The following is a 57671-nucleotide window of genomic DNA, read 5'->3' as shown; positions in this document are numbered from 1 at the left end:
CTGGCCGCCGTGCAGATGGGGCTGATCTATGTGAACCCCGAGGGCGTGAACGGCCATCCCGATCCGTTGAAGACCGCCGCGCAGGTGCGCGAGACCTTCGCCCGGATGGCGATGAATGACGAGGAAACCGTCGCGCTGACCGCAGGCGGGCACACGGTGGGCAAGACCCACGGCAATGGCAATGCGCAGGCGCTCGGCCCGGAACCGGAGGCGGCGGGGGTCGAGGGGCAGGGCCTTGGCTGGGCCAATCCGAACCAGCAGGGCAAGGCCAGCCGGGCGGTGACCTCGGGTCTCGAAGGGGCCTGGACCACGCATCCGACCGTGTTCGACATGGGCTTTTTCGAGATGCTGTTCGGCCATGAGTGGGAATTGCGCCGCTCGCCCGCCGGGGCGCAGCAATGGGAGCCGGTCCATATCCGCGAGGAGGACAGGCCCGCCGATGCCTCGGACCCGGCGATCCGGCGCAATCCGATGATGACCGATGCCGACATGGCGATGAAGATGGACCCGGCCTATAACGCGATCTGCCAGCGGTTCATGGCCGATCCCGCCTATTTCCGCGACACCTTCGCGCGGGCCTGGTTCAAGCTGACCCATCGCGACATGGGGCCGAAGGCGCGCTACATCGGCCCGGACGTGCCGGCGGAAGATCTGATCTGGCAGGATCCGGTGCCTGCCGGGCGGACCGATTACGACGTGGCGGCGGTGAAGGCGCGGATCGCGGCCTCGGGCCTGTCGACCTCGGATCTGGTCACCACGGCCTGGGACAGCGCGCGGACCTATCGCGGATCCGACATGCGGGGCGGCGCGAACGGCGCGCGGATCCGGCTGGCACCGCAGAAGGACTGGGAGGGCAACGAGCCCGGACGTCTGGCGCGCGTGCTGTCCGTGCTGGAGCCGATCGCCGCACAGGCCGGGGCGAGCCTGGCCGATGTGATCGTGCTGGGCGGCAATCTGGGCGTGGAACGGGCGGCGCGGGCGGCGGGCTTTCCGGTCGAGGTGCCCTTTGCGCCGGGCCGTGGCGATGCGAGCGACGCGCAGACCGATGCCGAGTCCTTCGCGCCGCTGGAGCCCGTCCATGACGGCTATCGTAACTGGCTGAAGAAGGATTACGCCGTTTCGCCCGAGGAACTGATGCTGGACCGGACCCAGTTGATGGGGCTGACCGCGCCGGAAATGGTCGTGCTGGTCGGCGGGATGCGGGTGATCGGCACCAATCACGGCGGCACGAAACACGGCGTCCTGACCGACCGGGAGGGCGCGCTGACGACCGATTTCTTCGTCAACCTGACCGATATGGGCAATAGCTGGTCTCCGGCGGGCCGCCATTACGAAATCCGCGACCGCAGGACCGGGGCGGTGAAATGGACGGCGACACGGCTCGACCTGATCTTCGGGTCGAACGCCATCCTGCGCGCCTATGCCGAGGTCTATGCTCAGGACGACAATGCCGCGAAATTCGTCAAGGATTTCGTGGGGGTCTGGACCAAGGTGATGAACGCGGACCGTTTCGATCTGGCGTGATGGGCCGGGGGTGGGCTGCGTCGCCTGCGGGGCGGCCCACCCGTTGAAGATCAGTAAAATCGAACCCCCGGGTTGCTCCGCGCGCGCGGCACCCCTGGACGGCCCTGTCTTTTGGACAGCCGCCGCGAACGGCAGGGAACAGCGGGCCGGTGTCCGTCCGCAACTCTGGTGCAGCGGTCTCCCCGCGCGAGCGTCTTCGGCGGCTGGATCACCGGGCGCAAACGATTTCAGGCGCGATGTCCCTGCGCGCGAGGGCGTCGAGTTCCTCTGCAAATATGCACACATCGCTTAAAAAGCGATGTGTGCCTGCGCGAAGGCGTCGAAGATTTGGTCCCGTTTAGCGCCCGCATTCCCGCGCGCGAGGGCGTCGGTCGCCGAACAGGTGCGGGTGACGCCGAAGGGGCCCCGCATTCCCGCGCGCGAAGGCGTCGGATTCCTGCCCGCCGCAATCCGTTCGGCCGGAAAATATCACCGCGCGCGTTAGGGCCGGTGCTTTGCTGATATGCCGTTCGTGGTCAGTGGGAGGGGGCAGCAGGTGTCGTGTGGCCGTGCATTGGCGCAGGGTCGTGGCGAATGCCGGACACGGAAAAGGCGCGCGGGAGGGTCCGCGCGCCTTTGTTCTGTTCCGGCCGAAGGGATTACTGGTTCGGCGTGATGACGAATTCCACCCGACGGTTCTGCGCACGGCCTTCGGGGGTGAGGTTCGAGGCGATCGGCTGATCCTCGCCCCGGCCGACGGTGACGAGCCGGCTGTAGGGGACGCCCGAGGCGATCAGGACTTGCCCCACCGCATCGGCGCGCTGCCGCGACAGGCGCTGGTTGTAGGCGGCGGAGCCGGTGTTGTCGGTATGCCCGACCACCTGAACCGTGGTGTTCGGATAGCGATTTCAGGCTCCCGGCCAGCGTTTGCAGATCGCGTTGCAGGTCGGCCCGCACGACTGCGCTGTCCGTCGCGAAAAGGACGTCCTGCGGCATGGTGACGGTCAGGTGGTTGCCGTTGTTCACGACAGAGACGCCGTTCGACGTCAGGTCGCGGCGCAATTCCTGTGCCTGACGGTCCAGTTGGTTGCCGATCGCGCCGCCGACGAGACCGCCGACGATCGCGCCCGCCGCGGCCTTGGTGAGCTTTTCGTCGCCCTTGCGCGTCGCGCCGAAAACGCCGCCGATCAGGGCGCCGGTCATCGCGCCGGTGTTGCGGTTCGCGTTGGGGCCGTTGTCGGCGTTGTAATTGCCATAGGGGTCGGTGCAGGCCGAAAGGCCGATCAGGGCCGTTACCGCCACCAGAAGGGAAATGTTCTTTTTCATGACCAAGCACTCTCGTCAGGAACCCGCCCCTGCGGGTATTCTGGGATCCTTGTTACCGAATTCGCGTGCGTTGCGCCATGGCGTATGGGTGACCGGCAATTCTCCGCCCATCACTTGTCGGCGAGGCATGTGGCGGCGCGCCCTGCGCGCGTCCCGTGGTGTGGTCCGGCCTGGCCGCGCGGTTGCGGCGGAAGGTCTCGATCTCCCAATCGTCCATCCAGCGCCGGGCGGGCATGGTGTGGCCCGACGCCAGCCGGGGCAACAGCGCCTCGCGCAGGTGCTCGGGCATCAGCGCGGAATAGGTCTCGTTCGCCTCGACGGAGGACACCCACATCCCGTCGGCGATGATCGCTTCGGGCAGGTCCAGCAGCAGGGTGTGGAGCGTCACCGGTGCCTCGGCCCGCGGCAGCGTCGGGCCGAGCTGGTCGAGGCGGGCAAACATCTCCTGCTCGGCGAACCACATGCGCAGATCGTCCCCCGCGAGCAGGACGCCCGTTCCGGCGGAAAGCACGGTGTCGCAGGACGGCATGTCGGCGCCGAAGGTTCCCGTGGCGATCCGCATCGGCCGGTCGCTTTCGGCACCGGGATGCGGCGCGTGGTGACCGGCCCAGAGCAGCGGCTGAAACCCATGGTCGCGGGTCTGGATCCTGTCGCCCGGCCGCAGCCGCTCGACCGGGACGGGGCCGTCTTCGGTATTGATCAGGGTGCCGGGGCCGAAGGCGGGCAGGTTCGCCAGTTCCCCCGCCGTTGCCGCGCGCGCGGTCGGGTGCAGGTCCGGATAGGTGCGTTGGGGGTCCAGCGCCTCCGACGCGAGATAAAGGCGGGGCACCCCGTCGATCTCGATCCGGTCGAGGCGGATCACCGTGCCCTCCGGCCCTTCGAGCAGCAGGGGTACATCGCCGGTTTGCAGCCCGCGCGCCACCAGCCCCCCCTTTGCGTCGCGCACCTCGGCCTCCTGCCCATCCGGTACCAGATGCCAGGCCATCGTTGCCTTGAATGCAGGGTCGAGCCGCCAGAACCCGCCGTCGCGGTCGTGGTGCAGGGAGGAGACCGGGTAGCCGATAGGGGGCATCTGTAAATCCTGTTTCAGCGCGAGGGCAGTGCCGATCATTCGGCCCCGACCCTTAAATGCCGGTTAAACCCGCCTGGAAATCTTTGGAAAACAGGCCGCGCCCCATTGCCCGCCGCCGCGCAGGGCGGCATAGCTGTGGCATGGCTGTCCAGTTCGACTATGCGCAGATGCAGGAATGTTTTCGCCGGTTTCAGGCGGCGGAGCCCCATCCGAAGGGGGAGCTGGAGCATACCAATGCCTTCACCCTGCTGGTCGCGGTCGCCCTGTCGGCGCAGGCGACGGATGCGGGCGTGAACAAGGCGACCCGCGCGCTCTGGCCCATTGCCGACACGCCGGAAAAGATGCTGGCCCTGGGCGAGGAGGGGCTGACGGAATATGTCAAGACCATCGGCCTGTTCCGGCAGAAGGCGAAGAATGTCATCAAGCTCAGCCGGATTCTGGTCGAACGTTATGGTGGGGTGGTGCCGTCGTCGCGCGCCGCGCTGATGGGGCTGCCGGGGGTGGGGCGGAAGACGGCGAATGTCGTGCTCAACATCTGGTTCCACTATCCGGCGCAGGCGGTCGATACCCATATCTTCCGCGTCGGCAACCGCACCGGAATCGCCATCGGCCGCGATGTCGATGCGGTCGAGCGCGCGATCGAGGACAACGTTCCCGTCGAATATCAGGACCACGCCCATCACTGGCTGATCCTGCACGGCCGCTACATCTGCATGGCGCGCAAGCCCCGCTGCGCCGATTGCCTGATCCATGACCTCTGCCAATACGAGGAGAAGACCGCATGAAGACCTATCAGGTTGTCGGCATCGGCAATGCCATCGTCGATGTGATCGCCCAGTGCGACGACAGTTTCCTCGATCACATGGGGATCGAGAAGGGGATCATGCAGCTGATCGAGCGCGAACGCGCCGAAACGCTTTATGCCGCGATGGGGGAACGGACGCAGGCGCCGGGCGGATCGGTGGGCAATACGATCGCGGGGCTGGGCAATCTCGGGTTGCGGGCGGCCTTCATCGGGCGGGTGCGCGACGATGCGCTTGGCCGGTTCTACGAGGCGGCGCTGCATGGCGAGGGCACGGATTTCCCGAATCCGCCGGTGAAGGGCGACCTGCCCACCTCGCGCTCGATGATCTTCGTGACGCCGGATGGCGAGCGGTCGATGAACACCTATCTGGGGATTTCCGCCGAGGTCTCGACCGGGGATGTGCCGCTTGAGGTGGTCGAGAACTGCTGGATCCTGTTTCTCGAAGGCTATCTGTTCGACAAGGATTATGGCAAGGCCGCCTTCCTCAAGGCGACGCAGGGCTGTCACCGGGGCGGCGGGCGCGCGGGTATCGCGCTCAGCGATCCGTTCTGCGTCGACCGCCACCGCGACAGCTTCCGCCGGCTGGTGAAGGACGAAATGGACTATGTGATCGGCAACCGGCACGAATGGGAATCGCTCTATCAGACCGATCTGGACAGCGCGCTGAAACAGGCGGCGTCGGAATGCGGGCTGGTGGTCTGCACCCGGTCGGGGGAGAGCGTGATCGTGCTGCGCGGCGAGGAGCGGGTCGAGGTTCCGGTCAACCGCACCGTGCCGGTGGATGCGACCGGGGCGGGGGATCAGTTCGCGGCGGGGTTCCTCTATGGCTATGCCACCGGGCAGGATCTGGAGACCGCAGGCCGGATGGGCTGCATCGCCGCGGCCGAGGTCATCAGCCATTTCGGCGCCCGGCCCGAAAGCGACATCAAGGCCCTGTTCCGCGCGCAGGGGCTGATCTGAGCGACAGGGGCATCAGCCCGGCGCGGGGCCGGTGTCCGGGGGGGATCGAGGCGGTTCGTTGCAAAGGGGGTTGCTCAGCGCATCCCCCGGGAGCCATCACCGCTCACCGCTCACCGCTCACCGCTCACCGCTCACCGCTCACCGCTCACCGCTCACCGCTCACCGCTCACCGCTCACCGCTCACCGCTCACCGCTCACCGCTCACCGCTCACCGCTCACCGCTCACCGCTCACCGCTCACCGCTCACCGCTCACCGCTCACCGCTCGGGGCCCAGCCTGGCGTGAACCTCGTCGAGGTCTACTTCTCCCTTCGGCATCTTGTTGTCCGGATCGTCGAAATCATAGCGGAACAGCTGGAAATCCTTCTTGTAGATCTCCCACACCAGATGGCGCGACAGGTCGTCGAAATAGGCGCTGACGGGATGGGCGCGCTTCGGCCCGTGGCCTTCGGATTCGTTGAAGCGCGGGATGGTGGCCAGATCCACCTTCGCCGGCGTCTCGACATGGTTCAGCACGTCCTGCATCCCCTCGTTGAACGCTTCGGCGAAGAAGATCCGGTCGTAGCGGCCGCCGTTCACGATGAAGGTCGAGATATGGCCCGACATCGCGGACCAGTGGATATCCGGATCCATCGGCTTGCGGAAGCGGATGGTGTCGCGCGCGAACAGCAGGAAGCGGCGGAACGAGCGGATCTGGTCGAAGTCGAACCCGTTTTCGGGCGAGCCCACGTCGATGCCGTAGCGTTTGGCCAGTTGCGGCACCAGATTGCCCCGGTAGCGTTTGCCGTTGCGCTGGATCCCCGCGATCTTGTCGAAGAACGAGGACAGGATCCGCGCATAGGGGTTGCGCACGCAGGTGAAGGCATAGCTGCGATGCGCCTGCACATTGGCCTCGATCAGCGGCTGGCTGTGTTCCTGCGCCCATTTGTGCAGGCCCTGCGCGGCGTCGTGGATGTCGCCGTCGAAGAACCGGCCATGGTCCGAGTAGAACATGATCTGGCCGATCGTCGAACAGGCGCATTTCGGCACGACGCGATAGACCATGCTCTCGCTCTCGGTCATCCAGGTGCCGGGAAACCCCATTTTCTCGCCTCCGCGCGGTTTTCGCTGTTATGGGCAAAGTGCCCCTGTCTTTTCAATGGCTTTTGACGGTATCAGTGCAATTGAGGAAACAATCCCGTGTCGAGAATGGCCAAGGTCGCTTTTATCCTGTTGACCCACAAGGACCCGGAAGCGGTCATCCGGCAGGCCGAACGGCTGAGTTCCGCGGGGGATTTCGTCTCGGTCCATTTCGACGGGCGGGCTCCGGCGGGGGATTTCGCGCGGATTCGGCGCGGACTGGCAGCGAATCCCCGCGTTGCCTTTGCGCGGCGGCGGGTGTCCTGCGGCTGGGGTGAATGGAGTCTGGTCGAGGCCACGCTGGAGGCGCTGCGCGCGGCGATCGACGCCTTTCCTCAGGCGACGCATTTCTACCTGCTGTCGGGCGACTGCATGCCGGTGAAATCCGCCGAATATGTGCATGGCTTTCTGGACGCGGCGGATGTGGACCATATCGAGAGCCTGGATTTCTATTCCTCGGGCTGGATCCGCACCGGCCTCGTCGAGGAGCGCCTGCACTACCGGCATGTCTTCAACGAGCGGCGGCACAAATGGCTGTTCGAGGCCAGCCTCGGCCTGCAACGCCGGCTGGGGCTGAGCCGCCGCCCGCCCGAGGATGTGCAGATGATGATCGGCTCGCAATGGTGGTGCCTGCGGCGTGCCACCGTCGCGCGGCTGCTGGCGTTCTGCACTGAGCGGCCGGATGTGCTGCGGTTCTTCCGTACGACATGGATCCCGGACGAGACGTTTTTCCAGACGCTGGTGCGGCATCTGGTGCCCGATGAGGAAATCCGGACCCGGCCGCTGACCTTTTTGCTGTTCACCGATTACGGCATGCCGGTGGTGTTCTGCAACGATCACCTGGATCTTCTGGTGGCGCAGGATCACCTGTTCGCGCGCAAGATCAGCGCCGATGCCGCGGTGCTGCGGGCGCGGCTCTGGGCGCTGTGGACGCAGGCCGAGGCGGGGTTCCGGGTGTCGGACGGCGGCGGGGCGCTGTTCCGCTTCGTGACCAGCCGCGGGCGGCTCGGGCATCGGTTCGCGCCGCGGTTCTGGGAGACGGAGGCCAGCCTGGGCCGGGACCGGGTGCTGATGATTCTGGTGTGCAAGAAATGGCATGTGGCGAAGCGGCTCGCCCGGCGGATCTCGGCCCGGGCGCAGGTGCCCGCGGTGGGCTATCTGTTCAGCGAAGAGGGCGGGATGCCCGATCTGGGCGGGATCGAACGGACGCTGGAAAAGCGCAACCGCCACCGCAAGGCGCTGCTGCGGATGCTGTTCGATTATTTTCGCTCGGACCGGCTGGTGATCTGTGTCGATCCCGCCGGGTTCGATCTCTTGCGCGATTTCACCTCCGACAAGGCCGAGACCCGGATTCTGGAGATCCGCTGCGATTTCTCGGACGGTTATCTGGCGGGGCATGCGCAGCGGGTCGGCCTTGTCGGGCGCGACACGCCGCGCGAGATTCTGGAGCGGATCCTGCCGACGCTGCGGGCCGATCTGCGTTATGAAAGCGACCGGATGTCGGATGCCGGGTTCGCCCGGTTCGAGCGGATCCACGAAGGGGCGGGGGCGGCCGAGGCGGCGCAGGTTCTGGCGCGGTTCCTGGATGTGCCGCCCGAGGTTGCACTTGCCCTCGCCTCGGGGGATGATCTGTTTGCTGATTGAGGAGGACTTCGTGGCCTATACCTATGACCCGACGAATATCTTTGCCCGCATCCTGCGCGGCGAGATTCCGAACAACACCGTTCTGGAAACCGAGCATACGCTCGCCTTCCACGACATTGCGCCGAAGGCGCCCGTGCATGTGCTGGTGATTCCCAAGGGGCCCTATGTGACCTACGATCATTTCTGCGCCGAGGCGTCGGATGCGGAGATCGTGGATTTCGCCCGCACTTGCGCGAAGGTCTGCGCGATGCTGGGGCTTGAGGCGGCGGATGGCGGCAAGGGTTCCCGCGCGATCACCAACGCGGGCGAGCATGGCGTGCAGGAAGTGCCGCATTTCCACCTGCATATCCTGGGCGGACGGGTGATCGGGCGGATGGTCGAGGGGGCTTGAGGCGGGGGCGGAATTCGGTGCAATATCGGCCAAAGCCATTCACGGAGTTTCCGATGACCGCCACCGCCACGGGGCCGAAGCCGCCCGAAGAGCAAGTCGTGACCAGTTGGAAAGTCGCCTGCGACGGCGGCGAGGGTGCCTTGGGGCATCCCCGGGTGTGGTTGTCGATCCCGCATGACACCGGTTGGGTCGAATGCCCCTATTGCGACAAGAAATATATCATCGACCGCGACCACGCGCATTCTGATCACTGAGGCGCTGGTTCCGGGCTGAGGAGGGCGGTTCCATCCGGGGCCGCCTTTTGCCATGCCGGGGGTGGGGCCTCGGCGGAGGGGGCAGAGCCCCCTGCCTTCTCGGCCCCGCCGGCTGCGCCGGCCGCCCCAGCGGAGGGCGGGTTTCGGGTTTCGGCGCGGGGCGGGCTGTGGCACAACGGGGGCCAACACGGAGGGTTCCCCATGGCATTCGGCAAAGGCTGCCACCTGCATCTGATCGACGGCTCGGCGTTCATCTTCCGTGCCTATCACGCGCTGCCGCCGCTGACGCGGAAGTCGGACGGGCTGCCGGTCGGGGCGGTTGCAGGGTTCTGCAACATGGTCTTCCGCTACATCGAGGATGCGAAGAACGGCGATGCGCCGACCCATGCGGCGGTGATCTTCGACTATTCGTCGAAGACCTTCCGCTCCGAGATCTATCCCGACTACAAGGCGAACCGACCGCCGCCGCCCGAGGATCTGCGCCCGCAGTTCCCGCTGACGCGGGAGGCGACGCGGGCCTTCAATATCGCCTGCAAGGAGATCGAGGGCTATGAGGCTGACGACATCATCGCCACGCTGGCGCGGCAGGCGCGCGAGGCCGGCGGGCGGGTGACGATCATTTCCTCCGACAAGGATCTGATGCAGCTGGTCGGCGGCGGGGTGGAGATGCTCGACGCGATGAAGAACCTGCGGATCGGGCCGGATGAGGTCGCGGCGAAATTCGGCGTTCCCCCCGGGCAGGTGGTCGACGTGCAGGCGCTGGCGGGGGATAGTGTCGACAACGTGCCCGGCGCGCCCGGGATCGGCATCAAGACGGCGGCGCAACTGATCCAGGAGTATGGCGATGTCGAGACCCTGCTCGCCCGCGCCGCGGAGATCAAGCAGCCGAAGCGGCGCGAGACGCTGATCAGTTTCGCCGATCAGATCCGGATCTCGAAACGGCTGGTGACGCTGGATGCGGAAACGCCGCTCGACTTCACGCTGGACGATCTGGAGGTGAAGGATCCGGTCCCGCAGGATCTGCTGGACTTCCTGCACCGGATGGAATTCCGCACCCTGACCAAACGCGTCGCCGAGAAATTCGGCCTGGAGCAGCCCTCGACGCCCGCGGCCGACGCAGTCGGCGGGGCCGAGAAGGCAGGGGGCTCTGCCCCCTCCGCCGAGGCCCCCCCTCTGCCCTATGGCCCCTACATCTGCATCCGCGATGCCGAAACGCTCGCGCAATGGATGGCGGAAGCCCGCGCGACCGGCTGGCTCGCCGTCGATACCGAAACCACCTCGCTCGACGAAATGCAGGCCGAACTGGTCGGCATCTCGCTGTGCAGCGCGGCGGGGAAGGCGGCCTATGTCCCGGTCGGCCATGTCACCGGCGGCGATGACCTGTTCGGCACGGTGGCGCGGGCCGAGGGGCAGATGGAGCTTGGCGTCGCGCTCGCCCTGCTGAAACCGGTTCTGGAGGACGACTCCGTCCTGAAGATCGGCCAGAACATGAAATACGACTGGAAGATTTTCGCCCACCACGGCATCCGGATCCATCCGATCGACGACACCATGCTGATGAGCTATGCGATGTTCTCGGGCCTGCACGGCCATGGCATGGATGCGCTCTCAGCCGAATATCTCGGGCACCAGCCGGTCCCGATCAAGGAGTTGATCGGCTCGGGCAAGGCGCAGATCACCTTCGACCGCACCGATATCGACAAGGCCACCGCCTATTCCGGCGAGGATGCCGATATCACCTTCCGCCTGTGGGAGGCCTTCAAGCCGCGCCTGCACCGCGAACGGGTGACGACCGTCTATGAGACGCTGGAACGCCCGCTGGTGCCGGTGCTGGCGGAGATGGAGATGGCGGGGGTGAAGGTCGATACCGCGGTTCTCGCGCGGATGTCGAATGTCTTTGCGCAACGGATGGCGGCGCTGGAGGACGAGATCCAGCAGATCGCCGGGCAGCCCTTCAACGTCGGCTCTCCGAAGCAGCTGGGGGATCTGCTGTTCGACGTGCTGGGCGTGCCCGGCGGCGAACGCGGCAAGAACGGCGCCTATGGCACCGGGGCGGATGTGCTCGAAGATGTCACGACGCTGGAGGACAGCCACCCGCAGGCCGCGCGGCTGGCGGCGAAGGTGCTCGACTGGCGGCAGTTGGCGAAGCTGAAATCGACCTATACCGACGCGCTCCAGACCCATGTGAACCCGGACACGGGGCGGGTGCATACCTCTTATTCCATCGCCGGGGCGAATACCGGGCGGCTGGCCTCGACCGATCCGAACCTGCAAAACATCCCGGTGCGCTCGGACGAGGGACGCCGGATCCGGGAGGCGTTCGTGGCGCCCGAGGGGCGGCGGATGGTGTCGCTCGACTACAGCCAGATCGAGTTGCGGATTCTGGCGCATGTGGCCGATATCCCGGCGCTGAAGGAGGCGTTCCACAAGGGGCTGGACATCCATGCGATGACGGCTTCTGAGATGTTCAACGTGCCGATCGAGGGCATGGATCCGATGATCCGGCGGCAGGCGAAGGCGATCAACTTCGGGGTGATCTACGGGATTTCCGCCTTCGGTCTTGCGCGCAACCTGCGGATCCCGCGCGCCGAGGCGCAGGCCTTCATCGACCGCTATTTCGAGCGCTTCCCGGGCATCCGGCGCTATATGGACGAGACGATCGGCTTTGCGAAGGAGAACGGCTTCGTGCGCACCTTGTTCGGGCGCAAGATCCATACGCCGGAGATCAACGACAAGGGGCCGCGGGCGGGCTTTGCGAAGCGCGCGGCGATCAATGCGCCGATTCAGGGCGCGGCGGCAGATATTATCCGGCGGGCGATGATCCGGATGCCGGAGGCGATCGCGGGGCTGGATGCGAGGATGCTGCTACAGGTCCATGACGAGTTGATCTTCGAGGTGGCCGAGGCGGATGTGCCGCGGCTGACCGAGGTCGCGCGGGCGGTGATGCAGGGCGCGGCGGAGCCGGTGGTGAAGCTTCTCGGTGCCGCTGGTGGTGGATGCGGGCACCGGGACGAGCTGGGCCGAGGCGCATTGAGGGGGCGGTCGGCTGGGGTGTTTCCCGGACCCGTCGGGGCCTGCCGGACGGAGGGAGGGCCTCGGCGGAGGGGGCAAGCCCCCTGCCTTCTCGGCCCTGCCGGCTGCGCCGGCGGCGCGCGATGGTCGGGGCGTGCCCTTTGCTGAGGGGGGAGGCGGCCTAACCGGGTAGCGTGACCACGATTGCGCCGCGATCCGTCGCGACGACCGTATGTTCATACTGAACCACCGGGGCGCGCGGCGTGCTGTAGAGCGTCCAGCCATCATCGCCCTCCGTAGCCCAGATGCCGCCCGTGGACAGGAACGGCTCGACCGTCAGCACCAGGCCCTTGTCGATGCGGCGCTTGTCATGACGGGTGGGCCAGGTCGCGATTTCCTCTGGATATTCGTGCAGCGACCGGCCGACGCCATGGCTCGCGAGGTTGCGGATCAGCGTATAGCCGCGTTGCGCGGCAAAGCGACCGATCGCGTTTCCGATGCCCGCGAGAGGTTTGCCCGCGCCGACCTGTGCGATGCCCACCTGCATGGCGCGCCTGCCATCGCGGCACAGCCGATCCAGCGAGGCACGCACGGGCGGCATCCGATAGGTCGCGCCCGTATCCGCGAAATACCCGTTCCGCGACGCGGAGACGTCGATATTGACCAGATCGCCCGCCGCGATCACCCGATCACCGGGAATGCCATGCGCGATTTCTTCGTTCACGCTGATGCAGGTCGTGCCGGGGAAATCATAGCTGGACTGCGGCGCGGAGACTGCCCCTTCCCGTTCGAGAAGTTCGCGGCCGATCTCATCGAGTTCACCGGTCGTCATGCCCGGTTCCATCGCCCTGGCCATGGTCTGCATCGTATTGGCGACGATCCGGCCAATGGCCTTCATCTCGTCGAGTTCGTCCTGATGGGTGATCGTCATCTGTCGGCCTCATCGGTTCTGCACAGGCGTGGGGCTATCTGGGCACGGTCGGCAGCTTTGCCCGTAAAGCTGCCATGCCACCATTCCCGCCAGGCTTGTGCGACCCAGGGGGTGGGTTTGGTGTAATGGCGCAGGTAGCGCCAGAGCGAGCCTTCCTTGGCCGGGCGGTTCGGGATGTTGCGCAGGTGATCGGCGAGGGTGAAGCCCTCGCGCCCGGCCCAGCCGCCCTTGATCGCTACTTCGGGGTAGACGCCGCCCGGGAAGATCACCACGCGGGTGTCGCGCGGCAGGCGCGGCGCCACGAGCCAGTTGATCGGGAAGGTCGGCAGGCATTGGTAGCGGAAATGCTGCACCCAGCGGCGGGGGAACAGGTCGATCCCGCCCGGCGCGTTGCGGGTGACGAAGCGTTGTTCCCAGACATATTCCTCGGCGATCTTCAGCGGATCGGCGACGAAGATCTGCTGCATCGGCGCCAGTTTCCCCACCGGGAAGCGGAAGCACGACGTCTGGCCGATCCGCTCGAACGGTTTCGCGGGGTTGCGCGACAGGATCACCTGATCCGGATCGCCATAGGTAAACAGGTCGTCGAGCGATCCGGTGATGACCAGATCGAGGTCGAGAAACAGCACATTCCCCGTCAGATCGGCCAGTTTCGGCCCCCAGAGCCGGGCCTTCGGCCAGATCCCGCGCTTCGTCTTCGGGATTTCCACCGCGATGTCGGGCAGGGGCTGACAGTCCACCTCGGGGCGGATCCCGGCGGTATTGTCGGTAAAGCAGGTGAAGCGGAACGGCGGCGTGATGTTGCGCGCCACCATCGCATAAAGGCGGTTGATGAAGGGCGGGCCGTATTTCGCGCCCCAGTTGATGCAGATGACCTGTTTCACGAGGGCCTCCCTGTGTTCACGCCGGTTTAGCCCGGGGTGCGGTCGGGGTCCAGTTCACGCATCGGGATGATCGGGAAGAACTGCCCGCAGGAGGTCAGGCCGAGCCAGTCCTCGCCCTGCCACGGCGCGGGTCGGGCGATGTCCACCAGCCGGTAGAAGGTCTTGCGGTCGATCAGCGCCTCCAGCCCCGCGCGCACCATGACATAGGGCGAAGGCTCGCCCGAGGCATCGCGCGTCACGCGGATCGGGTGGTCGGCATCGGCGGTCGCTTCGTCGCCGACATTGGTGGTGAAGGTCAGCCGCCCGTCCTCGTCGCGGCAATCCACCGCGACGAAGGGCGCATCCACCACCCGGATCCCGACCTTTTCCACCGGGGTGACCAGGAAATATTTCCCCTCCTCCAGCTTCAGGATCGTCGAGAACAGCCGCACCAGAGGCTGCCGCCCGATCGGCGTGCCGAGGTAGAACCATGTCCCGTCGCGGCGGATCTCCATGTCGATGTCGCCGCAGAACGGCGGATTCCACAGGTGGACGGGCGGCAGGCCGCGTTTGGCGGCGCGGGTCGCGGCGGCCATTCCCTCGGTGCTCACGGGGTTTTGTGGCGGGCTGGTCTGGGTCATCGGCTCTTTGCGTTTGGGTCCGGGGCGGATATCTGTTCCTATGAGCATATAGTGCGAAGGGAGCCTCTGTCATGAGCGAAGCCGATCTTGTTGCCGAAATCGAACGGCTGGGGGACCGGCTGGTTTCCGCGCGCGCCTCTGTGAACCGGCGGTTCATCGGGCAGGAGCGGGTGGTGGAACTGGTCCTGGCGGCGATGCTGTCGGGGGGGCATGCGCTCTTGGTGGGGCTGCCCGGTCTGGGCAAGACGATGCTGGTCGATACGCTGGCCACGGTGATGGGGCTGAAACCCTCGCGGATCCAGTTCACGCCGGACCTGATGCCCGCCGATATTCTGGGCTCCGAAGTGCTGGAGACGGCGGCGGACGGCAGCCGCAGCTTCCGTTTTCTGGAAGGGCCGATCTTTTGCCAGCTGCTGATGGCCGATGAGATCAACCGTGCCAGCCCGCGCACGCAATCGGCGCTGTTACAGGCGATGCAGGAGCGGGAGGTGACGGTCGCGGGCGTGCATCGCCGCCTCGGGCCGCCGTTCCACGTTCTGGCGACGCAGAACCCGATCGAGCAGGAGGGCACCTATCCGCTGCCCGAGGCGCAGCTGGACCGGTTCCTCGTGCAGGTCGATGTCGAATATCCGGACCGCGCGACGGAGCGGGACATTCTTCTCGCCACCACCGGCGCCACGGAGGCGCGGGCCGAGCCGGTGTTCACGGCGGAGGAACTGATGGCGGCGCAGGCGCTGGTGCGGCGGATGCCGGTGGGCGAAAGCGTGGTCGAGGCGATCCTGGACCTCGTGCGCGCCTGCCGCCCCGGAGAGCCGGAGGCGCTGCCCGCCGCGAAGGAGGCGCTGGCCTGGGGGCCGGGGCCGCGCGCGGCGCAGGCGCTGATGCTGACGGTGCGGGCGCGGGCGCTGCTGAACGGGCGGCTGGCGCCCTCGGTCGAGGATGTGGCGGCGCTGGCGCGGCCGGTGCTGACCCATCGGATGGCGCTCAGCTTTGCCGCGCGGGCGCGGGGCGAGACGCTCTCCGCCGTCATCGCGGGGGCGGTGGCCGAAACGCTCGGCCCGCGGGAGGCGGCTGCGTGAGTTCGGGCGTATCGCTGCGGCGCGAGGCAGAGGCGCAGGCGGGTGCGCTGCCCGGGCTGCTCCTGGCGGCAGAACAACTGGCGGCGACGGTGCAGATGGGTGGCCATGGCCGCCGCCGCGCCGGGGCCGGAGAGGAATTCTGGCAATATCGCCCGGCCCTTGCGGGGGATTCGCTGCGCTTCGTGGATTGGCGCCGCTCGGCCCGGTCGGATGTGCAATATGTGCGCGACCGGGAATGGCAACTGGCGCAATCGCTGAGCCTCTGGGCGGATGGCTCGGCCTCGATGCGGTTCAGCGGGGCGAAGGGGCGGGTGACGAAGGCCGACCGGGCGCGGCTTCTGGCGCTGGCGCTGGCGGTTCTGGCGGTGCGGGCGGGGGAGCGGGTCGGGCTTGGCCCGCTGGCGCCGCCGCGTCCGGGGCGGGCGCAACTGATGACGCTGGCGGCGTTGCTCTCGGCGGAGGGGACGGGCGATTATGGCCTGCCCGAGGTCGCGGGGGTGCCCGGACGGGCGCGGGCGGCCTTCCTGTCGGATTTCTTTGGCGACATCGACGCGATTAAATCCGCCGTCGGGCAATTGTCCGACCGGGGGGTGAGCGGCGTCCTGTTGCAGGTCGTCGATCCGGCGGAGGAGGAGTTCCCCTTCGACGGCCGCACGATTTTCGAATCCATGTCGGGCAGCCTGCGCCATGAAACGCGCGAGGCGCGCGACCTGCGGGACCGCTACCGCGCCCGGCTGGCCGCGCGGCGCGACCGGCTGGAGGCGCTGGCCCGCACGGCGGGCTGGCAGGTCTCGGTGCACCGCACCGATGCGCCTGCGGCGGCGGCGCTGCTGTGGCTCTATGCCGCGCTGGAACGGGGGCGGGGATGACGATCGGGTTCGCCGCGCCGTGGCTTCTGCTGGGGCTGGTTGCGCTGCCGGTGCTGTGGTTCATCCTGCGCGCCGTGCCGCCCGCGCCGGTGCGGCGGCGGTTTCCGGGGGTGGCGCTGCTTCTGGGGCTGGCCGATGAGGCGGTGCAGGCCGAGCGCACGCCCTGGTGGCTGATGGCGCTGCGGATGCTGGCGGTGGCGGCGGCGATCATCGGTTTTGCGGGGCCGGTGCTGAACCCGCAGCCGGTCGCGGTGGGGCAGGGGCCGTTGCTGATCGTCGAGGATGGAAGCTGGGCTTCGGCGCGCGACTGGCCGCGCCGGATCGACCGGATGGAGCGTGCCCTGGCCGAGGCGCAGGCGGCGGGGCGGCCTGCGGCCGTGCTGCTGCTGACCGCGCCGCCGCCCGTGGCGCCGGTTTTCGCCGATGCGGGGACGGTGGCGCAGGCGCTGCCGGGGCTGCTGCCCGCCGCATGGGAGCCGGGCACCGCGCCGCTGCCCGAGGGGAATTTCGACACGCTGTGGCTCTCCGACGGGCTGGACCGTCCGGGCCGGGAGGATCTGCGCCGCGCGCTTCAGGCCCGGGGCATGCTCAAGGTCTGGCAGCCGGGGGCGCCGGTGGTGGCGCTTGGCCCGGCGGCGATCCGCGATGGCCATGTGGTGGTGCCGCTCCTGACCTCCGCGCCGGTGAGCGCGGGCTATGACGTGGCGGCGATCGGCCCGGATCCTTCGGGGGCGGAACGCGAACTGGCGCGGGCGGAGGTGGTGCTGACGCATACCGCCACGGGCACGGCGATCTTCGATCTGCCGCCCGAATTGCGCAACCGCATTACCCGGTTCGAGGTGACGGGGATCCGCAGCGCCGGGGCCGTGACGCTGACCGATGACGCGGTGAAGCGGCGCAAGGTGGCGCTGATCTCGGGCGCCTCGGCGCGGGAGGGGCTGGAGCTGCTCTCGCCGCTGCACTACCTGAAACAGGCGCTGCAACCTTCGGCGGATCTGGTCGAGGGCACGCTGGAGGATGCGCTGAGCGCCAATCCGGATGTGATCATCCTCGCCGATGTGGCCGAGATCGCCGAGCCCGACCGGCTGGCCGAATGGCTGGACAAGGGCGGGCTGCTGGTGCGTTTCGCCGGGCCGCGTCTGGCGGCGGCGGAGGGCGAGGACCGCTTCCTGCCGGTGCGGCTCCGGGCGGGGGGGCGCTCCGTCGGCGGCACGATGAGCTGGGGCGAGCCGCGCACTCTGGCGCCCTTTCCGGAAGCCTCGCCCTTCGCCGGGCTGGTGGTCCCGGCGGAGGTCAGCGTGACCGAGCAGGTCATGGCCGAACCGGGGCCGGAGCTTGCCTCGCGCGCCATCGCCGCGCTGGCGGATGGCACGCCCCTGGTGACGCGTTCGGCCTTTGGCGCGGGGGAGATCGTGCTGTTCCACGTCTCCGCCAATGCCGACTGGTCGAACCTGCCGCTCTCCGTGCTGTTCCCCGAAATGCTGGAACGTCTGGCGGTTTCGGCGCGGGCCGAGGCGCCTCAGGCCGCCGATCTGGCCGGGCAGACCTGGGTTCCGGCAAAGCTGATCGACGGTTTCGGGCGGCTGGGCCCGGCGGAACAGGCGGCGGGGGTGCCGGGAGAAAAACTGGCCGAAGGCCCACCGGGGCCGGATCTGCCGCCCGGGGTCTATCTGGCCGAGGACCGGTCCGTCGCGCTGAACGCCCTGCCACGCGGGCGGGTGCTGGCGCCGGCCATATGGCCGCTGGATGTGCCGGTCGAAGGGGCGGATGTGACGCGTGAAATGCCGCTGAAGGGCGGGTTGCTGGCGGCGGCGCTCCTGGTGCTGCTGGCCGATGCGCTGGCTTCGCTTGCGGTTTCGGGGCGGCTGCGGGCGGCGGTGCTGATCGCGCTGTGCCTGCTCGCGCCCCGGGCCGAGGCGCAGGAGATGGCGCTCGACCGCGCGATCACGGCGGCCTCCAACGTGGTGCTGGCCTATGTGCCCACGGGCGACCGGCAGATCGACCGGGTGTCGATGGCGGGGCTGAAGGGGCTGAGCCAGGTTCTGGCGCGGCGCACCACGGTCGAGCCTTCGGAGCCGATGGAACTGGATCTGGCGACCGATGACCTTGCGTTGTTTACGCTGATCTACTGGCCCGTCACGCCCGACAGCCCGGCCCCCGCGCCCGATGCCTATGCCCGGCTGAACCGTTACCTGCGCGGCGGCGGGATGATCCTGTTCGACACCCGCGACGCGGATATGGAGGAGATGGGCACGACCGAGGCCGGGCGGCGGCTTCAGGCGCTGGCCGCACCCTTGGAGGTGCCGCCGCTGGCGCCGATCCCGACGGATCATGTGCTGGGCCGGGCCTTCTACCTGCTGCAAAGTTTCCCGGGCCGCTATGACGGCACGGTCTGGGTCGAGGCGCCGCCCCCCGATGCCGAACAGGCCGACGGGATGCCGTTTCGCAACCTGAACGACGGGGTGACGCCGGTGGTGATCGGCGGCAACGACTGGGCCGCGGCCTGGGCGGTGGATGATACGGGCCAGCCGATGTTCCCGGTCGGGCGCGGGTCGGCGGGCGAGCGGCAGCGCGAGATGGCCTGGCGGTTCGGGGTCAATCTGGTGATGCATGTGCTGACCGGCAACTACAAATCCGATCAGGTCCATGTGCCTGCGCTGCTCGAAAGGTTGGGGCAATGAGCGTGATTTTTGCCCCGCTGCTGCCGTGGCCCGTGCTCTGGGCGGGGGCGGCGCTGGCGGTTCTGGTGCTGGGCTTCGCGCTGTGGCGGGGGCTGAAGGGCTGGGCCTTGCGCGGGCTGGCGGCGGTGGTGCTGCTGATCGCGGTGGCGCAGCCCTCGCTTCAGAACGAGGAGCGGCGCCCGCTGTCCGATATTGTCCTGGTGCTCGACGACCGCACCGCGTCGCAGGGGCTGGCGGATCGTCCGGCGCAGACCGATGAGGCGGTCGAGCGGCTGGCGGCGGCGGTCGGGCGGCTGCCGAATACCGAATTGCGCCGGATCACCGTGCATGACGCGCCCAAGGATGGCGGCACGCAGATCGGCGCCGCGCTGAGCGAGGCGCTGGCCGCCGAGCCGCGCTCCCGCGTGGCGGGGGCGATCGTGGTCAGCGACGGGCAACTGCATGATGCGGGGCTCTTGCCCGAGATGCCCGCGCCGTTGCAGCTTGTCCTGACCGGGCAGCGCGCGGATTGGGACCGGCGGCTGGTGATCGAGACCGCGCCCGCCTTTGGCATCATCGGCGAGGAAACCCGGATCCGGCTGCGGGTGGAGGACGAAGGCGCCGTGCCCGCAGGGACCGGCCCGGCGGATCTGACGATCTCGATCGACGGCGGCACGGCGCAGAGCTACCGGGTGCAGATCGGGCAGGATCTTGAACTGCCGCTGACGCTCGAACACGGCGGGCAGAACGTGGTGCAATTCGCGGTGACCCCGGTGGCGGGGGAACTGACCGAACGCAACAATACCGCCGTGGTGCAGATCAACGGCGTGCGCGACCGGCTGCGGGTGCTGCTGGTCTCGGGCGAGCCGCATGCGGGGGAGCGGACCTGGCGCAACCTGCTGAAATCCGACGCGGGGGTGGATCTGGTGCATTTCACCATCCTGCGCCCGCCGGAGAAGCAGGACGGGGTGCCGGTGTCGGAACTGTCGCTGATCGCCTTTCCGACGCAGGAACTGTTCATCGACAAGATCGACCAGTTCGACCTGATCATCTTCGACCGCTATGCCGAGCGCGGCATCCTGCCCGCGAGCTATTTCCGCAACATCCGGAATTATGTCGAGCGGGGCGGGGCGATCCTGGTTTCGGCGGGGCCGGAATTCGCCACGGTCGAAAGCCTGTGGCAGACGCCGCTGGGCGAGGTGCTGCCCGCGCGGCCGACGGGGCAGGTGATCTCGCAAGCCTATCTGCCGCGCCTGACCGAACTTGGCCTGCGCCATCCGGTGACGGCAGGGCTTGAGGGCGCGCCGCCGGTGACGGGGGAGGCCGAGGGCAAGCATTGGGGCCGCTGGCTGCGGCAGATCGAACTGACCAATCCGACGGGCGAGGTGGTGATGAAGGGGGCGCAGGACGCGCCGCTGCTGGTGCTGTCGCGCGCGGGCAAGGGGCGGGTGGCGCTGCTCGCTTCGGATCACGCCTGGCTGTGGGACCGGGGCTATGAGGGCGGGGGGCCGCAACTGGAACTGCTGCGCCGGATCGCGCATTGGGAGATGCGGGAGCCGGAACTGGAGGAAGAAGCGCTCCAGGCCGACGTCGAGCCGGGGAGCCTGACGCTCAACCTGACGCGGCGGACGATGAAGGATGCGGTGGGGCCGCTCACGGTGACGCTGCCCGATGGCACGGTGCAGGAGCTGACCCTGCCGCCCGCCGGGCCGGGGCGGTTCGCGCTGCAATGGCAGGCGCCGGGCGAGGGGCTGTATCGGCTGAAACAGGACGATCTGGAACGGGTGGTGGCGCTTGGCCCCGCGAGCCCGAAGGAATTCGCCCGCACCATCGCCGGGCCGGAGCCTATGGCGGCGGCGGTAAAGGCCTCGGGCGGGGGGGTGACGCGGCTGTGGGATGGCGTGCCGGCGGTTCGGCAGGTGTCGGCCGGGCGGATGACCGCCGGGCCGGGCTGGATCGGGGTCACCCCGCGCGAGGCGGCCGCGGTGACCGGGATCCGGGTGATGCCGGTGCTGCCCGCCTGGGCCTGGCTCGTGCTGGCGGCGGGGCTGACGGTGGCGGCCTGGCTGGTCGAGGGGCGCTACCGCCGGTCCTGAGCCGGGACGGGGATCGCCTCCGCTTCGGGCACCTGATCGAACAGGCCGTGGGCGGTTTTTTCCCAATGGAAGGGGCGGGTGACCGCCTCGTAGATCGCGCGCCAGCCGGCCAGTGCGCCGAGCGGGAAATAGACATGCAGCGTCGGCACCCAGGGCATCAGGTGGCGATGTTCGCGCCCCCGCGTGGCCCAAAGCCCGACGACCACGTTGACCACCTCGCTCAGCAGGAAGCTGACCAGCAGGACCGTAACCATCGGCGCGGGCAGCAGCGCGCCCACCGGATGCGGCAGGCCGAGCGCCATCACCCAGCAGGTCCAGAGCATCGGCGACAGCAGATATTGCGACAGCGAGCCCAGGAACAGGATCTGCACGCCGAGGAAGCCGCGCGGGCCAAGCTCGCGCCACAGCCGCCGGGGGTCGCGCATATGCACGAGCCAGGTCATCGCATAGCCCTTGAGCCAGCGCGAGCGCTGCTTGACCCAGGGCAGGGCGCGGCAGTTCGCCTCCTCCCGCGTCACGGTGTCGATCAGTTCCGTCCGGTAGCCGTGCCGCGCCAGACGCAGGCCCAGATCGGCGTCTTCGGTGACGTTATGCGCGTCCCAGCCACCCAGTTCCTCCAGCTTGTCGCGGCGGAAGAACAGCGTCGTCCCGCCGAGCGGCACCACGAAGCCCAGCCGCGCCAGCCCCGGCAGCATCGCCCGGAACCAGGCCGCATATTCGATGGTGAAGCAGCGCGCGAGCCAGTTGGTGCGCGGGTTGTAATAGTCGAGAATCCCTTGCAGGCAGACGACTTCGGCGGGCGCGGCGGCGAAGCGGCGGGCGACCACGTTGAGCTGTTCCGGATCGGGCTGGTCCTCGGCGTCGTAGATGCCGATGACCGAGCCACGGCAGAAGCCGAGCGCATAGTTCATCGCGCGCGGCTTGGTCTGGATCGGGCCGCGCGGCACCTCCACCACGCGCATCCAGCGCGGCAGGGTCTCGTGTTCCAGGGCCTCGCAGGTGGTGGTGTCGGTTTCCTCGACCACAAGGATGATGTCCAGCAATTCGCGCGGGTAGTTCAGTTTGCCCAGCCGTTGCACCAGCCGCGCGGCGATGTCGCGTTCGTTGAACAGCGGCACCAGGATCGAGATGACCGGCAGCCGGATCGGCACGGCTTCGTCGGGCAACCGCCGTTGCCGGGCCACGGCGCGGACCTGCGCGATCCAGGCGATGAGTTTCAGCCCCATCGTGGCGTAAAGCGTCAGCACCGCCCAGCCGAAGATCACCGAGAATGTCGCGAGCGGCGCCGCCAGCATGCCGAGCGCCACGGCGAGAATCGCCCCCAGGGCGAAGTTCGAGGCGGTGGCGGGGTCGCTGTCGCGGCAACTCTCCGCGGCGGAAACGCGCATTTCGGCGCGGCGGATCATCGCGGTGCGGCGACGGCGGACCACCGCCTCATGCACGTCGCGTTCCGAGGCCACGACCATCCGATAGGGGCCGGCGGCGGCGGGCAGCAGGGCGGCGATACGGGGGAATTCCTCGGGCCGGGCCACGGCGATGACCATGGTGCCGCCGATCCGGCGCCAGGGCACGATCGCCTCCTTCAGGCAAAGCTCCGCGCCGATTTCGTCGATCAGCCGGGGGTCGGGGCGTTCGAGGGTCAGATCCACCGCCGACGACTGATGCTGACGGGCCAGCGCCTCGGTCAGGGCGGATTGGCTGACCCAGCCATGAGCGAGCAGAATTTCCCCCAGCCGGGCCTCGCCCCTGTTGCGCATCGCGACGGCCTTCAGCAGGTCGCTGGCATCGACCGCGCCCATCTGTAACAGGATCTGCCCGAGCGGAGCCTGTTCGCGCCCCGTGGCCTGCGGCTGCGGCCGTGCGGCGCGGGCCACGACGCCCCGGGCGGTGTCGCGCCGCCCGAACATGCTGATTACCCGACCTGCGCCGTCATCCATGATCCTGTCCTGCTTTCATTCGAATCGCGGCGCGGAGCCGGTTCGTGTGGCGCAGGATTGGCAGGGCTTGGTTAATGAGACGTTAAGCGGTTTTCAGCCGATGTCAGGCGTTGCGCCGCGCCCGCATGGCTTCGGCGAAACGGTCGAACAGATAGTAGCTGTCCTGCGGGCCGGGGCTCGCTTCCGGATGATATTGCACCGAAAACACCGGTCGGTCCTGCATCGCGATGCCGCAGTTCGAGCCGTCGAAGAGCGAGACATGGGTCTCCTTCACCCCGGCGGGCAGGGTCTGCGCATCGACCGTGAAGCCGTGGTTCATCGAGGTGATCTCGACCTTGCCGGTGGTCAGATCCTTTACCGGATGGTTCGCGCCGTGATGGCCGTGGTTCATCTTGATCGTCGTCGCGCCAAGCGCGAGCGCCAGCATCTGATGCCCGAGGCAGATCCCGAAGACCGGCAGATCCTTCTCAAGGATGCCCTTGATCATCGGCACGGCATAGGCGCCCGTTGCCGCCGGATCGCCCGGGCCGTTCGACAGGAACACGCCCTCGGGGTTCAGCGCCAGCACATCCTCGGCGGTGGCGGTCGCGGGCAGGACGGTCACATCGCAGCCCGCCGACGCCAGGCAGCGCAGGATGTTGCGTTTCGCGCCATAGTCGATCGCCACGACCTTCAGGCCGGGGCCTTCGCGCCGGGCGTAACCTTCGGGCCAGGCCCACCGCTTTTCGTCCCAGTGGTAGCTTTGCGCGCAGGTGACATCCTTGGCGAGGTCGAGGCCCACCAGCCCCTTCCACTCCCGCGCCTTCTTCACCAGCGCCTCGATGTCGAAATTCCCCTCCGGATCATGGGCCAGCGCGACATGCGGCGCGCCCTGCTGCCGGATCGCGCGGGTCAGCCGCCGGGTGTCCACGCCGCCGACGCCGATCCGGCCGCGCTTGGCCAGCCAGTCGACCAGATCGCTGCTCGCGCGCCAGTTCGAGGGCTCCGTCGGATCCCATTTCACCACCAGACCGGCGGCAACCGGATCGGCGGTCTCGTCATCCTCGGCATTGACGCCGACATTGCCGACATGGGGGAAGGTGAAGGTCACGACCTGCCCGGCATAGCTCGGGTCGGTCATGATTTCCTGATAGCCGGTCATCGCGGTGTTGAACACCAGTTCGGCGACCGTGGTGCCGGTGGCGCCGAAGCCCTTGCCGTAGAACAACTGCCCGTCCGCGAGCGCGATCAGCGCGGTGGGCTTTTCCGATGACTGATGGCTGACAGGCATGGCACGACTCCCGGGGCAAAATCTGCCGGAAACTACGAGCGGCGCAGGCCCGGGTCAACCCCTTCGCATGATTATTGTTGTTGTGGAAAATCAACGGGTTGGCGCTGTTGTGCCGGCGCGGCATCCGGGGTATCCTGTGGCCTTCAACCGGATTGGGAGAAGGCAGATGCAGATGCGCGAGCGGCTTGCCGCGGCTCTGAAGGATGCGATGAAGGCGAAACAGGCGGACCGTCTGTCGACGCTCAGGCTGATCAATGCCGCCATCAAGGACCGCGAGATCGCGATGCGCGGCGAAGGCGAAGGCGCCACCGTGGGCGATGCCGAGGTCCTGGCGATCCTGGGCAAGATGGTGAAACAGCGTCAGGAATCCGCGCGCGCCTATGAAGAGGGCGGGCGGCTGGAACTGGCGGAAAAGGAACTGGGCGAAGTCAAGGTGATCGAGGAATTCCTGCCCCGGCAGCTGACGCCCGACGAAGTGGCGGCGGCGGTCGAGGCGGCGGTGGCGCATCTGGGCGCGACCTCGATCCGCGACATGGGCCGGGTGATGGGCGAGCTGAAGGCGAAATACACCGGGCAGATGGATTTCGGCGCGGTCGGGCCGATGGTCAAGGCGAAGCTGGGCTAAGTGGCCGGATCCGTCCTCAGGGGCCGCTGGCTGCGGCTGCGCGACCGGGCCGTTGCCGCCAGTGGCGATGCGCTGGCGACGGCGGTTGCGGTGGCGATCGCCTGGGCTCTGGCGCGCTGGCTGGCGGGGCATGAGCGGCCGATGTTCGCCGTGGTGACCTGTGTGATCTGTCTGGCGCCGGGGCTTGCGAACCACGGGCGGCAGGCGCTGGCGATGCTGATGGGGGTGTTCACCGGCATCGCCGTGGGCGAACTCAGCCTGCTGGTGCCGATCGGGCATGACTATGCCCCGGCCGTGCTGCGGCTGTCGGTGGTGACCTTTCTGGCTATTACCGGCGGGGCGCTGTGGGGGCAGGGGCCGGTGACGGCGATCCAGTCCGGGGTCTCGGCGCTGATGGTGCTGACGATGGGGCCTGTCGCGGCGGGGCCGGAGCGGCTGATCGACGTCGGCATCGGCACGGCGGTCGGGCTGATGTTCAGCCAGATCCTGATGACGCCGGATCCGGAGCGCAGTCTGGAGAAATCCGCGCGCAGCCTGCTGGCGGAGCTTGCGCAGGGGATGGCGCTGGCCGCGCGGGCGGTGGAGGCGGCCAATCTGCGCGATGCGCGGGCGGCGGCGCATCGGCTGAGCGCGGCGCGGGGGCAGTTGGTGGCGCTGGATGGCGGGATCGCGCTTGCGCGCGACAATGCGCGCTGGTCGCTGCGGGGGTGGCGCGCGGGGCCGCGGCTGGCGGTGATGGCCGATCGCTACGACCGCCATGCGGTGCGGATCTATGCGCAGGCGATGATCCTGGGCGATGAACTCTATCACGCGCTGCGCGACGAGCCGGGGCGCGCGCCGCCCGACATGGTGCGGCTGCTCGATCACGTCGCGCAATGTCTGGCCGATCCGGACCATGCGCCGCGCATCGACCGGGCGGCGGCGGCGCGGATGATCGCGGAACTCGACCCGGGGGCGGTGCATTGGCATGCCGTCGGGCAACAGGCGGTGGCGCTGATCACGGCGGGGCGGGAGCTATTGGCGCTGCCCGCTCAGAACCACTGACCGGGCTCCATCAGGCCCAGATCCATCAACTGCTGCCCGCGCCATTCGAAGGGCACCGAATTATACCAGCGGAAATCCGTGACGGCATCGGACGACCCCGGATTGGCCTTCAGCCCCTTCGCCACCCGGAAAGACGCCACCGCCGCCGTCAGGTTGTTGTGCCAGGGGCAGGCGTAGGTGTTGTATTCCTCGATGTTGAAGGTGTGGTCGGGGCGCAGTTTCAGCCCCTTTGCCGCGCGGAACAGCGAAATCCGGTCGATCCGGCGCTGTTGGGGCGAGACATGCTCCTCGAACCGCCAGCGCAGGCCGCCGAAGAAATCAAGCTGCCGCTCCCGCGGCCGCCCCTCCGCATCGTACCGGGCCAGCGCGTAATAGCCCGCCCGGTCGAACATCGCCTCCGCCAGGTTTACGCCATCGGGGTTGCGCGCCAGATCCGGGGCATACAGGTCGATGACATAGGTCAGCATCGCGGAGCGGCGTTCCTCGGCATGGAAGGCCAGCATCTCGCGCACGTTCCGGGTCTCGCAGAACGGATGGAGCAGGTATTCGGCGTTGTAGCCGTAATAGAGCCATGTCCCCGGCCGGGCGGCGGCGATCACCCGGTTCACCGCGCGGGGCAGGGCCTGCGGCGCGAAGGGGTTCCAGGGAATGCGGTGGACCTCGGGCGCCAGTTCGGGGGCGATCACCGCCTCCGCGGGGGCAAAGACCGCGACATCGCGGAACCCGGCGGCGAGGTGGTGGCGGATGGTGCTGTCGATCTCGGCCAGATCCTCGACGAAGATCAGGGCGAGCGGCCCGGCGGGCACATGTTTCACGAAGGCATCAAGGGAACCATGCTCCATGCGCCGTTCTTGCCGGGCCCCCGCCGGGAATGCAAGCGTTGCGCGCAGGGGGCGTTTTGCCGTATCAGGCGGGCTGAACCCGGAGGGCCACCATGACGGAAGCGCCGAAGAAGCTGCATATCAAGACCTATGGCTGTCAGATGAACGTCTATGACAGCGAGCGCATGGCCGAGGCCATGGGCGCAAAGGGCTATGTGCTGACCGATGATCCGGCAGAGGCGGATATGATGCTGCTCAACACCTGCCACATCCGGGAAAAGGCGGCGGAGAAGGTCTATTCCGACCTGGGCCGCCTGCGCCCGTTCAAGGAGGCGAAGCCCGACCTGAAGATCGGCGTGGCGGGCTGCGTCGCGCAGGCGGAGGGGGCGGAGATCATGCGCCGGATGCCGCTGGTCGATCTGGTCGTGGGGTCGCAGGCCTATCACCACCTGCCCGACATGGTGGCGGCGGTCGAGCGCGGCGAACGTCCGGTGGAGACCGAATTCCCGGTGGAGGACCGCTTCACCCTCTTGCCCGAACGCCCGGTGCAGGCGCGGCCTACCGCGTTCCTGACGGTGCAGGAGGGCTGCGACAAGTTCTGCGCCTTCTGTGTCGTGCCCTATACGCGCGGGGCTGAGGTCAGCCGCCCGGTGGCGCGGCTACTGGACGAGGCGCGCAGGCTGGTGGCGAAGGGGGTGAAGGAGATCACCCTTCTGGGCCAGAACGTCAACGGCTATCACGGTGCGGGGCCGGATGGCGAATGGGGGCTGGGCCGTCTGGTGCGGGAACTGGCGCGGATCGACGGGCTGGAGCGGATCCGCTACACCACCTCGCACCCGAACGACATGACGGACGACCTGATCGAGGCGCATGGCGCGGAGCCGAAGCTGATGCCCTATCTGCATCTGCCGGTGCAGTCGGGCTCGGACCGGGTGCTGAAGCTGATGAACCGGCGCCACACTGCCGACGCCTATCTGCGGCTGATCGAGCGGATCCGCGCGGCGCGGCCCGATCTGGTGCTGTCCTCGGACTTCATCGCCGGTTTCCCGGGGGAAACGGAGCAGGACCATCGCGACACGCTCGCCCTGATCGAGGCGGTGGGCTATGGCTCGGCGTTCTCGTTCAAGTATTCGCCGCGCCCGGGCACGCCCGCCGCCGACCGCCCCGGCGTCGATGCCGAGACCGCCGACCGCCGCCTGCATGAATTGCAGACCCTGATCACCCGGCAGCAGCACGAGACGCAGGAGAGCATGGTCGGCCGCGAGGTCAGCGTGCTGTTCGAGAAACCGGGCCGGATGCCGGGCCAATGGGTGGGGAAATCCGACTATCTGCATTCGGTCTTCGTCACCGCCGAGGGCAACCGGCAGGGCGATCTGGCGCGGGTGCGAATCACGTCGAGCGCGCCGAACTCGCTTGCGGGCGAACTGCTGGACGGGGGCATTAACGGGTTTTTCAGGGTTGGAACGCCGCCGTATCCGCGAAACGCTTGAATTTTAGGCAAGGCGCCCCATCTTTGCCATTCCTGCCCCGAAGTGTTGCAGTTCCATGAATTCTGCGCGCAGGACGGGCGTTCCGAAAACCAGTGCTTGCGCGAAACGGGGGTGCTTGGCACCATATCTTCATAGCCAAGCCAAGGGAGACGTTATTGGGCTTCAGCGCGATCACACCCCCGCCTCGCACTCAAGAGACCTTCGAAGCGCTTCTTGAGTTTCCCGACAACCGGCTGTTGATCGACCTGTGCGGGGAATTCGACCGCAATCTGGCCCAGATCGAGCACAAGCTCTCGGTCCATATCCTGCGGCGCGGCAATCAGTTGGCCGTTGTGGGCGCGCCCGAAGCGCAGATGCAGGCTCAGGCGATCCTGCACAACCTGTATCAGCGGCTGGAACAGGGCAAGCCGATCGACGCCGAAGAGATCGACGCCGCGATCCGGATGGCTGACCTGGGCAATGCGGGGATGAGCGTGGACGAACAGCTGGAAATGTTCGCCGCCGGGAAATACGAAATCCGCACCCGCAAGAAACAGGTCGATCCGCGCACCGAGGCGCAGAAAGCCTATGTGAAGGCGCTGTTCGAGAATGAACTGTGCTTCGGCATCGGCCCGGCGGGCACCGGCAAGACCTATCTGGCGGTGGCGGTGGGCGTGACCATGCTGATCGGCGGGCATGTCGACAAGATCATCCTCTCCCGTCCTGCGGTGGAGGCGGGCGAACGGCTCGGCTTCCTGCCCGGCGACATGAAGGAGAAGGTCGATCCCTACATGCAGCCGCTCTACGATGCGCTGAACGATTTCCTGCCGGCGAAGCAGATGCAGAAGCTGATGGAGGAAAAGCGGATCGAGATCGCGCCGCTCGCCTTCATGCGCGGGCGCACGCTGGCGAATGCCTTCGTTGTGCTGGACGAGGCGCAGAACGCGACGACGATGCAGATGAAGATGTTCCTGACCCGTCTGGGGCAGGGCTCGCGCATGGTGATCACGGGCGACCGCTCGCAGATCGACCTGCCGCGCGGCGTGGCATCGGGCCTGCATGACGCGGAGCGGATCCTGGAGGGGGTGAAGGGGATTTCCTTCAGCTACTTCACCGCCTCGGATGTGGTGCGGCACCCCCTTGTCGCGCGGATCATTGACGCCTATGACCGCGCCGATGGAGCCGCTGGTTGAGATCACCCTTGAAGATGCGCGCTGGCAGGACATCCTGCCCGCGCTCTCCGAACGTGCCGCGCGGGCGGTGCTGGAGGATCAGGGGCTGACTCCGACGGAGTTCGAAATCAGCCTGCTCGGCTGTGACGATGCCCGGATCGCGGTGCTGAACGCCGATTTCCGGGGCAAACCCATGCCGACGAATGTGCTTAGCTGGCCATCGGCGGAACTGGCCGCCGAGGCCGAGGGCGGGCGTCCGGATGCGCCGGAACCCTTCCTGCCCGGCGAGCGCGAATCACTCGGTGACATTGCGATTGCCTGGGAAACCTGCCTGCGCGAGGCCGAGGAGCAGGAAAAAACGCTGGAAAGCCACGTCACGCATCTGATCGTGCATGGAATTCTTCATCTTCTTGGCTATGATCATATCCGGGACGGGGATGCCGCCCTGATGGAGGCGACCGAGGTTCGGGTGCTTGACCGGATGGGGATTTCCGACCCATATGAACTGTGATGCGGTCATTTTCGCCGCGTGATCTGGAAAGGACCCATGGGACAAGTCGCTGACGGAGCCAGCTCCGCCACCGCGTCCGCGTCGGATAACGACGCCGGCGACAGTTCTTCAGAACCGCACTCGCGCGGGTTTCTGGGACGCATTCTTGGCGCGTTCGGCGCCTCCAGCTCCAATGACAATGATGATGCGGCGCCCGAAGCCGATGCGCAGGCCGATGCCGCGCCGGTGCATCCGGGCCTTGGCAACCTGCGCAAGATGCGGGTGGGCGATGTGGCGATCCCGAAGGTGGAGATCGTCGCCGTGCCGTCGAGCATCACCAAGGACGAGTTGGTCGAGGTTTTCCGCACCGAGGGCTATTCCCGCCTGCCGGTGTTCAAGGGTACGCTCGACACGCCGCTGGGCCTTGTCCACCTGAAGGATCTTGCGCTGGAATATGGCTTCGGCGCCGCGAATGGCCGGTTTTCGGTGCGCAAGCTGCTGCGGCCGTTGCTGTATGTGCCGCCGTCGATGCCGATCGGGGTGCTTTTGCAAAAGATGCAGGTGCAGCGGATCCATATGGCGCTGGTGATCGACGAATATGGCGGGGTGGACGGGCTGGTCACGCTCGAAGACCTGATCGAACAGGTGATCGGCGAGATCGAGGACGAGCATGACGAGGCCGAGGGCGGCTACTGGAAGCTGGAAAAACCCGGCCAGTGGGTGGTGCAGGCCCGCGCCCCGGTGAAGGATTTCGAGGCCGAGATCGGCATGGCGCTCGCCGAGCCCGAGGAGGAGCAGGAGATCGACTCGATGGGCGGGCTGGTCTTCATGCAGATCGGCCGCGTGCCCGCGCGGGGCGAGGTGATCCGCGGCGAAAACGGCGTGGAATACGAAATCATCGACGCCGATCCCCGCCGCATCAAGCGCCTGCGCGTCCGCCTGCCCGGCGTGGCCCCGGCGGAGTGAATGCGCCTGCCCCGGTTGAAATCGCGCCCGCGCTGGCGCCTTCTGGCCGGGGCGGCCGTGCTGGGTGCCGGGGTGGCGCTTGGGCAGGCGCCGCTGGGCTGGTGGTTCGTGGCGGTCCCGGCGCTGTCGCTGTTTCTGGGATTGGCGCGCAGCAGCCCCGGCTGGGCGGGCTTCGCGGGCGGATTCGGCTATGCGCTGGCCGGGATGTTCTGGATCACCGAGCCGTTTCTGGTCGAGCCCGAGATCTTCGGCTGGATGGCGCCCTTCGCGCTGATCCTCATGGCGGCGGGGATGGGGGCGTTCTGGGCGCTTGGCGCAGGGCTTGGCGGGCGGCGGGGTCTGCCCGGCATCGCGCTCGGGCTGGTGGCGATGGATGCGCTGCGCAGCTATGCCCTGACCGGTTTTCCGTGGATCCTGTTCGGCCATATCTGGATCGGCACGCCGGTCGCGCAGGCGGCGGCCTATGTCGGACCGATCGGGCTGAGCCTGCTGACCCTCTTACTGGCCGTGGCGTTCTGGCGGCGATGGGCGGGGGTGGTCGCGCTGCTGGCCTTGGCCGGGATCTGGGGCGCGGGGCAGATGCGGCTGAACGCGCCGCTGCCCGATGGCCCGGCGGTGACCGTCCGGCTGGTGCAGCCGAATGCGACGCAGGCGCTGAAATGGGATCCGCAATATCGGCTGGAATTCTTTTACCGCCACCTTGACCTGACCGCCAATCCGCCCGCGCCCGGTGCGCCGCGTCCGGATCTGGTGATCTGGCCGGAAACGGCGGTGCCCTTCCTGCTCGACGATCCGGGCGACGGGCTGCGGATGGCGGCGGAGGCGGCGGGCGGCGCCCCGGTCGCGATGGGGATCCAGCGGTCTGAGGGGCTGCGCTATTACAACAGCCTGGCGATCATCCATCCGGATGGCACCGTGGGGCCGGTCTATGACAAGGTTCATCTGGTGCCCTTCGGCGAATACATCCCCTATGGCGACTGGCTCGCGCGGATCGGCATTTCGGCCTTCGCGGCGCAGCAGGGCAACGGCTATACGGCGGGGCAGGCGGAGCAGGTGCTGGACCTTGGTCCGCTGGGCCGGGTGCAGCCGCTGATCTGCTACGAATTAATCTTCCCGCAGGACATCCGGCGGGTGTCCGAGCGCCCCGACTGGATCATGCTGGTGACGAATGACGCCTGGTTCGGCACGCTCTCCGGCCCGTGGCAGCATCTGGCGCAGGCGCAGTTGATCGCGGTGGAGTTCGGCCTGCCGGTCGCGCGCGCGGCGAATACCGGCGTCAGCGCGATGATCGACGCGAAGGGGCGGATCCTCGACCATCTGGGCATGAACGACATGGGCGTGATCGACGCGCGGCTGCCGGCCGCCCTGCCGAAAACCCTTTATGCGCGGGTCGGAGACGGGCCGGCGCTGGCCCTTCTGCTGATCATGGCAGTAATTGTGACCGTTTGGGGCAACAATGGCGTTGACCGGAGCCGGAGGCGGGTCTAGCACGGTGCCTGAACCGGCCCAACGGCTTCCTGGCGGGACGGGGTTTTATCTAATGGAGCGTCCCTCATGTCCCGACAGAATTACGTTTTCACTTCCGAATCCGTTTCGGAAGGCCACCCCGACAAGGTTTGCGACCGCATTTCGGACGCCGTTCTGGATGCGCTGCTTGCGGCGGAACCGAATGCCCGCGTCGCCTGCGAGACGTTTGCAACCACCGATCAGGTCGTGGTGGGCGGCGAGGTCGGGCTGTCGGATCGCGGCAGGCTCGATGATTTCCTGCATCACGTCGATGGCATCGTGCGCGACTGCGTGCGCGACATCGGCTATGAGCAGGAGCATTTCCACTGGCAGACGCTGCGCTTCACCAATTTCCTGCATCCGCAATCGGCCCATATCAGCCAGGGCGTGGACAAGGACGGGGCGGGCGATCAGGGCATCATGTTCGGCTATGCGACGGATGAGACGCCCGAACTGATGCCGGCGCCGATCCTTTATGCCCATGCCGTGCTGCGCCGTCTGGCCGAGGCGCGCAAATCCGGGGCGGAGCCGACGCTGGGCCCCGATGCGAAATCGCAGCTTTCGGTGCGCTATGAGAACGGTCGCCCGGTGGGGGTGTCGTCGATCGTGCTGTCGACTCAGCACACCCACGAAAGCCAGACTTCGGATGACATCCGCGCCATCGTCGAGCCCTATATCCGCGAGACCCTGCCCGAGGGCTGGATCACGCCGGAAACCGAATGGTGGGTGAACCCCACCGGGACTTTCGTCATCGGTGGGCCGGATGGGGACGCGGGCCTGACCGGGCGCAAGATCATCGTCGATACCTATGGCGGTGCGGCGCCGCATGGCGGCGGGGCGTTTTCGGGCAAGGATCCGACCAAGGTTGACCGTTCGGCGGCCTATGCCGCGCGCTATCTGGCGAAGAACGTGGTGGCGGCGGGGCTGGCGCAACGCTGCCTGATCCAGGTCAGCTATGCGATCGGCGTGGCGAAGCCTTTGTCGATCTATGTCGATACCTATGGCACCGGCACCGTTCCGGACGAAGAGATCGAGCGTGTCGTGGGGCAGTGCATGGACCTCACCCCGCGCGGGATCCGCACGCATCTGGACCTGAACCGGCCGATCTATGCCCGGACCTCGGCCTATGGCCATTTCGGCCGCGCGCCGGAGGCCGATGGTGGCTTCAGCTGGGAACGCACCGATCTGACCGAGGCGCTGAAGTCCGCGCTCTGAGTTGCCTTCGCCGCGCGGGGAAACTAGGCTCTGCGCGGAGCATCCGGGGGCGGGCATGGCGGATCTGTGGCTGATGTCGGCGCCGTGGTGGCATTTCGCGCTACGCGGCGTCGTGATTTACGTTCTGGTCACCACATTGATGCGCGTATCGGGCAAGCGCGCGATGGGGCAGTTCACGCCGTTCGACATGATCTTGCTGATCCTGATCGGGAATGCGGTGCAGAACGGCATGAACGGCGGGGACAATTCGCTGACCGGGGCGACGATCATGGCGGGGACGCTGATCGTGATGAACCTGGTGGTGGCCTGGGGCTCGGCGCGGTCGCGGCGGTTCCGCTGGGTGGTGGAGGGGCGGCCGACGTTGCTGGCGGAGAACGGGCGGATCGACCACCGCACCCTGCGCCGGCAATTGGTGAGCGAGGAGGATTTCCTCAATGCGATGCGGAGCAACGGCTGCAATGAAGTGCGCCGGATCCGGCGGGCCACGCTGGAACCCAACGGGCAGATCATGATCGAGACGATCGACTGAAGCATTTCTGTTGAACCCTGAATCGCTTGGGATCTGTCGCTGTGCTGATCGTGATTCTCTTCCATTTGGGAGGACGGATCGTGTCAGGACCATTGCCCTCGGCGCTTCGATTTCAGCGCTGCATTGAAGAAGGTCCGAGTGGCCGGGCGATCAGGGCCAAGGGGCATGCCGAGACATTGCCCCGGGGGACGTCCCAAAGCCCATGGCAAGTTTGCCCGCACCGGGTCTTTTTCGAGGAACTGCACACACAGGATCCCGACATCACGCTGTTCGAACTCAGGGACACGCTGGCCGCAGCGGCAGGTGTCCGGGGCCATCACACGCCTGCTGTCGCGCCCCGGGTCAATGGACGGTCCCGCCTTCGCAACCTGGATGCGCGAAGCCCTGATCCCGGAGATCGCGTCGGGAACCGTCGTCCACCGGGCTCGAACCCGGTGACGCCACGATGGACGACTTCACGCCTCGCCACTCACCGCAACAAGCAGGAGGCTGACGCTTTGCGCGCCCACCGCTGCTGGTTCCTCATGTTTGCCGGACCTGACCCCCATCGAAATGGCATTTGCCAGGCGAAACCCACCTGCGCACGGACCTTCTCCCGATGGCTTCAGGGCCATCGGCGAGATGTGCGATCTCTTCGAACTCGACGAGTGCCGGAACTACCTCAAGGCCGCCGGGTATGTCGCAGGTTAAAACAGAAACGCTTTAGGCCTCGACCACGAATTGCGCGGCGACGATCTGCCAGCCGCCCCCGAACCGGCCCATCGTCGCGCAGAGCAGCGCGCCGATGCGGCCCGCGTCCGATCCGTCCGCATTGACGATGCCCGACAGCACGAAGCGCTGCGACACCACCGCCACATCGGCGCCGATCGGGCGCACCTTGGTCTTGCCGGTGACCAGCCGGGCGCGTGCGAAGGCCCCGGCCAGTTCCCCTGCGAGGAGTTCGGCAATCGCCTCCCGCCCCTCGGCGATGCCGCCGGTGAGGCTGAGGAACTCCGCATCCGGCGTGAACATCTCGGCGAGCGCAACGGCATCGCGCGCCCCCCAGGTGTGGGCGAAGGCGCGCGGCAGATCCTCGGGCTGCGCCAGCATCAGGCGTTTTCCCCGTCCGGGACGACCTTGCCGGGGTTCAGGATGCCCTTCGGGTCGAGCGCGCGTTTGATCTCGCCCATCACGCCCCAGGCGGCGCCGTGTTCATCGGCCATCAACCCGCGCTTGCCGACGCCGATCCCGTGCTCGCCGGTGATCGTGCCGCCCATTTCCAGCGCCATCTCGGCGAGGTCATGGCCGATCTTCTGTGCCTTGCGCAGCTCTTCCGGGTCGTCATGCTTCACCAGCAGGATCGCGTGGAAATTGCCGTCGCCGACATGGCCCAGAATCGGACCGTCCAGCCCCTCTACGTCGATCATCGCCCGCGCGCGCTCGACCGATTCCGCCAGCCGCGAGATCGGCACGCAGATGTCGGTCAGGAGCCCGATCGAGCCGGGCCGCGAGGCGATGCAGGAGGAATAGGCCGCGTGGCGCATCTTCCACAGCTTGTTGCGGTCTTCGGTGGTGGTCGCCCATTGGAAATCGGCGCCGCCCATTTCGGCCACCACTTCGCCGAAACGGCGGCTGTCCTCGGCCACGCTGCTTTCCGAACCGTTGAACTCGATCAGCAGATGCGGCTTCTCCGGCATGTGGGTGCCGTTGATCTGGTTGAAGACGCGGGCGATATCGGCATCGACGAATTCGATCCGGGCCATCGGGATGCCCATCTGGATCGTCGTCTGCACGGTTTCCACCGCCGCTTCGAGCGTTTCAAAGGCGCAGACGGCGGAGGAAACCGCCTCCGGCTGGCCATGGAGCCGCAGCGTCAGTTCGGTGATGATGCCGAGCGTGCCTTCGGAGCCGACGAAGAGCGCCGTCAGGTCATAGCCCGAGGACGACTTCACCGCGCCGGAGCCGGTGCGGATGATCCGGCCATCGGCCAGCACGACCTCCAGCGCGGCCACATTGTCGCGCATCGTGCCGTAGCGCACCGCCGACGTGCCCGAGGCGCGTGTCGCCGCCATCCCGCCGAGCGACGCATTCGCCCCCGGATCGACCGGGAAGAACAACCCCGTCGTGCGCAGATCGGCATTCAGCGCCTCGCGCGTCACGCCGGGCTGGACCCGGACCAGACGGTCCTCGGGATGAACCTCCAGCACCTTGTCCATCCGCATCATGTCGAGCACGATCCCGCCCTTCACCGCCAGCGCATGGCCTTCGAGCGAGGTGCCCGTGCCCCAGCCGATCACCGGCACGCCCTCGCGGTGGCAGATCTTCAGGATCGCCGAGACTTCTTCGGTGTTTTGCGGCCAGACGACGGCATCGGGCGGAGTCAGGGGATACCATGCCTCGGACGTGCCATGCGCCTCGCGGTCGGGGCGCTTCACGCTGATCCGCGCCCCCAGCAACGTTTCGAGAGCCTCGACTGCCTGTTCCAGTGCCATCTTGTCCTCCGTCGAATTTTTCCTTTCATAAGCCCGAACGCCACGGGGCGGAAGGGGGGGCGGGGAAATCCGCGCAGTTGTCACGGATCAAGGCGCGCCGCGCCGCGCCGTGCCATGAGGACGCCGCAACGCGGCAAAACCGCGACGATCTGGCCGAAAATGGCCCGCAGAAACAGGAGTGCGCTATGATTCTGGAAAGCAGGACCTGGGATGAATTGCAGCCGGGGATGAGCGCGGAATTGCGCAGGCTTTGCACGGTCGATGATTTCTATGCCTTCGCGGCGGCATCGGGGAATTACAACCCGGTGCATCTGACCGAGCGCGACGGCGATGGCGACGGGCGGGCCGATGCGACGGCGCCGGGGATGTTCGTGGGTTCGCTGATCTCGGCGGTGATCGGAAACCTGCTGCCGGGGCCGGGGACGCGCTACCTGTCGCAAAGCCTCGATTTCCGCATGCCGGTTCACGCGGGCGACGAGTTGATCACCCATGTCGTGGTGACCGGCAAGGATCCGGACGGCACCGCCACGCTCTCGACCGAGGTGAAGCGGATTTCGGATGACGCGGTGGTGCTTGCGGGCACGGCACGGGTTGCCGCGCCGGTGGAGAAGCTGCGCTTCGACGATATCGAGGTGCCGGGCCTGGTCGTTCAGCGCCACCGCCATTTCGATGCGCTGATCGAACGGGCCGAGGCGCTGCCCGACCTGCGCACCGCGGTTGTCTGCCCGGAAGAGGAGCAATCGCTGGGCGGGGCTCTGCTGTCGGCGGAGCGGCACCTGATCGTGCCGATCCTGATCGGCAATCCGGACCGGATCGCGGCGGCGGCGAAGGCGATGGGGCGCAGCCTCGACGGCTATGAGGTGATCGCCACCGGGTCGGACGCCGAAGCCGCGCGCAAGGCGGTGGAACTGGTGAACGCCGGGCAGGCGCATGCGGTGATGAAGGGCCATCTGCATACCGATGCGCTGCTGCATCCGATGCTCGACAAGGCCGCCGGGCTGCGGATCGGGCGCCGGTTCACCCATGTCTTCGTGATGGACGTGCCGGGCGTCGGGCATCCGCTGCTGGTCACCGATGCGGCGATCAACATCGCCCCCGATCTGGCGACGAAGGTGGACATCGTGCAGAACGCGATCGAACTGGCGATCTCGCTCGGCATCGCGGTGCCGAAGGTCGGCGTGCTGTCGGCGGTGGAGACGGTGAACCCCGCGATTCCGTCGTCGATCGACGCGGCGCTTCTGTCGAAGATGGCGGAGCGCGGGCAGATTTCCGGCGGGCAGGTCGATGGGCCGCTGGCGATGGACAATGCCGTCGATCTCGGCGCCGCGCGCACCAAGGGGATCCACAGCGCCGTCGCCGGGCAGGCCGAGGTTCTGGTCGTGCCGGGGATCGACGCGGGTAACATGCTGGCCAAGCAGCTTGCCTATATCAGCCATGCCGAAGCGGCGGGGATCGTGCTGGGCGCGAAGGTGCCGGTGATCCTGAACTCGCGCTCGGATAGCGCGAAGGCGCGGCTGGCCTCCTGTGCCGTGGCGGCGATCCATCACTTCCGGATGGGGGCGGCGTAATGGAGGCGTTTCTGACTGTAAACTCGGGGTCGTCCTCGCTGAAGCTCGGGTTGTTTGCCGAAGACCTCTCGACGCTGGCCATGTGCCACGTCGACCGGATCGGGCGGCGCGAGGCGGCGATGAAGATCCGCGATGCCGCGGGCGCCGCCCTGCCGATGCCCGACCACGCGCCGAAAGCCTTTGCCACCAACACTCAGGCGCTGCGCACGGCGCTTGAGGTGTTCCAGGCCGATTTTCCGGGGCTGGAGGTGATCGGCATCGGCCACCGGGTCGTGCATGGCGGCATCAGCCATGGCGAGCCGGTGCGCCTGACCGAGGTGGTGATGAAGGAACTCGCGCGGCTCGCGCCCTTTGCCCCGCTGCATCAGCCGCACAACCTCGCCGGGGTGCGGGCCGCGAGCGAGCTGTTCGGGCTGGTGCCGCAGGTGGCCTGTTTCGACACGGCCTTCCATCGCGGCCATCCCTTCGTGAACGACGCCTATGCCCTGCCGCGGAAATATTACGAGCAGGGCGTGCGTCGCTACGGCTTCCACGGGCTGAGCTACGACTATATCGCGGGCACGCTGGCTCAAACGGATCCCGATCTGCACGCGGGCAAGGTGGTGGTGGCGCATCTGGGTTCGGGCGCGTCGATGTGCGCGATCTCGGGCGGGAAGTCGATCGACTCCAGCATGGGGTTCACGGTGCTGGACGGGCTGCCGATGGGCACGCGGACGGGGCAGCTCGATCCGGGGGTGATGCTCTACATGTTGCAGACCGAGGGGATGGACGCCGGGCAGTTGACCGATCTGGTCTATAAACAGTCCGGGCTGCTGGGCCTGTCCGGCGTGTCGAACGACATGCGCACGCTGGAAACCTCGGACGATCCGCATGCCGCCGAGGCGATTGCCTATTTCTGCGCCCGGATCCGGCGCGAGGTGGCGGGGCTGGCGGCGTCGATGGGGGGGCTCGACGGCCTCGTCTTCTGCGGCGGCATCGGCGAGAATTCGTCGCGGGTGCGGGCCGAGGTCTGCGAGGGCCTCGACTGGCTGGGCGTGTCGATCGACGGTGATCGCAACGTGCAGGGCGCGCGCGACTTCGGCACCGGCAAGGTGCGCGTGATGATGATCCCCACGAATGAGGAAATCATCATCGCCCGCGCCGCGAAGAAGGTTCTGGCGAGCTAGACCGCCCGGCAGGCGGTGGCGAGCCAGGCCGCCGCCTCCGCCCCGACCAGCGGGCCGATCCGGGTCAGAACTTCGGCATGATAGGCATTGAGCCAGGCGCGTTCTTCCCCCGACAGCAGCTCCGGCGCCAGCAGCCGGGTGTCGAAGGGCACCCAGGTCAGGTTGCGGAAGGCCAGCATCCGCCGATGCGCATCGCCCAGGGGTGGCGCCTCCTCGACCAGAACCAGATTTTCCAGCCGGATGCCAAAGGCGCCTTCGCGGTAATAGCCCGGCTCGTCCGACAGGATCATCCCCGGCGCCAGCGGAATTTCCGAGATCCGCGAAATCCGCGCCGGCCCTTCATGCACGCACAGCGCCGCGCCGACGCCATGGCCGGTGCCGTGGTCGTAATCCAGCCCGGCGGCCCAGAGCGGCGCGCGCGCCAGCGCATCCAGATCGCGCCCTGACAGCCCCCGCGGCCAGCGCGCCCGCGCGATGGCGATGGTGCCGCGCAGCACGCGGGTAAAGGGCTCTCGCGTCTCCTCGGGCACCGGGCCCACGGCGAGGGTGCGGGTGATGTCGGTGGTACCATCGGGATATTGCGCGCCGGAATCGACCAGCAGGATTTCCCCCGGCGTCACCCTGCGGTTGGTCCGTTCGTTGACCCGATAATGCACGATGGCGCCGTTCGGCCCCGCGCCGCAGATCGTATCGAAGCTGATGTCGGTGGCGCCCCGCGCCCGGCGGAAACCTTCGAGCGCGGTCACCACGTCGATTTCCGTCAGCGTGCCCTGCGGGGCGTTCATATCCACCCAATGCAGGAATTCGACCATTGCGGCGCCATCGCGCAGATGGGCGGCCTCCATCCCGGCGATTTCGGCGGGGTTTTTCTGCGCCTTGGGCAGGATGCAGGGATCGCCGCCCGCCACCGTCTCGCCATCGAGCGTGCTCCATACGGCGAGCGGTGCCGTGGCCGGATCCACCATCACCGGGCCGGACAGCGCGGACAGCACGTCCTCGAACCGCTCAAGGGGCAGGATCTCCACCTCCGGCCCAAGCGCGGCGGTCAGGTCGGCGTCGAATTTGCGCGGGTCGGCGAAGAGCGCCACCCGGCCATCGGCATGCAGAATGGCGAAGGCCTGAACGATCGGATTGCGCGGCACATCGGCGCCCCGGATGTTCAGCAGCCAGCAGATCGAATCGGGCAGGGTGAGCACCGCCGCCGGAACCCCGAGCGCGGCCCCCAGACGGCGGCGCTTGTCGGCACTGCTTTCGCCTGCGAAGGCCAGCGGGTGCAGCCGCGCGGGCGCACAGGCCGGGGCGGGACGGTCGGGCCAGATCGCATCGACGAGGTTCGGGCTTTCGATCAGCTCGATCCCCGATCCGTCCAGCGCGCGGGCGATCTCCTCGATCTGCGCGCGCGTATGCATCCAGGGGTCAAAGCCGACGCGCCCGCCTTGCGGCAGCGCCTCCATCAGCCAAGTGCCGGGTTGCGTTTCGGGCCAGTTGACGGGGGTGTAGACCGACAGATCCACTTCCGCCCGCACCTGCACCCGATAGCGGCCATCGACGAACACCCCGGCGCGATCGCGCATGGCGATGCAGAACCCGGCCGATCCGGTAAAGCCGGTGAGCCAGGCAAGGCGCGCATCCGCCTCGGTCACATATTCGCCCTGCCAGGCATCGGCGCGCGGCACGACGAAGGCATCGAGCCCGGAGAGCGCCAACCGCTCGCGCAGCGCCGCCAGCCGCGGCGCCCCGGTTTCGGGCGAGGTCTTCGCGGAAAAATCCTGATACATCAGCGTGCCGCCCGGTTCATGGCCCGTGCCCGTGCGCGCGGATCGGCATCGAAGAGCGAGGCCAGCTGCTCCGTCATCGCGCCCGCCAGTTGCTCGACATCGGTGATCGTCACGGCGCGCTGATAGTAGCGGGTGACGTCATGGCCGATGCCGATCGCGATCAGTTCCACCGCCTTGCGCCGCTCGACCATGGCGATCACGTCGCGCAGGTGCTTTTCCAGATAGACCGCCGGATTGACGGAGAGCGTGCTGTCATCGACCGGTGCGCCGTCCGAAATCACCATCAGGATCTTGCGTGCCTCGGGCCGGCCCAGCATCCGCCGATGCGCCCATTCCAGCGCCTCACCGTCGATGTTTTCCTTCAGCAGGCCCTCTTTCATCATCAGGCCAAGGTTCGCACGCACCCGCCGCCAGGGCGAATCCGCCGATTTGTAGATGATATGGCGCAGGTCGTTGAGCCGCCCCGGTGCCTGTGGCCGCCCGGACTGCAACCATTTCTCGCGCGACTGGCCGCCCTTCCAGGCGCGGGTGGTGAAGCCGAGGATCTCGACCTTGACCGAACAGCGTTCCAGCGTGCGCGCCAGCACATCGGCGCAGATCGCCGCGATGGAGATCGGCCGCCCGCGCATCGAGCCCGAATTGTCGAGCAGCAGCGTCACCACGGTGTCGCGGAATTCGGTGTCCTTCTCGACCTTGAAGCTGAGCGGCGTCGTCGGGTTCGCCACCACCCGCGCCAGCCGCCCGGCATCGAGCGTGCCTTCCTCCCGGTCGAATTCCCAACTGCGGTTCTGCTGCGCCTGAAGCCGCCGTTGCAGCTTGTTCGCCAGACGGCTCACCGCGCCCTTCAGCGGGTCAAGCTGCTGATCGAGATAGGCGCGCAGCCGTTCCAGCTCCACCGGTTCGGCCAGATCCTCGGCGCGGATTTCCTCGTCGAATTCGGTGGTGAAGACCTTGTAGTTCGGATCCGCATTCGAGGCCGGCGGCGGGGCAGGGGGCTCGGGCGGGGTATCCGCCTGCGGCATCTCCACCTCTTCGCCCATGTCGTCGGAACTCTCGTCCATCGTGGCCGAGGCTTCCTTCTGGTCCTGCTGCTCCTCCTGCGCACTTTCGGCGGAGGACTCGCTCTCCTGCTGCTCCTCCTCGTCGCGGGACTGGTTTTCGCCGGAATCGGGATCGTTCTCGGCGTCCTCGTCCTCGGCGTCGTCGTTCATCTCTTCGTCGGGGTCGTCGCCCAGCTGGTCGCCATAGCCCAGATCGGCGATCACCTTGCGGGTCAGCCGCGCGAAGGCCGCCTGATCGGCCAGCAGGTCATTGGCCTTGCCAAGCTCCTCCCCCGCGGTTTCCTCAAGGAAGGGCCGCCACAGGTCCAGCACATGCTCCGCCGCCGCCGGAAGCTGCCGCCCCGTTGCCATTTCGCGCACCAGATAGCCCGCCGCCACCGGCAAGGGTGCCTCGGCCTGGCTGCGGATCTGCGCATAGCCGCGCCGCTCGGCCTCCTGCGCGATCTTCGCGTCGATGTTGGTCAGCGTGCCGGGCATGTCGCGCGCGCCAAGCGCCTCGCAGCGCGCGGTCTCCATCGCCTCGTAAAGCGCGCGGGCCATTTCGCCCTGCGGCAGGTAGCGCCCGGCCACGCCCGCGTCATGGAACCGCTGCCGGAGCGCCAGCGCATCCGCCGTGCCGCGCGCGAGCATCACCTCATCGCGCGTCATCCGCCGGCTGACCTGCGGCAGGCGCATCGTCTCGCCCGAAACCCCGGCCGGGTCGACCGAATAGGTGACGTTCAGGTCAGGGGCATGGGCAAGCGTCTTCGTCGCCTCGGCGAGAGCGCGCTTGAACGGATCGGCGGGGTTGTCTGCGGGCTTCTTCATGCCTGAGGTAAAGCACCCCGCATCCCGTCCGGCAAGGGGGTGCCGCAGCTTCGCGGGGCTCCGCCGGGCAAAATCGCATCCGCTGCGCCGAAGCTGCTTCCGCAGGAAAGGGGTGACCATCGTCCAGCACCCCGTTCCGCAAGGGGCCGTTACTTTGGTTGCAAGAAGGGGGTGACCATGGTCCAGCAGCGTGCCAGCCCGCCGCCCGCGCCTGCGGGGCCGGTTTCGCCCGCGCTGAAATCCAGCGCGCCCGCCTGCCCCATCAACGCCCGGGCATCCGAGGCGCCGCGCATTGCGGCGGCCTTGACCGGCACACCGAGCTTCCATTTCGCGGCGCGGTTCCCGGCCTCGGCCCGCAGCATCGCATCGACACTGCCCGGGATGAAAGAGACCATCCCGGGGTCAAGCTCCCGCAGTTTGCTGAACAGACCCGCGCAATAGGCCAGGTCTTCGCCCGTGTATTGCGTGGCCAGCGTGGGTTGTTGCGCCGCCGCAGGAGCCGCCAGCAGCAGCGCCAAAACGGCCGCCCTCATCGCGCGGCAAGCACCGCCGCCGATTTCGGGCAGTTCCTCGTCGAACAGGCGCTGGTAGAACTCGGCCACGGTCGAGCGTTCCAGTTCGTCGCATTTGTTCAGGAAGGTCAGCCGGAAGGCATAGCCGATGTTGCGGAAGATCTCGGCGTTCTGGGCCCAGGCGATCACCGTCCGGGGCGACATCACGGTGGACAGATCGCCCGACACGAAAGCCTGCCGGGTCAGCGCCGCGACATGGACCATCTGATTGATCTGCTTGCGGCCCTTCTCGGTGTTGTAATGCGGCGCCTTCGACAGCACGATCGCCACTTCGGCATCATGGCTGAGGTAGTTCAGCGTCGCGACCAGCGACCAGCGGTCCATCTGGCCCTGGTTGATCTGCTGCGTGCCGTGATAGAGGCCGGTGGTATCGCCAAGGCCCACCGTATTCGCGGTGGCGAACAGGCGGAAATAGGGATGAGGCGTGATCACTTCGTTCTGGTCGAGCAGTGTCAGCTTGCCGTCCGCCTCCAGCACCCGCTGGATCACGAACATCACATCCGCCCGGCCCGCGTCGTATTCGTCGAAGATGATCGCGGCGGGGTTGCGTAGCGCCCAGGGCAGGATGCCTTCCTGGAACACCGTTACCTGCTTGCCGTCCACCAGCTTGATCGCGTCCTTGCCGATCAGGTCGATCCGGGACACATGGCTGTCGAGGTTGACCCGCACGGTGGGCCAGTTCAGCCGTGCCGCGACCTGTTCGATATGGGTCGATTTGCCGGTACCGTGATAGCCTTGGATCATCACCCGGCGGTTGTAGGCAAAGCCCGCGAGGATGGCGAGCGTGGTGTCCGGGTCGAACTTGTAGGTCGGGTCGAGTTCCGGCACGCGCTCGGTGCGCTCGGCAAAGCCCTTCACCTTGATGTCGCTGTCGATGCCGAAGACCTCGCGCACGTCGATTTCTTCGGTGGGTTTCGCAGTGGTGTCGAGCATGTCCGGGGCCTTCCTTCCGCAGGCGCGCGCCTCGCGCCGGAATACGTTGTGAAACATTCCTGAGAGCCGTGCAAGGGCGCGCGGCATTGTCGCCGCCGCTCCGGGGCCCTAGACTGCGCACGGAAACGTGTGCGCGGGAGAGTGGGATGAGCGGATTGCTGGCGTTGCTCGACGATGTGGCGGGGATCGCCAAGATCGCGGCGGCTTCGGTCGATGACGTGGCCGGGCAGGCGGCGAAGGCTGGTGCCAAGGCCGCAGGCGCGGTGATCGACGATGCCGCGGTGACGCCGAAATATGTCCACGGTTTCGCGGCGGCGCGGGAACTGCCGATCGTCGGGCGGATCGCGCTTGGCTCGATCCGCAACAAGCTGGTGATCCTGCTGCCGCTGGCGCTGCTGCTGTCGGCCTTCGCGCCCTGGGCGATCACGCCGCTCCTGATGGTTGGCGGCGCCTATCTGTGTTACGAAGGCGCGGAGAAGATCGTCCATGCGCTGCATCCCGGCGGGGCGCATGAAGAGGTGATGAAGGGCGATCCGACCGAACTGGAAGAGGCCAAGATCGCGGGGGCGGTGAAGACGGATTTCATCCTGTCCGCCGAGATCATGACGATCGCGCTCGCCGCCCTGCCGCAGGGGCAGCCGATCTGGATGGAGGCGCTGGTTCTGGCGGTGGTCGGTATCGGCATTACCGCCGTGGTCTATGGCGGCGTCGCGCTGATCGTGAAGATGGACGACATCGGGCTGTGGCTGGCCAAGAACGGCGCCGGGCCGGTGCGCGGGTTCGGCCGCGGGCTGGTGCGGGCGATGCCGGTGCTCATGCGGGTGCTGACGGTGGTGGGCACGGCGGCGATGCTCTGGGTCGGCGGCAACATCGTGCTGCATGGCGCGGCGGAAACCTTCTGGGCGGCGCCCTATGAGGCGATCCATCATCTGGCCGAAACCGCCGCGCATCGCGTGTCCGAAGGGGCACGGGCGGCCACCGCCTGGGCGGTGACGGCGCTGTGCGACGGGATCTTCGGCGTGGTCTTCGGCGCGGCCCTGATCCCGGTGGCGCAATATGTGGTGAACCCGCTGATCGCGTTGGTTCGGCGCTGACACTGATTGACCTGCGCGGCTAGGCATGGTTTCACGCGGGCAAGGGGCGGTCGTCTGATCGCCGGCACATCACCGATGGGGGCGCGACATGGCGGGATCCGTGAACAAGGTCATTCTGGTGGGCAATCTGGGCCGCGACCCGGAAGTCCGCAGCTTTCCGAGCGGGGGGAAGGTGTGCAACCTGCGCATCGCCACCTCGGAAAACTGGCGCGACCGCGCGACGGGCGAGCGCAAGGAGCGCACCGAATGGCATTCGGTCGCGATCTATAACGAGAACCTCGTGAAGATCGCCGAGCAATATCTGCGCAAGGGATCGAAGGTCTATATCGAGGGCCAGCTGGAAACCCGGAAGTGGCAGGACCAGTCGGGCGCCGACCGCTACACCACCGAAATCGCGCTGCGTCCGTTCCGGGGCGAACTGACCCTGCTTGATGGCCGCGACGGTGGCGGATCTGGTGGCGGTTCGGGCGGCGGCAACCGGGGCGGCGGCGATTACGACGATGGCCCGTCCTATGGCGGCGGCTCCTCCGCGCCCGCTTCGGGCGGTGGCCGGAGCAACTTCGACGACGAAATCCCGTTCTAGGGCACAGAGTCGGCGTTTTCCGCCGGGTATTGACGCCCCGCAGCCGTTCGGCGGTTGCGGGGCGTTTGTTTTGTCGGTTCGCCCTCAGATGGCCGTTGCCGTCCCCATGGATCGCCCGCACTTTTTCCTTGCGTGTGCGTCGGGAGAGGCGTATCCGCAGCGGCGGGACACCCTTCCCCAACGAAGGGCGTTTATCTGAAAGGATACCAGTGATGGCGAACCCCGCTCCGGCTACGCGGCCGGTGAATCCGCGTTTTTCTTCGGGCCCCTGCGCGAAGATCCCCGGTTACTCCCTCGATATGCTCGCCGATGCGCCTCTGGGCCGCTCGCACCGCGCTGCCGTTGGCAAGGCGAAGCTGAAAGAGGCGATCGACCTCACCCGTGAAATTCTGGGCGTTCCGGCGGAGTACCGCATCGGCATCGTCCCCGCCTCGGATACCGGCGCCGTTGAAATGGCGCTCTGGTCGCTGCTTGGCGCCCGCAAGACCACCATGCTCGCCTGGGAATCCTTCGGCTCCGGCTGGGTCACCGATGTGGTGAAGCAACTGAAACTCGACGCCGAGGTCAAGGAAGCCGCTTATGGCGACATCGTTGACTTCAAGACGGTGGATTTCGATACCGATGTGGTCTTCACTTGGAACGGTACCACCTCGGGCGTGCGCGTCGCCAATGGCGATGACATTCCGGCGGATCGTGCGGGCCTGACGATCTGTGACGCGACCAGCGCCGCCTTCGCGATGGATCTGCCGTGGGACAAGCTCGACGTCGTGACCTTCTCCTGGCAGAAGGTGCTGGGCGGGGAGGGCGGCCATGGCGTGCTGATCCTGAGCCCCCGCGCGGTGGAACGGCTGGAAACCTACAAGCCGGCATGGCCGCTGCCGAAGATCTTCCGCATGACGAAGGCGGGCAAGCTGATTGAGGGCATCTTCGTCGGTGAAACGATCAACACGCCCTCGATGCTCTGCGTCGAGGATTACCTCGTCGCGCTGAAATGGGCGCAGACGGTTGGCGGGCTGAAGGGTCTGATCGCGCGGGCCGAAGGCAATGCGCAGGTGGTGAAGGATTTCATCGCCGGGAAGGACTGGATCGCGAATCTCGCCAATAACCCGGCGAATGCGTCTTGCACTTCGGTCTGCCTGAAGTTCACCGATTCGCGGATCAAGGACGGCGCGGCTTTTGCCAAGGCCGTGGCGAAGCGGCTGGAGAAGGAAGGCGTGGCGCTCGACGCCGGGGCCTATCGCGATGCGCCTCCCGGCCTGCGGATCTGGTGCGGCTCGACGGTCGAAACGGCCGATGTCGCGGCGCTGATGCCGTGGATCGAATACGCCTTCAACGCCGAGATCGCGGCGCAGGCCTGATCCCTTTCTTCGTGACCGATGGCGGGCCGGGCGGCCCGCCTCTCCGAACACATCCATGAAGGAGCCGCAAAATGGCGCCCAAGGTTCTTATTTCCGACGCCCTGTCCGATGCCGCCGTGCAGATCTTCCGCGATCGCGGGATCGAGGTGGATTTCCAGCCGAAGCTGGGCAAGGACAAGGAAAAGCTGGCCGAGATCATCGGCAATTATGACGGCCTCGCAATCCGTTCGGCCACCAAGGTCACGGAAAAGCTGCTCGAAAACGCGACGCGGCTGAAGGTCATCGGCCGCGCCGGGATCGGTGTCGACAACGTTGACAAGGAAGCGGCGTCGAAGCGCGGCGTGATCGTGATGAACACGCCCTTCGGCAACATGATCACCACCGCCGAACATGCGATCGCGATGATGTTCGCCGTCGCGCGGCAGATCCCCGAGGCGTCGGCCTCCACCCATGCGGGCAAGTGGGAAAAGTCGAAATTCATGGGCGTCGAACTGACGGCCAAGACGCTGGGCGTGATCGGCGCGGGCAATATCGGCGGGATCGTGTGCAACCGTGCGCTCGGGCTCAAGATGAAGGTCATCGCCTATGACCCCTTCATGTCGCAGGAAAAGGCCGACAAGATGGGCGTCGAGAAGGTCGAGCTGGACGAGCTGCTGAAGCGGTCGGACTTCATCACGCTGCATGTGCCGCTGACCGAGCAGACCCGCAATATCCTGTCGCGCGAGAATCTGGAAAAGACCAAGAAGGGCGTGCGGATCATCAACTGCGCCCGCGGCGGTCTGATCGACGAACAGGCGCTGGCCGACCTGCTGAAATCGGGTCATGTGGCGGGCGCCGCGCTCGACGTCTTCGCCGAGGAACCGGCGACGGAGAACGTGCTGTTCAACCTGCCGAACGTGGTCTGCACGCCGCATCTGGGCGCTTCGACCTCGGAAGCGCAGGAAAACGTCGCGCTGCAAGTGGCGGAGCAGATGTCGAACTACCTGCTCGACGGGGCCGTTGAAAACGCGCTGAACATGCCCTCGATGACCGCCGAAGAGGCGAAGGTCATGGGGCCGTGGGTGAAGCTCGCGGAATATCTGGGTTCCTTCGTCGGCCAGATGACCGACGAACCGATCAAGGCGATCAACGTCACCTATGACGGCACGGTGTCGAAGATGAACCTCAAGGCGCTCGACTGCGCCGTGATCGCGGGCATCATGAAGCGCACCAACCCGGATGTGAACATGGTCTCGGCCCCGGTCATCGCGAAGGAACGCGGGATCCAGATCTCGACCACCACGCAGGACAAGACGGGCGTGTTCGACGGCTATATCAAGGTCACCGTCGTCACCGACCTGCGCGAACGCGCCGTGGCGGGGACGTGCTTCTCGGATGGCAAGCCGCGCTTCATCCAGATCAAGGGCATCAACATCGACGCCGAAGTCGGCCCGCATATGCTCTACACGACCAACAAGGACGTGCCCGGCATCATCGGCAAGCTCGGCACCCTTCTGGGCGAGAACAAGGTCAACCTGGCGAACTTCACGCTGGGCCGGGCGGCTGCGGGCGGCGAGGCGATCGCCATCGCTTACCTTGACGAGCCGCTTCCTGCCGCAGTTGTGAAGGCGCTTGAGGCCACGGACCTGTTCCAGCAGGTGAAACCGCTGGAATTCCCTGTCGCCTGAGGGTAGATCCACGGCCATACGGCCCTCCGCCACGGCGGGGGGCCTTTTGTCTTGGGGGTTCACATGCGCACCTATGCCATCGGCGACATCCACGGCCATCTCGACCTGCTCCAGGTCGCGCAGGATCTTGTCGCGCAGGACCGCGAGAGGGTGGGGGATCCGTCCTCGCCACTCGTCCATGTCGGGGATCTGGTGGATCGCGGGCGACAATCGCGCGGTGTGATCGAACATCTGATGGCGGGGCAGGCGCGGGGCGAACCCTGGGTGGTGCTGAAGGGCAATCACGACCGGATGTTCGCGATGTTCATGGATGATCCCTATGCGCATGACCCGATGCTGCGGCAGGGGATCGGCTGGCTGCATCCGCATGTCGGCGGGGCGACGACGCTCGCCTCCTATGGTGTGCGCAATGCCGAGGAGCGTCCGCCGGAAACGGTCCATGCCGAGGCGATGGCCGCGATTCCGCCGGAACATCAGACCTGGATCCGCAAGCTGCCGACGCATTTCCTGCATGACGAATCGCTGTTCGTCCATGCCGGGATCCGCCCGGGCGTCGATCTGCGGCATCAGACCGAGGACGACATGACCTGGATCCGGAAGGAATTCCTTGAGGATACCCGCGATCACGGGGCGCTGGTCGTGCATGGCCATACCGCGATCGACAAGGCCACCCATTACGGCAACCGGCTGAACATGGATTCGAGCGCGGCCTATGGCGGGCCGGTCTCCGCGGCGGTGATCGAGGGGCGGCACGCCTGGCTGCTGACGCCGGAGGGGCGCGTGGCTCTGGGCTGAGGGGACGCACGTTCCTCTCGCCACCCGACCAAACGGTTGTTACACTCCCCGAGGATTTCCGGAGAGGGAGGAACCATGACTGGGATCGTCATTCTGTCGGGGGCGCGCACCGCCATCGGCACATTCGGCGGCAGCCTTGCGGGCTTTGCGCCGATCGACATCGCCACTATCGTTTCGAAGGCCGCGATCGAGCGGGCCGGGATCGCCGCCGATCAGATCGGGCAGGTGGTCTTTGGCCATGTCATCAACACCGAGCCGCGCGACATGTATGTCAGCCGCGTCGCTTCGGTGCAGGCGGGGGTGCCGGTGGGCACGCCGGCGATGAACGTCAACCGGCTGTGCGGCTCGGGCGCGCAGGCGATCGTCTCGGCGGCGCAGGCGCTGATGCTGGGGGATGCGGATTTCGCGCTGGCGGGCGGGGTCGATTGCATGAGCCGGGCCCCCTACATCCTGCAACAGGCGCGCTTCGGCCAGAAGATGGGCGATGTGAAGGCGCTGGACATGATGACCGGCGCGCTAAGCTGTCCGTTCGGCACCGGCCACATGGGCGTTACCGCCGAGAATGTGGCGAAGGAAATGGGCATCAGCCGTGCGGATCAGGATGCGCTGGCGCTGGAAAGCCAGAACCGCGCGGGTGCGGCCATCGCGGCGGGTCTGTTCAAGGATGAGATCGTCCCGGTCGAGATCAAGAGCCGCAAGGGCGTGACGCTGTTCGATACCGACGAGCATCCGCGCGCGACCACGGCGGAGGCGCTGGCCGGGCTGAAACCCGTGTTCCAGAAGGATGGCACGGTGACGGCGGGCAATGCCTCTGGGATCAATGACGGGGCTTCGGCGCTGATTCTCGCGCGCGAGCATGCTTTGACGGGGCAAAAGCCGCTGGCGCGGCTGCTCGGCTATGCGGTGGCGGGGGTGCGGCCCGAGGTGATGGGCTATGGCCCGATCCCGGCGGTTCAGGCGCTATGCGCGAAGATCGGCAAGACGGTCGATGATTTCGATGTGATCGAATCGAACGAAGCCTTTGCCGCGCAGGCACTGGCGGTATCGCGCGAGCTGAAGTTCGATCCGGCGAAGGTGAACCCGAATGGCGGAGCGATCGCGCTTGGCCACCCGATCGGCGCGACGGGCGGGATCCTGACCGTCAAGGCGCTGTATCATCTGGAACGGACGGGCGGGACGCTCGGGCTGATCACGATGTGCATCGGCGGCGGGCAGGGGATCGCGCTGGCGATCGAACGTCTCTGACATGAAGGGTGCGGCCCGGGGGGGCCGCACCTGTCACCGGAAGCTCTTCTGATCGAATTTCATCGGCACGACAAAGGTGCGCTGGCTGTTCTCGGGCGGCGGGGGCGGCACCGGAGAGGAACGCCGGACCGTCGACAGCGCATTTTCGTCCAGCCCCGGCAGGCCCGAGGATTTGGCGAGGCTGACCGACAACACATTGCCCGCATCGTCGATGGTAAAGCGCACCTGCGCCGTGCCCACATCGCGGCGCGCCGTGCCGCTGTAGTTGCGCTTGTGGCGTTGCAGATGGGCGTTCAGCCGCGCGTTCCATTTCGCATTCTGGGCGGAGCCGCCGCCACCGCCACCGGACATGCCCCGGTTGCGGTCCGACTGCTGCACCTGCGCGGCGGCCCGGTTCTGTGCAACGGAGGGCGGCGGTTCGCGTTTCTTCTTCGGCTTTTCGGGGATTTCCTTCGGCGGTTCCTTCTTTTCGACCACCTTCGGTTCCGGCTTCGGTTTCCGTTCGGGGCGGATCTTGGGGATCACGACGGCGGGTTGCTCGACGGGAACGTCGATCTCCTCCACGACATCCTCGGGTTCCGGCTCGGGCTCGGGCAGGGGCTCCTCCTCGACCACCTCCTCCGGCTCGGGTTCCGTCTCCTGGGGCTTGACCTCGGCCGAGTCCTGCAACTGATCGGCGGCGTTGTTCTGATCGGTGTTCACGGCCTCGGAGATCGGCGAGAGTTCGAGCATCAGCGCCGGGGCGGCATCGTCCATCAGGGGCTCGGGCCGTTCGCGCAGCAGATAGGCGGCGCCCGCGGCATGCGCGCCCAGCACGGCCACGGCGGCCACGCTCCAGACCACCAGCCCGCTCAGCCGCGAGCCCTGGCCGTTCATCTCCTCAAGCCAGGATTTCATGGCGCCGCAGCCCCGGGAAGCGTTTCCAGCCCGACCAGCGCGACCTTGAGATACCCCGCCGACCGCAGCGCATTGAGCGTTTCGGTCAGCGATCCGTAATCGACCGTCTTGTCGGCGCGCAGGAAGACGCGGGTTTCCTTGTTGCCGCCAGTGGCGGTGTTCAGCGCCTCGGCCAGACCGGTCTGCGCCACCACCGTTTCGCCGACCGCAAGGGTATGATCCGCCTTCAGCGTCAGCCACAGCGGCTTGTCCGGCCGCTCCTGCGGCGTGGCGGTCGAACCCGGAAGGTCGACATGCATGTCCACCGTCGCGAGCGGCGCCGCCACCATGAAGATGATCAGCAGCACCAGCATCACGTCAATGAAGGGGGTGACGTTGATCTCGTGGTTCTCGTCAACGTCGAGCCCGCCCGAATCCTGTCTGATTCCACCGGCCATGACGGATCACTCCGCTGCCGCGGGACGCACCGCGGAAATGACGTTGGAGGGGGTATGCGGGATCTGCCGATAGTCCAGATCCCGGCTGACGAGGATTTCGACGCCAGTCGCCGCATCGCCCAGCAGGTGCTTGTAGCGGGCGGTCTGACGGGCGAAGTGGTTGTAGATGATCACCGCCGGGATTGCAGCGACAAGGCCGATCGCGGTGGCGAGCAGCGCCTCGGCGATACCGGGCGCCACGACGGCGAGGTTGGTCGTCTGCGATTTCGAGATGCCGATGAAGGAGTTCATGATCCCCCAGACGGTGCCGAACAGGCCGACGAAGGGCGAGGTCGAGCCGATCGTGGCAAGGAGGCCGGTGCCGATCGCGATCTTGCGCCCGGCGCGGGCCTCGACCCGCGACAGGGCGGCGGCGACACGTTCCTTCAGGCCATCGCCCCCCGCATGTTCGAGCGCGGGTTCCGACAGCGCCGCTTCGTTGCGGGCGACGGCCAGCATGGAGGCGGCGGGCCCTTTGCGCGGATTGGCGGCGATGGCGTCATCGAGGCTGCGGGCGCGCTGGATCGCTTTCAGGGTGGAGCGGGCGTTGCGCATGGCGCCAAGCAGTTCGAGCGTCTTCGCGACGAAGATCGTCCAGGTGACGAGCGAGGCGAAGACGAGGCCCAGCATCACCCCCTTCACCACGATGTCCGCCGCCAGGAACATGCCCCAGGGCGACAGGTCATGCGGCAGGTTGGGGTTGCGCGCATGCGGCGTCAGCATCTGGGCGATGGCACCTGCCGGATCCTCGAAGATCGACGGCGGCGGTTCTGCGGGCGCCTCAGTCATGGGGGCCGGCGCGGGGGCGCCGGGGGCAGGCGACGCGGGCGTTCCGGAAGCCTCCGGCGTCACCGGGGATTCAGTTGCCTGAGCAGGGAGGGGTGCCGCTGGGGTCTCGGTGGCCTGCGTCGGGAGAGGCGCCGCAGCGGGGGCGGGGGTGCCGGTGGCCTGAGCCGCCGGGGGTTCCACGGCCTGCGCGGGGAGGGGCGCGGCTGCGGGGGCAGGCGTTTCGGTGGCCATTGGCGTCGGGGCCGGGGGCTGCGGCGCGACCGGTGCGGATTGCTCGGCTGCCGGAGCGACGGAAGGCGCCGGGGCGGGCGTGGTATCCTGAGCCCAAAGCGGCGCTGCCGCCAGCATCTGCCCCGCAACCACGGCCGCAAGGACACGCCCGTCAAGGCGGCGGCGCGCGGTCTGGGGACGGGTCGGGTTCGGTTCGCACTGGGTCATCGGTCTCGCATCTTCCCGTTTTTCATGCGCGGGACGGAACGGGCCCGCGCGTGGCGTCCGGAATTGAGGGCCCTGCGAAGGACCGCGCGGACCGGAGCGCATCATCGACATGGAACGGCTCGTTTCCCCGAGCAAAGATGTCGGGAACTGGCTGATGCCCTGCTTATCCTCAAGACGCCGGGCTGACGCAAGACCGCTGAGGCGGCTTTGCCCAAATTTCCGACAATATGTATCGGATTTTTTACGATCTGGTGCGATGCTGCGCGATCCGAAAGGCGGCGCGAACCGCCGTATCAGGGCGATTCGGTCGGGCGGCGCGGTTCGCCTGCGATTTCGCGTTGCCATTCGCGCCAGATCGAAACCAGCAGGGCCATCAGAACCGGGCCGACGAACAGACCGACCAGACCCATCGTCTTGACCCCGCCGACCAGGCCGAACAGGGTGGGCAGAAAGGGCAGCTTGACCGGGCCGCCGACCAGAACCGGGCGGATCGTCTTGTCGACGGTGAACAGCTCGACCGTCCCCCAGACGAACAGGGCGATGCCGGGAACGGTCTGGCCGGTCGCGACGAGGTAGACCGAGACCAGGGTGAAGGACAGCGGCGCGCCGCCGGGTATCAGCGCCATGAAGCCGGTGATGACGCCGAGCGTGACCGGAGAGGGCGCCCCCGCCAGCCAGTAGGCGATGCCGAGCACGACGCCTTCGCCGATCGCGATCAGGGTCATGCCGGTGACGGTGGCCGAAATGGTGGCGGGCACAACGCGGGACAGCCGCTCCCACCGCGTCGGCAGGATGCGCAGGCCAACTCGGTCGATCTGCGCGGCGATCTTTTCGCCGTCGCGATACAGTACGAAGAGCGTAACCAACACGAACAGAAGTGTAAGCGCGAGGTGGAAGGCCAGCGCCCCCGCCGTCAGCACGCCGCGGTAGATGGCGCCGATATTCGAGCCGCTGACCACCTGCACCATCTCGCCGATGGCGCCGGGGCGGCCGATGAATTCGCGCCATTGCGCATCGACCCAGGGGCCGACGCGGGGCAGCCGGACCATCCAGTCGGGGGTTGGCGCGCCGACGGCGTTCACCTCGAACGCCCAGCCGGTCCAGCTTTGCAATTCGCCGAAGGCATAGACCAGCGCCATGGTGATCGGCACGACGACGAAGCAGACGATGAGCAGCACGAGCGCCGCCGCCGCGCCCGTCCGGCCCAGCCGTTCGACCGCCCAGATCCGGATCGGCCAACTGGCTAGGCAGATCACCCCCGCCGCCAGTACCGGCACCAGGAAGCCGTAGAAGAAATAGACCGATGCCGCGATGATCGCGAGCAGCAGCCAGCGCGCGGCCGAGATGTCCGAAATCAGCGGCCGACGGAACACGGTCCGATGCGGAACGCGCGCAAGAATGTCGGGGTCGAGCTTCCTGCGCGCGTGACCGCCGGTGGGATCCGTATTCGTGACCATCGTTTGTCCCATGGGATGCGGCCTGACGGGCCGTCCCGGCAGAGCGCGCCGGAACCTCACCCAAAACCTGTGTCAGGTGGGGCGCGGTGTCAACCGCCGCACCGAAGGGATCAGCCCTTGTTTTCGTCGGGCGCGGGCTGTGCGGTGACCGCCGGGGTCTCTGCCTCTCCCTCGCGGATGCCGCGTTTGAAGGCGGTCATTCCCTTGCCGACCTCGCCCATGAGGGTGGCGACCTTGCCCTTGCCAAAGAGCACCAGGACCACGATCGCGATCAGAAGCAGGTGCGGAAGGGCCAATCCATTGCTGAGCATGTGCTTTCTCCTTGAATATGGGGTGTCCGGGCTCAGGGAGAGGCAGGAGGGGCGCGCGGCTCGGGCCAGCCGCGCGGGGTTTCATGCGCCGATCGGGCGTGCATGCGGGTCGTGAGGGGCCAGGCATGCAGGGCGCCCCGCTGCACCACGGCGCCGCCGGGCAGAACCGCCGGCGGCAGGTCTGCCGAGGGGCCGGGGTCGGCTGTGTTGCTCAGGACGACCGCATCAGCGCCCGCGTGGAGGCCAGCCTGCGCGCGAAACGGCGCGAACCCGTCGAGCAGGGCGAACAGGCCCAACAGCACGAACGGAGATGTTCAGGGCCCTTGCGATACGGTTCATGCCTTATTGGGTGACAGCAGGCGGTGGCGCTGGCAAGCGAAATGGTCGTGATCGGGGCCGATGCGGCGATTTCGCGCGTCGTCCGCGGGATGGTCATAGCCGTTGACGGGTGCGAAATCCTTTGGCGTTAGGGTGGGGTGTCCTGCGGGGGAATCGGCCCCGCGCTGTGGGGGAACAGGTGAGCGAGCCGCAAGAGCAGATGATGGAACCCGGCCAGATCCTTCCGACAGATATTCTGATTCCGGGGCTCGATCCGGGGATTGCCGTTGTGGACAGTGGGAGGGCGCCGTGGTGCGCGCGGGAACCGGCGGCGATTGGCGGCGTGGCGCTGTGCGCGGATCCGGCGGAACGCGAAGCCGCGCGCGCGTTCTTTGCGCAATATATGCGGCAGGGGCGATTTTCGCAGGCGATCGAATTCGACACGCTTCCGGCAGTGGCGGAGGGGGTGGAGACCGATGGGCGGATCCTGAGCGTGCGGGGGAAGGTGCTGCTGAACGGTCCGCATGGCGTGCGGCTGCGCAATCGGGCGATCCGGGCGCGGGACTGGGCCGAGGGGCGCGGATTCGACCGGCGTCTTGCGGCGCGGCTGGCCGAGGTGGCGCAGCGGCCGGAGATGGACCGGCCCTTGCCCCGGGCGGATGACCTGCCGAAAGATATGGTGATCGAATGCCGCAACGGCTTCAATTACTATCACATGCTGACGGAGACGCTGTGCCATCTGTGCCTGGCGGTGGAGATCGGCCTGCGCGGGCGGGTGCGGGTGCATCTGCCGGGCGACGAGGTGCGGGGGTTCGTGACGGCCTTCACCGAGGCGCTGTTTCCCGAACTGCACGGGCGGGTGGAGTTCATCGTCGGCGCGGGGCGGTATGACCGGGCGGTGCTGGCCCTGAACACGCAGCAGCTTTATTTCATGTGCGGTGCGGGGATGATGCCCTCGCTGGAGGAATTCGCGCCGCGAAATCCGCAGTGGCAGGACCGGCGGGCGGATCGGGCGGCCTATGCGCTGCTTTCGCTGAGCAGTTACGACCGGGATCTGCGGTTGCTGCGCGAGCGGGGGCTGCGGCTGGCGGCGGGGGTCGGGAGGGCCCTGCCGCGCCGGATCTGGATCGACCGGCGTCCGGATCTGGCGCGTCCGCGTCCGGTAGAGAACCAGGAGGCGGTGCTGGAGGCGCTGGCGCCGCTGGGTTTCGAGCGGGTCTGTTTCGAGGATTTCACGCCGCTGGAGCAGATCGCGCTGATGGCGCGGGCGGAAGTCGTGATCATGCCGCATGGGGCGGGGATGACGAACATGCTGTTCGCGCGGCCCGAGGCGGTGGTGATGGAACTGTCCAACCTGCCGACGGTCCGGGCGCGGTTCGGAGTGTTCCATCCGATGGCGCATGTGTCCGGATGCCGCCATGTGGTGGTTGCGCTGGATCATGCGGCCGAAGCGGCGGCGGCCGTGGTACCGGTCCGTATCGGCGCCGTGGCGCCGCTTTGCGATCTGGTGCGCGCGTTTCTGATGCCCGATTCGGTGTCGGATCCGATGGGCACGGCGGCGCATCTGCGTGAGGCGGGGATGGTGCCGGACCTGATGGCGCTGGCCGAAGCGCATCCCG

The 57671-nt window shown here is 67.3% G+C and carries 46 protein-coding genes, 2 pseudogenes and 1 riboswitch (2 of these 49 running past the window's edge); of the genes and pseudogenes, 29 read left to right on the top strand and 19 right to left on the bottom strand.

Annotated elements, in window-relative coordinates:
* Positions 1 to 1524: the 3' portion of a catalase/peroxidase HPI gene (gene katG, locus QM789_RS15390; protein ID WP_420352725.1), read on the top strand. The gene continues 627 nt to the left of window position 1, outside the view; only the last 1524 of its 2151 coding nucleotides appear in the window; its start codon lies beyond the left edge, outside the window; the stop codon is at positions 1522 to 1524.
* 638 nt (positions 1525 to 2162) lie between these two features.
* Here the strand turns inward: katG and QM789_RS15385 are convergent.
* A pseudogene (locus QM789_RS15385) lies at positions 2163 to 2829 on the bottom strand (OmpA family protein).
* Positions 2830 to 2881: 52 nt separating this feature from the next.
* A complete protein-coding gene (locus QM789_RS15380; RefSeq protein WP_420352724.1) occupies positions 2882 to 3901 on the bottom strand; it encodes a Hint domain-containing protein in 1020 nt (339 codons plus the stop codon).
* A 140-nt stretch (positions 3902 to 4041) separates the two neighbouring features.
* On the opposite strand from QM789_RS15380, the gene nth reads away from it, so the two are divergent.
* On the top strand, positions 4042 to 4686 hold the full coding sequence (nth, locus tag QM789_RS15375) for an endonuclease III (RefSeq protein WP_420352723.1): 645 nt from the start codon (positions 4042 to 4044) through the stop codon (positions 4684 to 4686).
* Positions 4683 to 5666, top strand: coding sequence for an adenosine kinase (locus QM789_RS15370; protein WP_420352722.1), 984 nt, complete (start codon positions 4683 to 4685; stop codon positions 5664 to 5666). The genes nth and QM789_RS15370 overlap by 4 nt, the downstream gene beginning before the upstream one ends.
* A 257-nt stretch (positions 5667 to 5923) precedes the next feature.
* On the opposite strand, the gene QM789_RS15365 is transcribed toward QM789_RS15370, so the two are convergent.
* On the bottom strand, positions 5924 to 6748 hold the full coding sequence (locus QM789_RS15365) for a sulfotransferase family protein (protein WP_420352721.1): 825 nt from the start codon (positions 6746 to 6748) through the stop codon (positions 5924 to 5926).
* Between the two features lie 105 nt (positions 6749 to 6853).
* On the opposite strand from QM789_RS15365, the gene QM789_RS15360 reads away from it, so the two are divergent.
* The 4 genes from QM789_RS15360 to polA all read left to right on the top strand — a co-directional run bounded on the left by QM789_RS15360 (position 6854) and on the right by polA (position 12253).
* Entirely contained in the window at positions 6854 to 8428 is a 1575-nt protein-coding gene (locus tag QM789_RS15360) for a DUF5928 domain-containing protein (RefSeq protein WP_420353323.1), read from the top strand.
* A 10-nt stretch (positions 8429 to 8438) separates the two neighbouring features.
* Positions 8439 to 8819: an HIT domain-containing protein gene (locus tag QM789_RS15355; RefSeq protein WP_420352720.1), complete on the top strand. Its 381-nt coding sequence runs from the start codon at positions 8439 to 8441 to the stop codon at positions 8817 to 8819.
* A gap of 53 nt (positions 8820 to 8872) precedes the next feature.
* Positions 8873 to 9073: a zinc-finger domain-containing protein gene (locus tag QM789_RS15350; RefSeq protein WP_420352719.1), complete on the top strand. Its 201-nt coding sequence runs from the start codon at positions 8873 to 8875 to the stop codon at positions 9071 to 9073.
* A gap of 201 nt (positions 9074 to 9274) precedes the next feature.
* The gene (polA, locus tag QM789_RS15345; RefSeq protein ID WP_420352718.1) at positions 9275 to 12253 is read left to right on the top strand and encodes a DNA polymerase I; all 2979 of its coding nucleotides are present in this window, start codon (positions 9275 to 9277) and stop codon (positions 12251 to 12253) included.
* 13 nt (positions 12254 to 12266) lie between these two features.
* Here the strand turns inward: polA and map are convergent, their stop codons facing one another.
* From map to QM789_RS15330, 3 genes are read right to left on the bottom strand one after another with little or no spacing between them, the layout of a single operon-like run.
* Positions 12267 to 13016, bottom strand: coding sequence for a type I methionyl aminopeptidase (map, locus tag QM789_RS15340; protein ID WP_420352717.1), 750 nt, complete (start codon positions 13014 to 13016; stop codon positions 12267 to 12269).
* Positions 13013 to 13900: a glycosyl transferase gene (locus QM789_RS15335; RefSeq protein WP_420352716.1), complete on the bottom strand. Its 888-nt coding sequence runs from the start codon at positions 13898 to 13900 to the stop codon at positions 13013 to 13015. Before QM789_RS15335 ends, map begins: the two co-directional genes overlap by 4 nt.
* Before the next feature lie 26 nt (positions 13901 to 13926).
* Positions 13927 to 14520, bottom strand: a complete 594-nt coding sequence (locus tag QM789_RS15330) for a DUF1285 domain-containing protein (RefSeq protein WP_420352715.1) — start codon at positions 14518 to 14520, stop codon at positions 13927 to 13929.
* Positions 14521 to 14591: 71 nt separating this feature from the next.
* On the opposite strand from QM789_RS15330, the gene QM789_RS15325 reads away from it, so the two are divergent.
* From QM789_RS15325 to QM789_RS15310, 4 genes are read left to right on the top strand one after another with little or no spacing between them, the layout of a single operon-like run.
* Positions 14592 to 15599 (top strand): AAA family ATPase, encoded by a 1008-nt coding sequence (locus QM789_RS15325; RefSeq protein ID WP_420352714.1) that lies wholly within the window; start codon positions 14592 to 14594, stop codon positions 15597 to 15599.
* The gene (locus tag QM789_RS15320) at positions 15596 to 16468 is read left to right on the top strand and encodes a DUF58 domain-containing protein (RefSeq protein ID WP_420352713.1); all 873 of its coding nucleotides are present in this window, start codon (positions 15596 to 15598) and stop codon (positions 16466 to 16468) included. The genes QM789_RS15325 and QM789_RS15320 overlap by 4 nt, the downstream gene beginning before the upstream one ends.
* Positions 16465 to 19149 (top strand): DUF4159 domain-containing protein, encoded by a 2685-nt coding sequence (locus QM789_RS15315; RefSeq protein ID WP_420352712.1) that lies wholly within the window; start codon positions 16465 to 16467, stop codon positions 19147 to 19149. The genes QM789_RS15320 and QM789_RS15315 overlap by 4 nt, the downstream gene beginning before the upstream one ends.
* Entirely contained in the window at positions 19146 to 21224 is a 2079-nt protein-coding gene (locus QM789_RS15310) for a hypothetical protein (RefSeq protein WP_420352711.1), read from the top strand. The genes QM789_RS15315 and QM789_RS15310 overlap by 4 nt, the downstream gene beginning before the upstream one ends.
* Here the strand turns inward: QM789_RS15310 and QM789_RS15305 are convergent.
* Both QM789_RS15305 and carA read right to left on the bottom strand, forming a co-directional pair.
* Positions 21209 to 23161: a glycosyltransferase family 2 protein gene (locus QM789_RS15305; protein WP_420352710.1), complete on the bottom strand. Its 1953-nt coding sequence runs from the start codon at positions 23159 to 23161 to the stop codon at positions 21209 to 21211. The two genes, QM789_RS15310 and QM789_RS15305, sit on opposite strands and share 16 nt — an antisense overlap.
* 103 nt (positions 23162 to 23264) lie before the next feature.
* A complete protein-coding gene (gene carA / locus QM789_RS15300) occupies positions 23265 to 24431 on the bottom strand; it encodes a glutamine-hydrolyzing carbamoyl-phosphate synthase small subunit (RefSeq protein ID WP_420352709.1) in 1167 nt (388 codons plus the stop codon).
* A 166-nt stretch (positions 24432 to 24597) separates the two neighbouring features.
* Here carA and QM789_RS15295 point away from each other — a divergent pair, with 166 nt between their 5' ends.
* Positions 24598 to 25056, top strand: coding sequence for a GatB/YqeY domain-containing protein (locus QM789_RS15295; RefSeq protein WP_420352708.1), 459 nt, complete (start codon positions 24598 to 24600; stop codon positions 25054 to 25056).
* Positions 25057 to 26100 (top strand): FUSC family protein, encoded by a 1044-nt coding sequence (locus QM789_RS15290; RefSeq protein ID WP_420352707.1) that lies wholly within the window; start codon positions 25057 to 25059, stop codon positions 26098 to 26100.
* Here the strand turns inward: QM789_RS15290 and QM789_RS15285 are convergent.
* Positions 26088 to 26942, bottom strand: a complete 855-nt coding sequence (locus tag QM789_RS15285) for a hypothetical protein (RefSeq protein ID WP_420352706.1) — start codon at positions 26940 to 26942, stop codon at positions 26088 to 26090. The two genes, QM789_RS15290 and QM789_RS15285, sit on opposite strands and share 13 nt — an antisense overlap.
* A gap of 92 nt (positions 26943 to 27034) precedes the next feature.
* Here QM789_RS15285 and miaB point away from each other — a divergent pair, with 92 nt between their 5' ends.
* From miaB to QM789_RS15250, 7 genes are all read left to right on the top strand, one after another.
* Positions 27035 to 28411: a tRNA (N6-isopentenyl adenosine(37)-C2)-methylthiotransferase MiaB gene (gene miaB / locus QM789_RS15280; RefSeq protein ID WP_420352705.1), complete on the top strand. Its 1377-nt coding sequence runs from the start codon at positions 27035 to 27037 to the stop codon at positions 28409 to 28411.
* A 155-nt stretch (positions 28412 to 28566) separates the two neighbouring features.
* On the top strand, positions 28567 to 29583 hold the full coding sequence (locus tag QM789_RS15275) for a PhoH family protein (RefSeq protein ID WP_420352704.1): 1017 nt from the start codon (positions 28567 to 28569) through the stop codon (positions 29581 to 29583).
* Positions 29567 to 30073 carry an rRNA maturation RNase YbeY gene (ybeY, locus tag QM789_RS15270; RefSeq protein ID WP_420352703.1) on the top strand — a complete coding sequence of 169 codons (507 nt, stop codon included), beginning with the start codon at positions 29567 to 29569 and terminating at the stop codon, positions 30071 to 30073. The genes QM789_RS15275 and ybeY overlap by 17 nt, the downstream gene beginning before the upstream one ends.
* Before the next feature lie 36 nt (positions 30074 to 30109).
* Positions 30110 to 31018: a hemolysin family protein gene (locus QM789_RS15265; RefSeq protein WP_420352702.1), complete on the top strand. Its 909-nt coding sequence runs from the start codon at positions 30110 to 30112 to the stop codon at positions 31016 to 31018.
* Positions 31019 to 32506, top strand: a complete 1488-nt coding sequence (gene lnt, locus QM789_RS15260; RefSeq protein ID WP_420352701.1) for an apolipoprotein N-acyltransferase — start codon at positions 31019 to 31021, stop codon at positions 32504 to 32506. It begins immediately after the preceding gene.
* 10 nt (positions 32507 to 32516) lie between these two features.
* Positions 32517 to 32566, top strand: a riboswitch (SAM-SAH riboswitch).
* A gap of 6 nt (positions 32567 to 32572) precedes the next feature.
* A complete protein-coding gene (metK, locus tag QM789_RS15255; RefSeq protein WP_420352700.1) occupies positions 32573 to 33739 on the top strand; it encodes a methionine adenosyltransferase in 1167 nt (388 codons plus the stop codon).
* Positions 33740 to 33794: 55 nt separating this feature from the next.
* Positions 33795 to 34268, top strand: coding sequence for a DUF421 domain-containing protein (locus QM789_RS15250; RefSeq protein WP_420352699.1), 474 nt, complete (start codon positions 33795 to 33797; stop codon positions 34266 to 34268).
* Between the two features lie 702 nt (positions 34269 to 34970).
* Here QM789_RS15250 and QM789_RS15245 read toward each other — a convergent pair.
* On the bottom strand, positions 34971 to 35357 hold the full coding sequence (locus QM789_RS15245) for a YybH family protein (RefSeq protein WP_420352698.1): 387 nt from the start codon (positions 35355 to 35357) through the stop codon (positions 34971 to 34973).
* On the bottom strand, positions 35357 to 36739 hold the full coding sequence (locus QM789_RS15240) for an FAD-binding oxidoreductase (protein WP_420352697.1): 1383 nt from the start codon (positions 36737 to 36739) through the stop codon (positions 35357 to 35359). Before QM789_RS15240 ends, QM789_RS15245 begins: the two co-directional genes overlap by 1 nt.
* A gap of 185 nt (positions 36740 to 36924) precedes the next feature.
* Here QM789_RS15240 and QM789_RS15235 point away from each other — a divergent pair, with 185 nt between their 5' ends.
* Positions 36925 to 38307 (top strand): bifunctional enoyl-CoA hydratase/phosphate acetyltransferase, encoded by a 1383-nt coding sequence (locus QM789_RS15235; protein ID WP_420352696.1) that lies wholly within the window; start codon positions 36925 to 36927, stop codon positions 38305 to 38307.
* Positions 38307 to 39473, top strand: coding sequence for an acetate/propionate family kinase (locus QM789_RS15230; RefSeq protein ID WP_420352695.1), 1167 nt, complete (start codon positions 38307 to 38309; stop codon positions 39471 to 39473). The genes QM789_RS15235 and QM789_RS15230 overlap by 1 nt, the downstream gene beginning before the upstream one ends.
* Here the strand turns inward: QM789_RS15230 and QM789_RS15225 are convergent.
* From QM789_RS15225 to cobS, 3 genes and pseudogenes are all read right to left on the bottom strand, one after another.
* Positions 39470 to 41251 (bottom strand): aminopeptidase P family protein, encoded by a 1782-nt coding sequence (locus QM789_RS15225; protein WP_420352694.1) that lies wholly within the window; start codon positions 41249 to 41251, stop codon positions 39470 to 39472. The genes QM789_RS15230 and QM789_RS15225 overlap by 4 nt on opposite strands.
* Positions 41251 to 43119, bottom strand: coding sequence for a cobaltochelatase subunit CobT (gene cobT, locus QM789_RS15220; protein ID WP_420352693.1), 1869 nt, complete (start codon positions 43117 to 43119; stop codon positions 41251 to 41253). Before cobT ends, QM789_RS15225 begins: the two co-directional genes overlap by 1 nt.
* Before the next feature lie 557 nt (positions 43120 to 43676).
* Positions 43677 to 44624 (bottom strand): annotated as a pseudogene (gene cobS / locus QM789_RS15215) (cobaltochelatase subunit CobS); the annotation flags it as partial.
* Between the two features lie 146 nt (positions 44625 to 44770).
* On the opposite strand from cobS, the gene QM789_RS15210 reads away from it, so the two are divergent.
* The 6 genes from QM789_RS15210 to QM789_RS15185 all read left to right on the top strand — a co-directional run bounded on the left by QM789_RS15210 (position 44771) and on the right by QM789_RS15185 (position 51366).
* The gene (locus QM789_RS15210; RefSeq protein WP_420352692.1) at positions 44771 to 45718 is read left to right on the top strand and encodes a DUF808 domain-containing protein; all 948 of its coding nucleotides are present in this window, start codon (positions 44771 to 44773) and stop codon (positions 45716 to 45718) included.
* A gap of 88 nt (positions 45719 to 45806) precedes the next feature.
* Entirely contained in the window at positions 45807 to 46301 is a 495-nt protein-coding gene (gene ssb, locus QM789_RS15205; RefSeq protein ID WP_420352691.1) for a single-stranded DNA-binding protein, read from the top strand.
* A gap of 212 nt (positions 46302 to 46513) precedes the next feature.
* Positions 46514 to 47659, top strand: coding sequence for a phosphoserine transaminase (locus tag QM789_RS15200; protein WP_420352690.1), 1146 nt, complete (start codon positions 46514 to 46516; stop codon positions 47657 to 47659).
* A 71-nt stretch (positions 47660 to 47730) separates the two neighbouring features.
* Positions 47731 to 49326 carry a phosphoglycerate dehydrogenase gene (gene serA / locus QM789_RS15195; protein ID WP_420352689.1) on the top strand — a complete coding sequence of 532 codons (1596 nt, stop codon included), beginning with the start codon at positions 47731 to 47733 and terminating at the stop codon, positions 49324 to 49326.
* A gap of 63 nt (positions 49327 to 49389) precedes the next feature.
* Positions 49390 to 50121 carry a metallophosphoesterase gene (locus QM789_RS15190; RefSeq protein WP_420352688.1) on the top strand — a complete coding sequence of 244 codons (732 nt, stop codon included), beginning with the start codon at positions 49390 to 49392 and terminating at the stop codon, positions 50119 to 50121.
* 75 nt (positions 50122 to 50196) lie between these two features.
* Positions 50197 to 51366 carry an acetyl-CoA C-acyltransferase family protein gene (locus QM789_RS15185; protein ID WP_420352687.1) on the top strand — a complete coding sequence of 390 codons (1170 nt, stop codon included), beginning with the start codon at positions 50197 to 50199 and terminating at the stop codon, positions 51364 to 51366.
* 33 nt (positions 51367 to 51399) lie between these two features.
* Here QM789_RS15185 and QM789_RS15180 read toward each other — a convergent pair whose 3' ends face one another.
* From QM789_RS15180 to QM789_RS15160, 5 genes are all read right to left on the bottom strand, one after another.
* Positions 51400 to 52263 (bottom strand): energy transducer TonB family protein, encoded by an 864-nt coding sequence (locus tag QM789_RS15180; protein WP_420352686.1) that lies wholly within the window; start codon positions 52261 to 52263, stop codon positions 51400 to 51402.
* Complete coding sequence (gene exbD / locus QM789_RS15175; protein ID WP_420352685.1) at positions 52260 to 52700, bottom strand: TonB system transport protein ExbD; 441 nt, start codon at positions 52698 to 52700, stop codon at positions 52260 to 52262. Before exbD ends, QM789_RS15180 begins: the two co-directional genes overlap by 4 nt.
* A 6-nt stretch (positions 52701 to 52706) precedes the next feature.
* Complete coding sequence (gene exbB / locus QM789_RS15170) at positions 52707 to 53528, bottom strand: tonB-system energizer ExbB (protein ID WP_420352684.1); 822 nt, start codon at positions 53526 to 53528, stop codon at positions 52707 to 52709.
* A 731-nt stretch (positions 53529 to 54259) separates the two neighbouring features.
* The gene (locus QM789_RS15165) at positions 54260 to 55423 is read right to left on the bottom strand and encodes an AI-2E family transporter (RefSeq protein ID WP_420352683.1); all 1164 of its coding nucleotides are present in this window, start codon (positions 55421 to 55423) and stop codon (positions 54260 to 54262) included.
* A gap of 110 nt (positions 55424 to 55533) precedes the next feature.
* Positions 55534 to 55734: a twin-arginine translocase TatA/TatE family subunit gene (locus QM789_RS15160; protein WP_420352682.1), complete on the bottom strand. Its 201-nt coding sequence runs from the start codon at positions 55732 to 55734 to the stop codon at positions 55534 to 55536.
* A gap of 517 nt (positions 55735 to 56251) precedes the next feature.
* On the opposite strand from QM789_RS15160, the gene QM789_RS15155 reads away from it, so the two are divergent.
* Positions 56252 to 57671: the 5' portion of a glycosyltransferase family 61 protein gene (locus tag QM789_RS15155; RefSeq protein ID WP_420352681.1), read on the top strand. 278 nt of this gene lie beyond the right edge of the window; only the first 1420 of its 1698 coding nucleotides appear in the window; the start codon lies at positions 56252 to 56254; the stop codon falls past the right edge of the window.

Origin of the sequence: Paenirhodobacter sp. (assembly GCF_047600745.1) — a bacterium.
Classification (GTDB): domain Bacteria; phylum Pseudomonadota; class Alphaproteobacteria; order Rhodobacterales; family Rhodobacteraceae; genus Rhodobacter.
The sequence above is the reverse complement of the archived record's forward strand: the minus strand, read 5'-3'. Positions and strand labels throughout refer to the sequence as shown.

What these genes read in the sequence shown, in the direction of transcription:
- polA (WP_420352718.1), top strand. Translation starts at nt 9,275, where the DNA reads ATGGCATTCGGCAAAGGCTGCCACCTGCATCTGATCGACGGCTCGGCG.
- QM789_RS15360 (WP_420353323.1), top strand. Translation starts at nt 6,854, where the DNA reads ATGGCCAAGGTCGCTTTTATCCTGTTGACCCACAAGGACCCGGAAGCG.
- nth (WP_420352723.1), top strand. Translation starts at nt 4,042, where the DNA reads ATGGCTGTCCAGTTCGACTATGCGCAGATGCAGGAATGTTTTCGCCGG.
- QM789_RS15245 (WP_420352698.1), bottom strand. Translation starts at nt 35,357, where the DNA reads ATGCTGGCGCAGCCCGAGGATCTGCCGCGCGCCTTCGCCCACACCTGG.
- QM789_RS15160 (WP_420352682.1), bottom strand. Translation starts at nt 55,734, where the DNA reads ATGCTCAGCAATGGATTGGCCCTTCCGCACCTGCTTCTGATCGCGATC.
- QM789_RS15310 (WP_420352711.1), top strand. Translation starts at nt 19,146, where the DNA reads ATGAGCGTGATTTTTGCCCCGCTGCTGCCGTGGCCCGTGCTCTGGGCG.
- QM789_RS15250 (WP_420352699.1), top strand. Translation starts at nt 33,795, where the DNA reads ATGGCGGATCTGTGGCTGATGTCGGCGCCGTGGTGGCATTTCGCGCTA.
- QM789_RS15185 (WP_420352687.1), top strand. Translation starts at nt 50,197, where the DNA reads ATGACTGGGATCGTCATTCTGTCGGGGGCGCGCACCGCCATCGGCACA.
- QM789_RS15200 (WP_420352690.1), top strand. Translation starts at nt 46,514, where the DNA reads ATGGCGAACCCCGCTCCGGCTACGCGGCCGGTGAATCCGCGTTTTTCT.
- QM789_RS15305 (WP_420352710.1), bottom strand. Translation starts at nt 23,161, where the DNA reads ATGGATGACGGCGCAGGTCGGGTAATCAGCATGTTCGGGCGGCGCGAC.
- QM789_RS15180 (WP_420352686.1), bottom strand. Translation starts at nt 52,263, where the DNA reads ATGAAATCCTGGCTTGAGGAGATGAACGGCCAGGGCTCGCGGCTGAGC.
- QM789_RS15350 (WP_420352719.1), top strand. Translation starts at nt 8,873, where the DNA reads ATGACCGCCACCGCCACGGGGCCGAAGCCGCCCGAAGAGCAAGTCGTG.
- metK (WP_420352700.1), top strand. Translation starts at nt 32,573, where the DNA reads ATGTCCCGACAGAATTACGTTTTCACTTCCGAATCCGTTTCGGAAGGC.
- QM789_RS15325 (WP_420352714.1), top strand. Translation starts at nt 14,592, where the DNA reads ATGAGCGAAGCCGATCTTGTTGCCGAAATCGAACGGCTGGGGGACCGG.
- ssb (WP_420352691.1), top strand. Translation starts at nt 45,807, where the DNA reads ATGGCGGGATCCGTGAACAAGGTCATTCTGGTGGGCAATCTGGGCCGC.
- QM789_RS15370 (WP_420352722.1), top strand. Translation starts at nt 4,683, where the DNA reads ATGAAGACCTATCAGGTTGTCGGCATCGGCAATGCCATCGTCGATGTG.
- miaB (WP_420352705.1), top strand. Translation starts at nt 27,035, where the DNA reads ATGACGGAAGCGCCGAAGAAGCTGCATATCAAGACCTATGGCTGTCAG.
- QM789_RS15230 (WP_420352695.1), top strand. Translation starts at nt 38,307, where the DNA reads ATGGAGGCGTTTCTGACTGTAAACTCGGGGTCGTCCTCGCTGAAGCTC.
- cobT (WP_420352693.1), bottom strand. Translation starts at nt 43,119, where the DNA reads ATGAAGAAGCCCGCAGACAACCCCGCCGATCCGTTCAAGCGCGCTCTC.
- QM789_RS15165 (WP_420352683.1), bottom strand. Translation starts at nt 55,423, where the DNA reads ATGGTCACGAATACGGATCCCACCGGCGGTCACGCGCGCAGGAAGCTC.
- serA (WP_420352689.1), top strand. Translation starts at nt 47,731, where the DNA reads ATGGCGCCCAAGGTTCTTATTTCCGACGCCCTGTCCGATGCCGCCGTG.
- exbD (WP_420352685.1), bottom strand. Translation starts at nt 52,700, where the DNA reads ATGGCCGGTGGAATCAGACAGGATTCGGGCGGGCTCGACGTTGACGAG.
- exbB (WP_420352684.1), bottom strand. Translation starts at nt 53,528, where the DNA reads ATGACTGAGGCGCCCGCAGAACCGCCGCCGTCGATCTTCGAGGATCCG.
- QM789_RS15365 (WP_420352721.1), bottom strand. Translation starts at nt 6,748, where the DNA reads ATGGGGTTTCCCGGCACCTGGATGACCGAGAGCGAGAGCATGGTCTAT.
- QM789_RS15380 (WP_420352724.1), bottom strand. Translation starts at nt 3,901, where the DNA reads ATGCCCCCTATCGGCTACCCGGTCTCCTCCCTGCACCACGACCGCGAC.
- ybeY (WP_420352703.1), top strand. Translation starts at nt 29,567, where the DNA reads ATGGAGCCGCTGGTTGAGATCACCCTTGAAGATGCGCGCTGGCAGGAC.
- map (WP_420352717.1), bottom strand. Translation starts at nt 13,016, where the DNA reads ATGACGATCACCCATCAGGACGAACTCGACGAGATGAAGGCCATTGGC.
- QM789_RS15265 (WP_420352702.1), top strand. Translation starts at nt 30,110, where the DNA reads ATGGGACAAGTCGCTGACGGAGCCAGCTCCGCCACCGCGTCCGCGTCG.
- QM789_RS15285 (WP_420352706.1), bottom strand. Translation starts at nt 26,942, where the DNA reads ATGGAGCATGGTTCCCTTGATGCCTTCGTGAAACATGTGCCCGCCGGG.
- QM789_RS15225 (WP_420352694.1), bottom strand. Translation starts at nt 41,251, where the DNA reads ATGTATCAGGATTTTTCCGCGAAGACCTCGCCCGAAACCGGGGCGCCG.
- carA (WP_420352709.1), bottom strand. Translation starts at nt 24,431, where the DNA reads ATGCCTGTCAGCCATCAGTCATCGGAAAAGCCCACCGCGCTGATCGCG.
- QM789_RS15240 (WP_420352697.1), bottom strand. Translation starts at nt 36,739, where the DNA reads ATGGCACTGGAACAGGCAGTCGAGGCTCTCGAAACGTTGCTGGGGGCG.
- lnt (WP_420352701.1), top strand. Translation starts at nt 31,019, where the DNA reads ATGCGCCTGCCCCGGTTGAAATCGCGCCCGCGCTGGCGCCTTCTGGCC.
- QM789_RS15295 (WP_420352708.1), top strand. Translation starts at nt 24,598, where the DNA reads ATGCAGATGCGCGAGCGGCTTGCCGCGGCTCTGAAGGATGCGATGAAG.
- QM789_RS15330 (WP_420352715.1), bottom strand. Translation starts at nt 14,520, where the DNA reads ATGACCCAGACCAGCCCGCCACAAAACCCCGTGAGCACCGAGGGAATG.
- QM789_RS15210 (WP_420352692.1), top strand. Translation starts at nt 44,771, where the DNA reads ATGAGCGGATTGCTGGCGTTGCTCGACGATGTGGCGGGGATCGCCAAG.
- QM789_RS15315 (WP_420352712.1), top strand. Translation starts at nt 16,465, where the DNA reads ATGACGATCGGGTTCGCCGCGCCGTGGCTTCTGCTGGGGCTGGTTGCG.
- QM789_RS15235 (WP_420352696.1), top strand. Translation starts at nt 36,925, where the DNA reads ATGATTCTGGAAAGCAGGACCTGGGATGAATTGCAGCCGGGGATGAGC.
- QM789_RS15190 (WP_420352688.1), top strand. Translation starts at nt 49,390, where the DNA reads ATGCGCACCTATGCCATCGGCGACATCCACGGCCATCTCGACCTGCTC.